Annotated in this window: 57 protein-coding genes and 1 pseudogene; 31 read left to right on the top strand and 27 right to left on the bottom strand. The window is 63.5% G+C overall.

From position 1 onward, the window contains the following. Positions 1-78 precede the first annotated feature (78 nt). Positions 79-936 carry an AfsR/SARP family transcriptional regulator gene (locus tag AC0L3L_RS26750; protein ID WP_473639956.1) on the top strand — a complete coding sequence of 286 codons (858 nt, stop codon included), beginning with the start codon at positions 79-81 and terminating at the stop codon, positions 934-936. Between the two features lie 411 nt (positions 937-1,347). Here the strand turns inward: AC0L3L_RS26750 and AC0L3L_RS26745 are convergent, their stop codons facing one another. Beyond that, positions 1,348-2,244: a LysR family transcriptional regulator gene (locus AC0L3L_RS26745; protein WP_473639955.1), complete on the bottom strand. Its 897-nt coding sequence runs from the start codon at positions 2,242-2,244 to the stop codon at positions 1,348-1,350. 270 nt (positions 2,245-2,514) lie between these two features. Here AC0L3L_RS26745 and AC0L3L_RS26740 point away from each other — a divergent pair, with 270 nt between their 5' ends. The 8 genes from AC0L3L_RS26740 (at position 2,515) to AC0L3L_RS26705 (ending at position 10,332) form a co-directional block, all read left to right on the top strand. Then, positions 2,515-3,249 carry an SDR family NAD(P)-dependent oxidoreductase gene (locus AC0L3L_RS26740; RefSeq protein ID WP_473639953.1) on the top strand — a complete coding sequence of 245 codons (735 nt, stop codon included), beginning with the start codon at positions 2,515-2,517 and terminating at the stop codon, positions 3,247-3,249. Between the two features lie 203 nt (positions 3,250-3,452). Then, a complete protein-coding gene (locus tag AC0L3L_RS26735; RefSeq protein ID WP_473639951.1) occupies positions 3,453-4,052 on the top strand; it encodes an NADPH-dependent F420 reductase in 600 nt (199 codons plus the stop codon). A gap of 385 nt (positions 4,053-4,437) precedes the next feature. Continuing rightward, positions 4,438-5,040, top strand: a complete 603-nt coding sequence (locus tag AC0L3L_RS26730) for a CDP-alcohol phosphatidyltransferase family protein (protein ID WP_123148043.1) — start codon at positions 4,438-4,440, stop codon at positions 5,038-5,040. A gap of 24 nt (positions 5,041-5,064) precedes the next feature. Next, entirely contained in the window at positions 5,065-6,846 is a 1,782-nt protein-coding gene (locus tag AC0L3L_RS26725; RefSeq protein ID WP_473639949.1) for a bifunctional alpha/beta hydrolase/class I SAM-dependent methyltransferase, read from the top strand. A gap of 2 nt (positions 6,847-6,848) precedes the next feature. After that, positions 6,849-8,192 (top strand): phosphatase PAP2/dual specificity phosphatase family protein, encoded by a 1,344-nt coding sequence (locus AC0L3L_RS26720; RefSeq protein WP_473639947.1) that lies wholly within the window; start codon positions 6,849-6,851, stop codon positions 8,190-8,192. After that, on the top strand, positions 8,189-8,617 hold the full coding sequence (locus tag AC0L3L_RS26715) for a hypothetical protein (RefSeq protein WP_473639945.1): 429 nt from the start codon (positions 8,189-8,191) through the stop codon (positions 8,615-8,617). The genes AC0L3L_RS26720 and AC0L3L_RS26715 overlap by 4 nt, the downstream gene beginning before the upstream one ends. An 8-nt stretch (positions 8,618-8,625) precedes the next feature. Then, positions 8,626-9,390, top strand: a complete 765-nt coding sequence (locus tag AC0L3L_RS26710; RefSeq protein ID WP_473488939.1) for a lysophospholipid acyltransferase family protein — start codon at positions 8,626-8,628, stop codon at positions 9,388-9,390. 12 nt (positions 9,391-9,402) lie between these two features. Beyond that, complete coding sequence (locus AC0L3L_RS26705; RefSeq protein ID WP_473640008.1) at positions 9,403-10,332, top strand: phosphatidate cytidylyltransferase; 930 nt, start codon at positions 9,403-9,405, stop codon at positions 10,330-10,332. A 15-nt stretch (positions 10,333-10,347) separates the two neighbouring features. Here AC0L3L_RS26705 and AC0L3L_RS26700 read toward each other — a convergent pair whose 3' ends face one another. After that, on the bottom strand, positions 10,348-12,339 hold the full coding sequence (locus AC0L3L_RS26700; RefSeq protein ID WP_473488941.1) for an AI-2E family transporter: 1,992 nt from the start codon (positions 12,337-12,339) through the stop codon (positions 10,348-10,350). Positions 12,340-12,521: 182 nt separating this feature from the next. Between AC0L3L_RS26700 and AC0L3L_RS26695 the strand changes: the two genes are divergently transcribed. From AC0L3L_RS26695 to AC0L3L_RS26685, 3 genes are all read left to right on the top strand, one after another. Continuing rightward, on the top strand, positions 12,522-12,647 hold the full coding sequence (locus AC0L3L_RS26695) for a hypothetical protein (RefSeq protein ID WP_473639943.1): 126 nt from the start codon (positions 12,522-12,524) through the stop codon (positions 12,645-12,647). 1,103 nt (positions 12,648-13,750) lie between these two features. Then, the gene (locus tag AC0L3L_RS26690) at positions 13,751-14,014 is read left to right on the top strand and encodes a hypothetical protein (RefSeq protein WP_473488943.1); all 264 of its coding nucleotides are present in this window, start codon (positions 13,751-13,753) and stop codon (positions 14,012-14,014) included. Positions 14,015-14,293: 279 nt separating this feature from the next. Continuing rightward, a complete protein-coding gene (locus AC0L3L_RS26685; protein WP_473488944.1) occupies positions 14,294-14,524 on the top strand; it encodes a hypothetical protein in 231 nt (76 codons plus the stop codon). 173 nt (positions 14,525-14,697) lie between these two features. On the opposite strand, the gene AC0L3L_RS26680 is transcribed toward AC0L3L_RS26685, so the two are convergent. Then, positions 14,698-15,051 (bottom strand): cupin domain-containing protein, encoded by a 354-nt coding sequence (locus AC0L3L_RS26680; protein ID WP_258123208.1) that lies wholly within the window; start codon positions 15,049-15,051, stop codon positions 14,698-14,700. 188 nt (positions 15,052-15,239) lie between these two features. On the opposite strand from AC0L3L_RS26680, the gene AC0L3L_RS26675 reads away from it, so the two are divergent. The 3 genes from AC0L3L_RS26675 to AC0L3L_RS26665 all read left to right on the top strand — a co-directional run bounded on the left by AC0L3L_RS26675 (position 15,240) and on the right by AC0L3L_RS26665 (position 18,310). Continuing rightward, entirely contained in the window at positions 15,240-15,461 is a 222-nt protein-coding gene (locus AC0L3L_RS26675) for an alkylphosphonate utilization protein (protein ID WP_473639941.1), read from the top strand. Between the two features lie 217 nt (positions 15,462-15,678). Further along, on the top strand, positions 15,679-16,041 hold the full coding sequence (locus AC0L3L_RS26670; protein WP_473488946.1) for an SPW repeat protein: 363 nt from the start codon (positions 15,679-15,681) through the stop codon (positions 16,039-16,041). Positions 16,042-16,345: 304 nt separating this feature from the next. Beyond that, positions 16,346-18,310 (top strand): acyltransferase family protein, encoded by a 1,965-nt coding sequence (locus AC0L3L_RS26665; protein WP_473639939.1) that lies wholly within the window; start codon positions 16,346-16,348, stop codon positions 18,308-18,310. 37 nt (positions 18,311-18,347) lie between these two features. On the opposite strand, the gene AC0L3L_RS26660 is transcribed toward AC0L3L_RS26665, so the two are convergent. The 5 genes from AC0L3L_RS26660 to msuE are packed head-to-tail and all read right to left on the bottom strand — an operon-like array spanning position 18,348 to position 23,024. Further along, positions 18,348-19,109 (bottom strand): ABC transporter ATP-binding protein, encoded by a 762-nt coding sequence (locus tag AC0L3L_RS26660; RefSeq protein ID WP_473639938.1) that lies wholly within the window; start codon positions 19,107-19,109, stop codon positions 18,348-18,350. A 14-nt stretch (positions 19,110-19,123) separates the two neighbouring features. Next, complete coding sequence (locus AC0L3L_RS26655) at positions 19,124-20,122, bottom strand: ABC transporter substrate-binding protein (RefSeq protein WP_473639936.1); 999 nt, start codon at positions 20,120-20,122, stop codon at positions 19,124-19,126. Positions 20,123-20,178: 56 nt separating this feature from the next. Continuing rightward, positions 20,179-21,027: an ABC transporter permease gene (locus tag AC0L3L_RS26650; RefSeq protein ID WP_473488951.1), complete on the bottom strand. Its 849-nt coding sequence runs from the start codon at positions 21,025-21,027 to the stop codon at positions 20,179-20,181. A gap of 26 nt (positions 21,028-21,053) precedes the next feature. Further along, the gene (locus AC0L3L_RS26645) at positions 21,054-22,418 is read right to left on the bottom strand and encodes an LLM class flavin-dependent oxidoreductase (RefSeq protein ID WP_473639935.1); all 1,365 of its coding nucleotides are present in this window, start codon (positions 22,416-22,418) and stop codon (positions 21,054-21,056) included. 54 nt (positions 22,419-22,472) lie between these two features. Then, positions 22,473-23,024 carry an FMN reductase gene (gene msuE, locus AC0L3L_RS26640; RefSeq protein WP_473527875.1) on the bottom strand — a complete coding sequence of 184 codons (552 nt, stop codon included), beginning with the start codon at positions 23,022-23,024 and terminating at the stop codon, positions 22,473-22,475. A gap of 254 nt (positions 23,025-23,278) precedes the next feature. On the opposite strand from msuE, the gene AC0L3L_RS26635 reads away from it, so the two are divergent. After that, positions 23,279-23,875: a DUF922 domain-containing Zn-dependent protease gene (locus AC0L3L_RS26635; RefSeq protein ID WP_473527876.1), complete on the top strand. Its 597-nt coding sequence runs from the start codon at positions 23,279-23,281 to the stop codon at positions 23,873-23,875. Between the two features lie 206 nt (positions 23,876-24,081). On the opposite strand, the gene epmA is transcribed toward AC0L3L_RS26635, so the two are convergent. Then, positions 24,082-25,125 (bottom strand): EF-P lysine aminoacylase EpmA, encoded by a 1,044-nt coding sequence (gene epmA, locus AC0L3L_RS26630; protein WP_473639933.1) that lies wholly within the window; start codon positions 25,123-25,125, stop codon positions 24,082-24,084. Positions 25,126-25,254: 129 nt separating this feature from the next. Between epmA and efp the strand changes: the two genes are divergently transcribed. Beyond that, entirely contained in the window at positions 25,255-25,821 is a 567-nt protein-coding gene (efp, locus tag AC0L3L_RS26625) for an elongation factor P (protein ID WP_473488956.1), read from the top strand. A gap of 582 nt (positions 25,822-26,403) precedes the next feature. On the opposite strand, the gene AC0L3L_RS26620 is transcribed toward efp, so the two are convergent. The 3 genes from AC0L3L_RS26620 to AC0L3L_RS26610 all read right to left on the bottom strand — a co-directional run bounded on the left by AC0L3L_RS26620 (position 26,404) and on the right by AC0L3L_RS26610 (position 28,271). Further along, on the bottom strand, positions 26,404-26,670 hold the full coding sequence (locus tag AC0L3L_RS26620; RefSeq protein WP_473527878.1) for a DUF2285 domain-containing protein: 267 nt from the start codon (positions 26,668-26,670) through the stop codon (positions 26,404-26,406). A gap of 368 nt (positions 26,671-27,038) precedes the next feature. Then, a complete protein-coding gene (locus tag AC0L3L_RS26615) occupies positions 27,039-27,641 on the bottom strand; it encodes a DUF6456 domain-containing protein (RefSeq protein WP_473639931.1) in 603 nt (200 codons plus the stop codon). 117 nt (positions 27,642-27,758) lie between these two features. Beyond that, a complete protein-coding gene (locus AC0L3L_RS26610) occupies positions 27,759-28,271 on the bottom strand; it encodes a hypothetical protein (RefSeq protein ID WP_473527881.1) in 513 nt (170 codons plus the stop codon). A 441-nt stretch (positions 28,272-28,712) separates the two neighbouring features. On the opposite strand from AC0L3L_RS26610, the gene AC0L3L_RS26605 reads away from it, so the two are divergent. Next, positions 28,713-29,414: an XRE family transcriptional regulator gene (locus AC0L3L_RS26605; protein WP_473640006.1), complete on the top strand. Its 702-nt coding sequence runs from the start codon at positions 28,713-28,715 to the stop codon at positions 29,412-29,414. A gap of 291 nt (positions 29,415-29,705) precedes the next feature. Here the strand turns inward: AC0L3L_RS26605 and AC0L3L_RS26600 are convergent, their stop codons facing one another. Next, a complete protein-coding gene (locus AC0L3L_RS26600) occupies positions 29,706-30,008 on the bottom strand; it encodes a hypothetical protein (RefSeq protein WP_123148021.1) in 303 nt (100 codons plus the stop codon). 210 nt (positions 30,009-30,218) lie between these two features. On the opposite strand from AC0L3L_RS26600, the gene AC0L3L_RS26595 reads away from it, so the two are divergent. From AC0L3L_RS26595 to dinB, 3 genes are all read left to right on the top strand, one after another. Continuing rightward, a complete protein-coding gene (locus AC0L3L_RS26595; RefSeq protein ID WP_473639929.1) occupies positions 30,219-30,587 on the top strand; it encodes a hypothetical protein in 369 nt (122 codons plus the stop codon). Between the two features lie 125 nt (positions 30,588-30,712). Further along, complete coding sequence (locus AC0L3L_RS26590; RefSeq protein WP_473639927.1) at positions 30,713-31,171, top strand: GNAT family N-acetyltransferase; 459 nt, start codon at positions 30,713-30,715, stop codon at positions 31,169-31,171. A gap of 333 nt (positions 31,172-31,504) precedes the next feature. Then, positions 31,505-32,746, top strand: a complete 1,242-nt coding sequence (dinB, locus tag AC0L3L_RS26585) for a DNA polymerase IV (RefSeq protein ID WP_473639925.1) — start codon at positions 31,505-31,507, stop codon at positions 32,744-32,746. A 126-nt stretch (positions 32,747-32,872) separates the two neighbouring features. On the opposite strand, the gene AC0L3L_RS26580 is transcribed toward dinB, so the two are convergent. After that, positions 32,873-33,781: a DUF2182 domain-containing protein gene (locus tag AC0L3L_RS26580; protein ID WP_473639923.1), complete on the bottom strand. Its 909-nt coding sequence runs from the start codon at positions 33,779-33,781 to the stop codon at positions 32,873-32,875. Positions 33,782-33,789: 8 nt separating this feature from the next. Beyond that, positions 33,790-34,422 (bottom strand): DUF1326 domain-containing protein, encoded by a 633-nt coding sequence (locus AC0L3L_RS26575; protein WP_473489790.1) that lies wholly within the window; start codon positions 34,420-34,422, stop codon positions 33,790-33,792. Positions 34,423-34,680: 258 nt separating this feature from the next. Here AC0L3L_RS26575 and AC0L3L_RS26570 point away from each other — a divergent pair, with 258 nt between their 5' ends. Continuing rightward, positions 34,681-35,838: a sulfite oxidase gene (locus AC0L3L_RS26570; protein WP_473639921.1), complete on the top strand. Its 1,158-nt coding sequence runs from the start codon at positions 34,681-34,683 to the stop codon at positions 35,836-35,838. A gap of 194 nt (positions 35,839-36,032) precedes the next feature. On the opposite strand, the gene AC0L3L_RS26565 is transcribed toward AC0L3L_RS26570, so the two are convergent. Together AC0L3L_RS26565 and AC0L3L_RS26560 are read right to left on the bottom strand one after the other, a co-directional pair. Next, positions 36,033-36,158: a hypothetical protein gene (locus AC0L3L_RS26565; protein ID WP_473639920.1), complete on the bottom strand. Its 126-nt coding sequence runs from the start codon at positions 36,156-36,158 to the stop codon at positions 36,033-36,035. Beyond that, the gene (locus AC0L3L_RS26560; protein WP_473639918.1) at positions 36,139-37,146 is read right to left on the bottom strand and encodes a DUF1330 domain-containing protein; all 1,008 of its coding nucleotides are present in this window, start codon (positions 37,144-37,146) and stop codon (positions 36,139-36,141) included. Before AC0L3L_RS26560 ends, AC0L3L_RS26565 begins: the two co-directional genes overlap by 20 nt. A gap of 76 nt (positions 37,147-37,222) precedes the next feature. Here AC0L3L_RS26560 and AC0L3L_RS26555 point away from each other — a divergent pair, with 76 nt between their 5' ends. Further along, positions 37,223-38,320: an AraC family transcriptional regulator gene (locus tag AC0L3L_RS26555; RefSeq protein WP_473489787.1), complete on the top strand. Its 1,098-nt coding sequence runs from the start codon at positions 37,223-37,225 to the stop codon at positions 38,318-38,320. An 87-nt stretch (positions 38,321-38,407) separates the two neighbouring features. On the opposite strand, the gene AC0L3L_RS26550 is transcribed toward AC0L3L_RS26555, so the two are convergent. Further along, positions 38,408-39,298 (bottom strand): sigma-70 family RNA polymerase sigma factor, encoded by an 891-nt coding sequence (locus AC0L3L_RS26550; protein ID WP_473639916.1) that lies wholly within the window; start codon positions 39,296-39,298, stop codon positions 38,408-38,410. 10 nt (positions 39,299-39,308) lie between these two features. Further along, positions 39,309-39,620 (bottom strand): hypothetical protein, encoded by a 312-nt coding sequence (locus AC0L3L_RS26545; RefSeq protein WP_473639915.1) that lies wholly within the window; start codon positions 39,618-39,620, stop codon positions 39,309-39,311. 148 nt (positions 39,621-39,768) lie between these two features. Between AC0L3L_RS26545 and AC0L3L_RS26540 the strand changes: the two genes are divergently transcribed. The 3 genes and pseudogenes from AC0L3L_RS26540 to AC0L3L_RS26530 all read left to right on the top strand — a co-directional run bounded on the left by AC0L3L_RS26540 (position 39,769) and on the right by AC0L3L_RS26530 (position 41,063). Further along, entirely contained in the window at positions 39,769-40,134 is a 366-nt protein-coding gene (locus AC0L3L_RS26540; protein WP_473527888.1) for a VOC family protein, read from the top strand. Positions 40,135-40,398: 264 nt separating this feature from the next. Next, positions 40,399-40,601: pseudogene (locus AC0L3L_RS26535) on the top strand (DNA mismatch repair endonuclease MutL); the annotation flags it as partial. Positions 40,602-40,724: 123 nt separating this feature from the next. Then, positions 40,725-41,063 (top strand): VOC family protein, encoded by a 339-nt coding sequence (locus AC0L3L_RS26530; protein WP_473639913.1) that lies wholly within the window; start codon positions 40,725-40,727, stop codon positions 41,061-41,063. Positions 41,064-41,470: 407 nt separating this feature from the next. On the opposite strand, the gene AC0L3L_RS26525 is transcribed toward AC0L3L_RS26530, so the two are convergent. Next, positions 41,471-41,878, bottom strand: coding sequence for a DoxX family protein (locus AC0L3L_RS26525; RefSeq protein WP_473639911.1), 408 nt, complete (start codon positions 41,876-41,878; stop codon positions 41,471-41,473). A 182-nt stretch (positions 41,879-42,060) separates the two neighbouring features. Next, positions 42,061-44,913 (bottom strand): AMP-binding protein, encoded by a 2,853-nt coding sequence (locus AC0L3L_RS26520; RefSeq protein WP_473639910.1) that lies wholly within the window; start codon positions 44,911-44,913, stop codon positions 42,061-42,063. A 557-nt stretch (positions 44,914-45,470) separates the two neighbouring features. Between AC0L3L_RS26520 and AC0L3L_RS26515 the strand changes: the two genes are divergently transcribed. Then, positions 45,471-46,742, top strand: coding sequence for a flavin-containing monooxygenase (locus AC0L3L_RS26515; protein ID WP_473639908.1), 1,272 nt, complete (start codon positions 45,471-45,473; stop codon positions 46,740-46,742). Positions 46,743-47,282: 540 nt separating this feature from the next. On the opposite strand, the gene bfr is transcribed toward AC0L3L_RS26515, so the two are convergent. After that, positions 47,283-47,768 (bottom strand): bacterioferritin, encoded by a 486-nt coding sequence (bfr, locus tag AC0L3L_RS26510; protein ID WP_473489793.1) that lies wholly within the window; start codon positions 47,766-47,768, stop codon positions 47,283-47,285. Between the two features lie 428 nt (positions 47,769-48,196). Here bfr and AC0L3L_RS26505 point away from each other — a divergent pair, with 428 nt between their 5' ends. Continuing rightward, entirely contained in the window at positions 48,197-48,634 is a 438-nt protein-coding gene (locus tag AC0L3L_RS26505) for a YybH family protein (protein ID WP_473639906.1), read from the top strand. 268 nt (positions 48,635-48,902) lie between these two features. Here AC0L3L_RS26505 and AC0L3L_RS26500 read toward each other — a convergent pair whose 3' ends face one another. The 3 genes from AC0L3L_RS26500 to AC0L3L_RS26490 are packed head-to-tail and all read right to left on the bottom strand — an operon-like array spanning position 48,903 to position 50,965. Continuing rightward, positions 48,903-49,613 carry a HoxN/HupN/NixA family nickel/cobalt transporter gene (locus AC0L3L_RS26500; RefSeq protein ID WP_473489780.1) on the bottom strand — a complete coding sequence of 237 codons (711 nt, stop codon included), beginning with the start codon at positions 49,611-49,613 and terminating at the stop codon, positions 48,903-48,905. Positions 49,614-49,652: 39 nt separating this feature from the next. Further along, positions 49,653-50,705: a cation diffusion facilitator family transporter gene (locus tag AC0L3L_RS26495; RefSeq protein WP_473639905.1), complete on the bottom strand. Its 1,053-nt coding sequence runs from the start codon at positions 50,703-50,705 to the stop codon at positions 49,653-49,655. After that, a complete protein-coding gene (locus AC0L3L_RS26490; protein ID WP_095491135.1) occupies positions 50,702-50,965 on the bottom strand; it encodes a metal-sensing transcriptional repressor in 264 nt (87 codons plus the stop codon). The genes AC0L3L_RS26495 and AC0L3L_RS26490 overlap by 4 nt, the downstream gene beginning before the upstream one ends. A gap of 304 nt (positions 50,966-51,269) precedes the next feature. On the opposite strand from AC0L3L_RS26490, the gene AC0L3L_RS26485 reads away from it, so the two are divergent. Then, complete coding sequence (locus tag AC0L3L_RS26485; RefSeq protein WP_095491134.1) at positions 51,270-51,485, top strand: hypothetical protein; 216 nt, start codon at positions 51,270-51,272, stop codon at positions 51,483-51,485. A gap of 21 nt (positions 51,486-51,506) precedes the next feature. Here the strand turns inward: AC0L3L_RS26485 and AC0L3L_RS26480 are convergent, their stop codons facing one another. Next, positions 51,507-52,133 (bottom strand): NAD(P)H-dependent oxidoreductase, encoded by a 627-nt coding sequence (locus AC0L3L_RS26480; RefSeq protein WP_473639903.1) that lies wholly within the window; start codon positions 52,131-52,133, stop codon positions 51,507-51,509. Between the two features lie 192 nt (positions 52,134-52,325). On the opposite strand from AC0L3L_RS26480, the gene AC0L3L_RS26475 reads away from it, so the two are divergent. After that, the gene (locus tag AC0L3L_RS26475) at positions 52,326-53,000 is read left to right on the top strand and encodes a GntR family transcriptional regulator (RefSeq protein ID WP_473639901.1); all 675 of its coding nucleotides are present in this window, start codon (positions 52,326-52,328) and stop codon (positions 52,998-53,000) included. 92 nt (positions 53,001-53,092) lie between these two features. After that, positions 53,093-53,797 (top strand): pseudouridine synthase, encoded by a 705-nt coding sequence (locus AC0L3L_RS26470; protein WP_473639899.1) that lies wholly within the window; start codon positions 53,093-53,095, stop codon positions 53,795-53,797. A 313-nt stretch (positions 53,798-54,110) separates the two neighbouring features. On the opposite strand, the gene AC0L3L_RS26465 is transcribed toward AC0L3L_RS26470, so the two are convergent. Beyond that, positions 54,111-54,851, bottom strand: a complete 741-nt coding sequence (locus AC0L3L_RS26465; RefSeq protein WP_473639897.1) for a 2OG-Fe(II) oxygenase — start codon at positions 54,849-54,851, stop codon at positions 54,111-54,113. Between the last annotated feature and the right edge of the window lie 255 nt (positions 54,852-55,106).

Raw genomic sequence — 55,106 nt, 5'->3', positions numbered from 1 at the left:
TTTACACAGAGCAGTATCGCGGGTAAAATTGCTTGCAAGCGATCGGCGTCCCAAATGAAGGGCCCACTGAAGATCAAGGTGCTCGGCGAATTGGTGGTCCTGCGGGGCGCCCGGGAGATCGCGCTGCCACCGTCGAAGAAAACGCGCGCCCTGCTCGCCTACCTAGTGGTGGCGAACCGGCGTCAGCGGCGCGATCATTTGTGCCGAATGTTCTGGGAGGTGCCTGACGATCCAAGAGCTTCGCTGAGATGGAGTCTCTCGAAGCTAAGGCACATCATCAACCAAAACGGTGACGAGGGCTGCCTGAAGGCCGATCGAGAGAGCGTGCTTTTCGACACCGCCAAGCTTGATGTCGATTTGCCGCAAGTCGCCCACATGACGGCGGACGAGGTACGCTTTCTCGACACCTCACGCCTGGTAACCCTGGCCGCCATGTTCCGGGGGCAGTTCCTTGAAGATCTGGAACTACCGCGCTGCCCGGTGTTCGAGGCTTGGCGCACATTCCACAGCGACGCACTGGATCGCACCAGATCGATGATCCTGCAGGCGCTTGTCGAGCGGCTGCGCAGCGATCCTGAACGGGCCCTTTCCTACGCCGAAATGCTGCAGTCTCTGGACCCGGCCAACAAGCAGGTTTCATTGGAGATAAGATCCCTCGAGGCTTCGGCTCCCGGCAATGGGCGATCACATCCTCAAGACATGTCCGACGAGCACCGCTTCCTGGTACCCCGAGACCGGACACGCACCCTTCATCGAGGACTCCTCTCGTTTCAACCGCGAACTCGCCCGACTCGTGCGCAGAGCGACGACATCATAGCTGACGATAGCGGACATTTCGCGCCAAGGCTTCTCAATCGGACCAGGCCGTCGTGTCTGCTATTGGCGGCGCATTGCGGACGTAAGGCTCGACGCGGCGAATTTCCGTCCGGGTTTTGAACGCGGCCTGCGTATCAGCACCACGCCTCCCACTCGATTGTTCTGAAGCATCATAACGCATTGATCCATCGAGGAAAATTTTTCCGCTGACGACGAAGAACCGTATCCCGGATCCGTCAGAAATTCTCGCTCTTGAATTCAAAGGAGAATTTCGGCGATCCGCGATTTGCTCGGTTTCAAAGACTATCGATATCGGTTGGTCTATTTTCCTCGGAGTTCTCCGCAAAAGCGGCGTCTCCAGCCTGCCAAAAAGACCGTCAGCGATGGTGAAGTCCGTCGCCGTCAGTAGTGTGGCCCTCCCGCCGGTTGCGATACGGCGCAACATTCGCGGATTGAACGACGCCGCTTCAAGCGATCGCAGCTCGGCTTCCGACCGGATTACGGCAAGCGTCGCCGGCGACCTGCTGCGCATCAGTCGCGCGATACAGACAGCCCCGCGAGAAGCGGAGCGTACGCGGCGAGCCTGCGGGATACGAACTCAGTGAAGAGCCGCACGCGCTTCGTCTTGCGTGTCTCCCCCTGCGTGAGAAGCCAGAGCGTTCCATGCATGTGCAGGTCGGTGCCCGGCACCCTTACCAGTAGGGGGTCGGCATCTCCGACGAAGCACGGCAGTGTCGTCATCCCGAGCCCTTGCCGTACTGCAACGATCTGCGCCTCGCCGTCCGTGGTCCTGAACGGAGCCCCCGTGGTACGAACCTCACCCTCGCGGGCCCAGTCCGGGATGCCATGAAAGCTTATGACGATCCACCGGATGGGATCAGGCGCACCCGCACGCCACGCGGCTAGTCGATCGCGAGACATGTAGACGCCGCTGAACAGCTCCGGTCCCTTCAGGCCGTGAAGATTGAGCGGCAGGGTTTTGCGGTCGTAAACGACGCGGATCGCGACATCGGCCTCTCGGTTGGTCAGATTTGCCAACTCGCCGGACGACAAGATTTCCATCTCGATGTCCGGATGCAGAAGCGCAAACTCAGCGAAGTCGGGCATGAGCAGGTGCGTCGCGAGGGTCGGCGCCAGTGTCACCCGCAAGAGTCCCCGTACGCTCTGATCGCGCCCGAAGATTCGCGTCTCCAGCCGGTTCGACGACGCCTCCATCTGCTCCGCGAACTCGAGGACCTCCTCGCCCGCAGCCGTCAGGCGGTAGCCCGAAGGAAGCTTTTCGAACATCTGCGCCCCCAGGCGTTCCTCGAGCTGAGCGATGCGTCGCAGCACGGTCGAGTGATTCACCCCGAGGCCCTCGGCGGCGGCCCGCACTGAGCCTCCGCGCGCGACGGCAAGAAAGTAGCGAACGTCATCCCAGTCGATCATGGTGCAATCCGGCACCGCGCGGTGCGCGCCTTCCAAAGCCCGCATCTAGCACATCGAACAGCAGTACGGGCGGTTATCCTAGCCTATGTCGACGAACGAGGCCCCATTCCGAACGGCGGACACCGATCGTCGCGGCTGGCGTCAGTCGTCCAGCCGGATCGATTTCGCACCACCGATGTGCGCGCTTCCGCACTCAACAACTGACGCCGGCGGACCCATTTCGAGGTTCTCGGAGGCAGATGCTGTCCCGACACCACGAAAGGAGAAGTCATGGGAAAGCTTGAGGGCAAGGTTGCAGTCATCACGGGTGGATCGAGCGGCATGGCGCTGGCGAGCGCCAAGCGGTTCGTTGAAGAAGGCGCCTACGTTTTCATCACGGGCCGGAGGCAGGAGGCGCTCGACGAGGCCGTCAAGCTGATTGGCCGGGACGTGACCGGCGTGCGCGGCGACGCGGCCAATCTCGACGACCTCGACCGCCTGTTCGATTCAGTCAAGCGGGAAAAGGGCAAGATCGACGTCCTGTATGCGAGCGCTGGCACGGGCGAAGCCGTCCCACTGGGCGAGATTACCGAGCAGCATTTCGATGCGACCTTCGGCCTGAATACGCGCGGCACGCTGTTCACGGTGCAAAAGGCGTTGCCGCTGTTCAACGATGGCGGATCGATCTTCATGACCGGATCAGTTGCTTCGGTGAAAGGTTTTCCTGGTTACAGCGTGTATGCGGCGAGCAAGGCGGCGTTGCACGCATTCGCACGCGGGTGGCTCAACGAGCTGAAGGGCAGGAATATCCGGGTGAACGTGCTGCACCCGGGGCCGATCGCCACACCGATGCAGGACCAAGTTCTCGACGAGGAGGGGAAGCGGATGTTCGAAGCCCTGATCCCGCGGGGAAAGATGGGGCGTCCTGAGGAAATTGCGACGGCCGCGCTGTTTCTTGCTTCAGACGATTCGAGCTTCGTGAATGGGCTGGAGTTGTCCGTCGACGGAGGCTTCTCGGCCATCTGAAATCGCGCCGGATCGCGGCAAGTGGCTTATCGGCGGGAACTAGCATGTCCATGGTGGAACGACTTCCGCGCTGAACGGTCGGCCCGGCCGCGCGGAAGTCGTTCACAACGGGATGTCTACGCAAAGGTCGCCACACAGCAGAACGGATAACCCAGCGCCGTTGAAGGCGGGGAATGAATATCAACACGGATCGGAGAAGCATTATGAGCTACGCAATTGTAGGATTCGGTAAGATAGGCCAGGCCCTCGCCCACGCCTTCGCCCGTAAAAACATCGACGTGACCGTCGCGAGCCGCCGTCCGCCCGAGGCGTTGGCGCCACAGGCTCGGGCGATCGGACCCACGGTCGTCGCCAAGTCTCTGCAGAATGCAGTCGAGGCCGACACGATCATCTTGGCAATCCCGTTCTGGGAACACCGCGAGGTTGCGAAGGCTCTGCCGAGCTGGGAAGGCAAGACAGTCATCGACGCGACGAACGTGTTTCCAGTCCCTGAAGAGCTGGACGGTCTCCCGTCCTCCGCCTTCATCGCGAAGGCGTTCACCGGCGCCAAGCTCGTCAAAGGGTTCAATCACCTGATTGCGGCCACCCTGGCTGCCGATCCGATCGTCGAGGGCGGCCACCGGGTCGTCTTTCTGTCGAGCGACGACGAGGGCGCGACCGCTCCCGTGGCGGCTTTGGCCAAACAACTCGGGTTCGCACCCGTCAAGCTGGGAAAGCTCAACGAGGGTGGCGCGCTGGTGCACGCACGCGGCCGCACTTGGGGCCAGCTGATCTTCCAGGATTTGTTCAAGAAGGAGCAGTAATCGATCTATGACCGTGTGATCGACGCCGAGAACTGGTCGCGCGCGCTAACTTCTTCGAGCAGCGCGCGACCGAATATTTGAAGGCCACAAAGTCGCGAAGGTTGGGGTGGGCCTGACGACGTATGGGCGCCGTTCGAAAAGCGGGGAGACGCCCGACAGAGCGGCAGATCTGCAGGTCGCCTAGAATCTATCGACTGCTATCGATGGCCTAGGATTCGCTCGAGTGTCCTCTGCTATCCGATACTACTCCACGGTACTCCCTTCACTCCCACTAGAATATCGAGCCCGCCGTCAACAGCTTGGTCATGCTCGCCGCCCTTGCGTCTTGCCCGCCAATTGACCATGCTCGCCGACGTTAGTTGCACCGCGGCCGGGGGGTTCGCACATGCCGACGCTCTATGCGCTCAAACCGGCCTTTCAGGCGAAGCTGCGGCCGCTCGCCGACCGGCTGGCCGGGGCCGGCGTCACCGCCAACCAGATCACGCTGCTGGCTGCCGCCCTGTCGGTTGCCACCGGCGTTGTGGTCGCGGCCCTTGCCGGCCATCGCGCGGTCTTCCTGCTGATGCCGGTGGTGCTGTTTGCGCGCATGGCGCTGAACGCCATCGACGGGATGCTTGCGCGAGAACATGGCCAGGCCTCCAAGCTCGGCATGTATCTTAACGAACTCTGCGACGTCGTTTCCGACCTGGCGCTGATCCTGGCCTTTGCCGCTCTCTTCCCTGCCTGGGGCGTCGTCGCCTTTGCCGTCACAGCAGTGCTTGTGGAATTCGCCGGCGTGCTCGGCATCGCGGCGGGCACGGGGCGCAATTATGCCGGGCCGTTCGGCAAGAGCGACCGGGCGCTGGCGCTCGGTATCATCGCCTTTCTCATCGCCTGCGGCCTGTGGGTGGACGCGATCACGCCGTTTGTGTTTCCGGCCTTGGCTACACTCTCGCTGGTGACCGCCATCAACCGGATACGCAGCGGGCTTAACGGGAGCGGTGACTGAAATTCCGGTCGCCAGGGGAACAACATGCTTCATGAACCAACGATTGCCGCTTCCGCAAGTGAGCAGCGGGTGGCGCAGGAGCGCACCTTCCGCACGCATGACGGCACCGAGATCTTCTATCGCTATTGGCCGGCACTAACCGAACACGGCAAAAGCGCGGTCCTGCTGTTCCACCGTGGCCACGAGCATGGCGGCCGCATGGCGCATCTGGTCGATGAACTCGACATGCCCGGCCATGCCTTCTACGCCTGGGACGCGCGCGGCAATGGCCGCTCGGCCGGCGAGCGCGGCTATGCGCCGTCCTTTGCAGCACTTGTGCGCGACATCGATTGTTTCGTGCGCGAGATCGGCAGAGACGGGTTCGGCCAACGCGACATCGCATTGATCGCACAATCCTTCGGCGCCGTGCTCGCCGCCGCCTGGGTGCATGATTATGCGCCCGACATCCGCGCACTGGTGCTGGCCTCGCCGGCCTTCTCGGTCAAGCTCTACGTGCCCTTCGCCAAGCAAGGCATTGCGCTGTGGCAGAAGATCAAGGGCCGCTTCTTCGTCAATTCCTACGTCAAGGCCAAGTTCCTGACGCATGACCCCGAGCGCATCGCCTCCTTCGAGGCCGATCCGCTGATCACGCGGCCGATCGCCTCCAACATCCTCGTCGAGCTCTACGACCACGCCGCGCGTATCGTCGCCGACGCCCGCGCCATCACCGTGCCGACGCAATTGCTGATCTCCGGCAGCGACTGGGTGGTGCGGCATGGACCGCAGCACGAGTTCTTCGTCAATCTCGCCAGCCCGGCCAAGGAGCGGCATGTGCTGCCCGGCTTCTTCCACGACACGCTCGGCGAACGCGACCGCCGCAAGGCACTCGACCTGATCAAGCCGTTCCTCGAAAGACAGTTCGCGACGCCGGAGAAGCCGCTCGACCTGACCACGGCCGACCGCGCCGGCTACACACGCGACGAGGCCGACCGGCTGGCCTCGCCGCTCGCCCCGCTGTCACCGAAAGGCCTGTACTGGGCAATGAGCCGCGCCTCGATCCGCATGGGCGCGTGGCTGTCGTCAGGCATGAAGACGGGGATTGCCACCGGCTTCGATTCCGGCTCGACGCTCGACTATGTCTACGAGAACCAGGCGCGGGGCACCGGTCCGCTCGGCCGCATGATCGACCGCACCTTTCTCGACGCCATTGGCTGGCGCGGCATCCGCCAGCGCAAGCTGCACCTGGAAGAGCTGATCGGCGGCGCCGCTGAGACGCTGAAGACCGCCGGCCGACCGGTCCATATCGTCGATATCGCCGCCGGCCACGGCCGCTACGTGCTCGACGCCGTCGCCAAATGCACTGAGCCGCCGGCCAGCGTGCGGCTGCAGGATTTCTCCGAGCTCAACGTTTCACTCGGCTGCAAGCTGATCGCCGAGCGGCACCTGCCGACCAGCATCTCGTTCCATCAGGCCGACGCCTTCGACGCCCAAATGCTTGCCGGGCTGGAGCCGGCGCCGGACCTCGCCATCGTCTCCGGGCTTTACGAATTGTTTGCCGACAACGCCATGATCGCCCGCTCGCTCGGCGGGCTGGCCAAGGCGATGCAGCCGGGCGGGCTGCTTCTCTACACCAACCAGCCCTGGCATCCGCAGCTCGAAATGATCGCGCGCAGCCTGACCTCGCATCGCGGCGGCCAGGCCTGGGTGATGCGCCGGCGCACCCAAGGCGAGATGGACCAGCTGGTGGCGGCGGCCGGCTTCGAGAAGCTCGACCAGCGCATCGACCAGTGGGGCATCTTCACCGTCTCGGTCGCGCGGCGCGCCTGAGCATGGTCTTGCCTGCCCTTGGCCCTGCCGATGCCCCTGCCCCTTCTGGCTCCGCGCGCGAGCCGTACGCCGGCATCGTGCTGCGGGCGGCGCTGTGGCTGGGGTTTTTGGCACCGTTCTTCTACGCGACCTACGGCTTCGCCAACTGGCTGGCGTCGCAGCGCGACGATGTCGGCAGCATCGTCTTTGCCTGGGAGCGCGGCATCCCGTTCATCGCCTGGACGATCGTGCCCTATTGGTCGATCAACCTGTTCTACGGCCTGTCGCTGCTGCTCAACGATACCAAGCGCGGCGTCGACCGTCTTGCCGGCTGCTATCTCACGGCGCAAATCGTCGCCGTCGCCTGCTTCATCCTGTTCCCGCTGACGGCGACCTTCGTGCGGCCGCAGACATCAGGCCTGCCAGGCTTCATGTTTGCGGTGCTCGGCGGCTTCGACAAGCCGTTCAACCAGGCGCCATCGCTGCACATCGCGCTGCTGATCATCATCTGGGATCATTGGCGCGGTCGGCTCAAAGGCATGGCCACCGTCTGGCATGCCTGGTGTTTGCTGATCGGCGCCTCGGTGCTGACGACGTGGCAGCACCATGTCATCGACATCCCGACCGGCGCTTTGCTCGGCTTCTTCGCCCTGTGGCTGTTTCCGCGCGATGGCGAATTGCCGTTCGCCGGCTTTCAGCTAACCGCCGACGCCAGGGCCAGGCGGCTGGCTCGGTCCTACGCGCTTGGCACAGCCCTTGTGCTGGCCGGCGCCGTTGCCGGCGCCTTCGTCTCGGCGCTGTGGCTGATCCTGCTGTGGCCGGCGCTGGCGCTGGCCATCGTCGCCTTCGCCTATGCCGGGGCCGGCGCCAGAGTGTTCCAGAAGACGGCCGACGGCAGCGTCTCGCTGGCCAGCCGTGTCTTGCTGCTGCCCTACCGGCTTGGCGCCAGGATCAATAGATGGGCATGGACGCGCAAGCTGCCGCCGCATGTCGCCATTGCCGACGGCGTCTTCCTCGGCCGCTTTCCCACCGCCGCCGAGGCCGACGCCTTCGGCACGGTGATCGACCTTGCCGGCGAGCTGGAACGGCCGCGCGGCGTCACCAGCCGCTGGACTGCTATCGCCATGGTCGACCTTTTGCCGCCACCGCCAGAGGCGCAAGCGCAAGCGGTGGCGGCGATCGAGGCGGCCCGCGGCCACGGCACGGTGCTGGTCTGCTGCGCGCTCGGCTTCCAGCGCAGCGCCGGCGTCGTCGCCGAATGGCTGGTTGCCACCGGCCGCTCGCCAACGCCGGCGCAGGCGCACAAGCGGCTCGCGGCATCGGGCCGGCCGGTGCATCTTCGGATCGCGGTGGATGAGCCGGCATGAGTGCCCATCGAGACAAGGCCGAAGCTTTCGCCGCCGGGCTGATGACGCAGGCGGTGTGGCCGCTGCTTTTGGTGCTGGCCGCATTGACGGCCGCGCCGGTCATTGCCGTGGCAGCGGCGCCGCAGGCGACGATGCTGGCGGCGGCGGCCTGGCTGGTCGCGGCAGCGAGCGGCGTGGTCACCCTCGCCCTCTCGGCCCTGCTTACCTTCGACGCACTGCTGTTCTGGCTGATGGCGAGCCACATCAGCGAGGCCGCCGGCGGAGCCTCGGTCGACGACGTGCTGGCGCGCATGCGCGTCAAACCGGCCGCTGCCGGCATCCGCTCGCTCGACCGGCGCATCGCGGGCACGCAGCGCCTGCTGATGAAGCAGCGCATCGCGCTCGGCCTGTTTATGACGGCATCCGCTGTCGCCTTGTCCTTCTGAGCCGGACGATGAGCAAGCTAGGCACAAGGACCTTCACCCTGCTGCAGACCGTGACCTCGGTCGGCCTGTCGGCGCTGGCCTGGGCGGTGACCGGCGTGCGACCGATCTGGAACGGCAGCCAGCCGTCGGACCGGCAGCGCATCTACTTCGCCAATCATGCCAGCCACGGCGACTTCATCCTGCTGTCGGCCTGCCTCAGCGAGAAGCAGCGCGCCCGCACCCATGCCGTCGCTGCCGCCGACTATTGGGGAAAATCGCGGCTGCGCCGGTTCATCGCGCAGGACATGCTGTCCTCCGTGCTGATCCAGCGGCAGTGGACGGAAGAGGCGCAGAATCCGATCTCGATCATGCTGTCGGTGCTCGATGAGGGCCATTCGCTGATCATCTTTCCCGAAGGCACCCGCAATATGACCGACGAGCCGCTGCTGCCGTTCCGCTCCGGCCTCTACAATCTGTCGATGGCGCGGCCCGATGTCGAACTCATCCCGTGCTGGATCGAGAACATGTCGCGGGTGCTGCCCAAGGGCCAGTTCGTGCCGGTGCCGCTGCTTTGCCGCGTGGTCTTCGGCGCGCCGATCGCCATTGCGCCGGATGAGGAACGCCGCGCCTTTCTCGACCGCGCCCGCCAAACGCTGCTTGCGCTGAACCCCCGCCCGCCAACGCATGATGCGGAAAAGTGGAATCCGGTTTTCCGGAAAACATCATGCGACCAAAAGAGCTTAGAGCATCGTGCCGGATCCGATATCCGGCACGATGCTCTGAAGGACGACTAGTTCAACATGCCAATGCACGAAACCCTCATTCTGGTTATCGGCCTCGCTGCGGTGCTGACCACGGCAAGCCTGGTTGCCGGCATCCTGTCGTGGCGCGCGCCGAAGCCGCTGTCTTCGACGCTGGTCAACCTCAACCAGCGCATCAACGCCTGGTGGGTGATGGTGCTGGCGATCACCGTCGCCTTCTTCTTCGGCCGCTCCGGCATGACCATCCTGTTCGCGCTGATCTCGTTTGCCGCCTTGCGCGAATTCGTGACGCTGACGCACAGCCGCCGCAGCGACCATTGGGTGCTGCTCGGCATGTTCGGCATCATCATCCCGTTCCAGTACTGGCTGGTGTGGACCGCCTGGTACGGCCTCTTCACCATCTTCATCCCGGTCTACTGCTTCCTGCTGATGCCGGCGATCACCGCGCTTCACGGCGACACCGAGCGCTTTCTCGAGCGCATCTCGGCGCAGCAATGGGCCGTCATGATCTCGGTCTACTGTGTCAGTCACGTGCCGGCGCTGCTGACGCTCGACGTTCCCGGCTTTGAAGGCCGCAATTTGTTGCTGATCGCTTTCCTGATCATCACCGTGCAAGGCAGCGACGTGCTGCAATACATCTTCGGCAAGCTGTTCGGCAGGTACCTGATCTCGCCGAAGGTTTCGCCGTCGAAGACCTGGGAAGGGCTGGTCGGCGGGCTGGCGACGTCGAGCCTGCTTGGCGCGCTGCTGTCGTTCCTGACGCCGTTTTCGCCGCTCCAGGCGGCGGGCGTCGCCTTTATCGCCTGCCTGATGGGATTCCTCGGCGGGCTGGTCGCCTCCGCCATCAAGCGCGACCAGGGGGTGAAGGACTGGGGCCATCTGATCGAGGGCCATGGCGGCATGATGGACCGCGCCGACAGCCTGGTCTTCGCCGCTCCGGTGTTCTTTCACACGGTGCGTTACTTCTGGACCTGAGAACGAGCTACGGTCTCATTTTGCAGCTGCAAGCGGCGCCTTCTCGGCAGGGCGCGGCCGACGGCGCATGCGGCGCTTGGCAGCAACCTTCAGCGCAACCGGCGGATCGCTCGACAACGCCCCCAGAACGGCTTCGACCATGCCATACGCCACAAAATCGGCATTGATGTCATTGGCCAGTTTGACGGCTGTCTCGCTGGCGTCGCCGTCCTCCGACCAAAACACGATGCCTACCCGCAGCGCCGATTTGGCACGTTTCAGCCGACGAACCAGGAAACGGGCGTGCTTGACGGAGTCGCGGTTAAGGAATCCGACCACGACGGTGTTGACAGCATCGAACTTGAGCCGGCGAATGCTCGCCGGTTCCATGTCGGCAAAGCTCGCCTTCGAGACGGTCGCTCCCTGGACTTCGAGCACCTGCGCCAGCATGGCGGCGGCGGCATCATCAAGTTCGCCGCGGCCGCCGGCACAAAGCACCGACATGTCCGTGCCATCAGGCAGTTCGGTGTCGTCCTCGCTCTCCGCTTGAGCCTGCTTTTCCTCATCCGCTGTGGCAGGCTCGGCCGCAGCCGGGTCATCGTCCTCCTCCGCTTCCTCCCGTGCGCTGTCGTCGAGGTTCGCCACCAGCGTCTGCGCACTGGCCGCCACCTGCCGTCTTTGCTCATCGCCCATGACACCCCGCACGCGATCCTGTTCGCCGAGCAGAAGTGCGGGAATGGCGACCTTGTCATAGAATTCGAACAGATATTTTTCCTCCAGGATCTCCTCGGCGTGATCAGTGGCTTCTTCCGGATCGCCGGCCAACAGCCGCTGGTAAAGCCGAGCATGTAGCTCGAGCACGGGTTCGTTGCCGAATAGGACGTCGAGGAATTCGAACTGCGGCACGTGCCTGCCGAGCACGACGAGACAGACCGTGAGCGGCGTCGACAGAACCAGGCCCAGCGGGCCCCAGAGCCAGGTCCAGAAGATCGCCGCGACAATGATGGCCAATGGTGAGAGCCCGGTGCGCGAGCCGTAGAGCCAAGGTTCGACGACGTTGCCGGTGATCATTTCCATGACCACGAACAGCCCGGCGGTCCACAGCACGAGCGACCAGCCGGGAGCCACGGCAAGCGCCAGGAACAGAGGCAGCAGCGCACCAATGATCGGGCCTATATAGGGAACAAAGCGCAGCGCCAACGCCAGCAATCCCCACAGCAGTGCATTGGGTATGCCGAGAACCCAAAGCCCGAATGCAATCGGCACGGCGTAGACGATGTTCACCACCAATTGCATGAGCAGATATCGGCCGACCCGCTTGCCCGCTTCCTGGAGCGCCTCGGTGGTCCGATGAAGATCGCCGTAGCCGACGAGGCGTATGAAACGATCGCGCAGGTCCTCGCGCTCGAGCAGCATGAATATGACGACGATGATGATCAGGCCGGCCGATGCCAGCGGGCTGATCAGCGGCCGGATCAGGTTCTGGAGAACCTGGAGCGGCCTTTCGCGCGCGATGATCTCGACAGGCACCGGCTCGCGCTCTGGCTCATCTGCGGCGGGCGGTGAGGTTTCCTGCCTGTCGAGTTCCTGGCCAACGCTTTCGATCACCCCGCTCAGCCTGGCGATGATGCCTCCGCCGATGCCGGTTTCCTTCAGGGATCGGACCTTGGTCAGGATATTCGACTGGTAAAGCGGGATGTTCTGCGCCAGTTCGCTGACCTGCGTTGCGACAATGAAGGAGAACAGTGCAAGGACCGTGAATGCGCCCAGCACAGTGGCGATGACGGCCGGAAGACGGGGAATGCCGACTCGCTTGAGTACGGAAACCATGGGTGCAAGCGCAAAGGTAAGCAGCAGAGCGATTGCGATCGGCAGGAAAACCTCGCGCCCGAAATACAGGGCGGCAACCGTAGCCACGACGGTCGCGACGGTCGGCAATGACATGCGCGGGAGGACCCTGGCACCGGAAACAATGCCCACCAGCCCGGACTCCGACGGGTGCATGCCGTTTCGACGATTGGCCGCCACTTGGTGCCTCCACCCTGCCAATCACCATGATCAGGCATATTGAGCCGGCGCGCAACGTCCGCACCTTTGTGCCGGAGCCCGACCGCAGGGAGGTATTCCCTCCTTGTCCGGCCCGCGCGCCGCAAGATCGGAACGGCGGCTCACTGTTGCTGTGGTCAGACTTAGCCGGAATGACGCAGCCAATGACGGTCGAACACGTCGAGAATGGACCGGAATTCGGCCGGCGGGATCTGGTTGGCGCCGCCGTCGCTGTCTCCGGCGAGGAATTGCGCCAGCTGCCGGTCAACCGCCTCCGTGTGCTCGACTGACAGGCCAAGCGATGCAAATCCCTAGCGATCGACCCGTCGGACGGCAGATATCCGCCCCATGTCTCGGGCGCCGGATTGCGCAAGCGGATCATCAGGATCCTGGTCAGGGACGGCTGCGGCTCCGGGCCGATGATGGTGGTGCCGCACAGATAGCCGCCAAGCACGCTTCCCGGCCGCGAGTGCGGAAACAGGCATAGGAAGAAGTGGGCTTCGCCGTTGGTTTCTTTCAGATGCGCATAAAGGCCGCGTTTTGCCGGCGTCATCAGCCCGCCGAGCAGCAGCTGCCCGGTCGGCAATGCCTCGCGATAGGCGGCAGTCAGGCCGTGCGCCCCCGGCCCGGCCTCTATCGACAGGCTGCCCCTGATCAACTGGCCGCGATAGTAGGGCGACAAGGCGCGCGAATAACATGCGTAGGTTCCGGCAACGGCCAATCCAAGGCTTCGCTCCTCATGTCCGGACGCCGTCTCGAAATGCGCACCGGCGCGGCGTTCCAGTTCGGCCCTCTCGATGCCGTGGCGGGCGCAGATCGCCGCCGTAAAGCCTGACAGGTCGCTCTCGGCGATCCAGGCGCCGGGCTGCTCCAGCTTGAGAAGCTTCGACCAGTCGTCGTAGACGCTGAGTTCGCGTGGCTGGGCGCGACCCTGCAGCCATTTGTCGGCACGGCCGAGATCGAACGCCGTCTTCGGGTTGACGCCCCGGAACGCCGCCGCCAAATCCTTGCGGGCGACGGTTCCCAGCAAGGCTGCAGTCAACCGTAACTTCTGCGCGATATGCTGTGCCATCCCCCACCTGCCCCTTTATGCCACCGCAAGGCATAGCATGTGCCAGCAATTGCTCCCACCGCATTCATTGCGGGCTGGACCTCTCCTAAAGTCTATATTCCAGGAAATCCGCAGAATTCCACGCCGCTCCACGCGGCTGCCCTTTTCGCCCCGCCGGGCGGCGCTAAGGTCGCGCAGGGCAAGGGCAAGTTATGAAACTCACGCTATCTAGGGTTGAATACCAAACACCCTTCCTCAGTCATTTGAACGACGGCGAAGCCGAGCTCTCGGCACCGGCACAAACCAGCGTAGATGCCGCCTCAACAAGGAAGGAATAATTCGATGTCCTGGATTGCCTCCCCCAAAATCCCTTTCACCGCGGTTGCGGCTGGATCCGCTGCACTGCTGCTGCTGACCTTCGGGCCGGATGGACCATCGCGTGCCGCTGCCGGCTCGCGCGCGGCAGCGACATATGGCAAGGCGGCTCCTGCGTCGCCGGCCATCGAGCCGACGCGCATCGAAGTCGACGGCAGCGCGCACGTGATACGCTTTTACATCGACGGCAAGCAGGTCGCCCTGCTCGACTCGACCGGCTTCAGGGATTGATCTTCACACCAGCGCTGGCCGCTACGAAGCGGGCGAATAGCTGCTGCCTTCATGCGCGGACGACGGTCACCACGGAGTGACCGTCAAACGCTGCGCGACATGGCGCACCCTGCTGCCTTGATGCGACTGTAAGCCTGACTCGCGCCGGTTCGTTGCAGCCGCGCTTTTCCACAAGCCATATTCCAGGAATTCCGCAGAATTCCACGCCTTTCCGCGCAGCGGCCGTGTTCAGGCCGGCGGCTAGGGCTAACCTTACGTTAACCATTGAGGGACGCCGTCATGAAACTTGCTCTGTCTGCACTTCTCGCCGTGCTCGCCCTTTCGCAAACCGTGGAGGCTAAAACGAAAGTCGTTGCCACCGATGCGAAAGCGGCCACAGCCGAGAAAAGCCGGCCGCAGCTCGACAACAAGTCCACCGGCGGGATCACCGCGTCGCCCGGTGCGATGGCAGCGCCGGCCGACAAGAATGTGTCCAGTCCGTATCCGCCGGCGATCTATTTCGATTTCTAGAGTCTATCCATCCCTAGTGGCGGGGCTCCATCTTTTTATTTCGACCGCACCGCGCTTGCGGTACCCGGGATCGGCGGGCCCGGGGGATCGACAAGCCCGATCGACAGGCCTCGGGATCAACAGACTTGGCGGCGCGCCAGGCGGTGATAGGATTGTTCCGTTCGCCTCCGGCCTCAGCCGACCCTGACGACGAAATGCTTCGTCACCGGCTCGATGATTTTCCACGTTCCCTTGAAATCGGCTTCAACCACGAAGGCGTCGCCGGGGCCGACTTCGACGGGCGCGCCGCCATCGGGCGTGATGACGATGCGCCCAGCGATCATGTGCACGAATTCATAGTCGCTGTAGGTTGCGTGGTAGGTACCGGGGGTGGCCTGCCAGGTTCCCGACATAACCTTGCCGTCCGCTGTGGTGTGCTGGACGGCGGTCTTCATGGTCGGGTTGCCGTCGACCACGACCCAGCCTGCGAGATCGCCCGCCTCGGCGTTTTCGACCGCGCCGAATTTGAGGATGGTCTTCTCTGTCATGGTCGGGCTCCGTTTGGAACTGTGCCGGCATTGGCTGCCGGTCAATAGCCGAAGCACCTGAGATGAGCAACGCGGGTGCCCTGTCCGGTTCACGAGCAAGCGATGGCACGGTTTGCCGCGTGCCATCGCTTGACCTTGCCGCCATCCGCCGGATAGTCGGTTGTCCGGCTCCGATGAAAGACCCCGATATGGCAGACGCGATCATAAGAGACAGCAACGGCACCCAGCTGAACGAGGGCGATTCCGTGACCCTGATCAAGGATTTGAAGGTCAAGGGCACCTCGGAGACGATCAAGCGCGGCACGCTGGTGAAGAATATTCGCCTCACCGGCCATCCCGGCGAGATCGAGTGCAACACCAAGCAGGTGAAGGGCCTGGTGCTGAAGACCCAGTTCCTGAAAAAGGCGTGATCGCGTGGAGTCTTGACCCGTGATCCCTGGCCTTGCGGCCTCCGGAACCGGCGCAGCGCCTCTAAGTTGAGCAGACGGATGACGGCACTGACGGAGCCTGGCTAACCGGCCGGCGGAGCCACTCCTTGAAAGCCGTCGAAAGTGCGATATATCAATGACTAAGCGTGCGTTGCACGCGACGTAGTGCTTTGGTCAAACTTCACCTGTGGAGGTTGTCATGGCAAACGGTCTGATGGAAGGAAAGAAAGCCCAGGACTGGATCAACCTGATCCTTGCGGCATGTCTGTTCATCTCACCCTGGGTCATCGGCTTCGTTGCTGAAACCGCTCCTGCGTGGAACGCCTGGATTGCCGCAGTCGTGCTCGGCGCCCTGGCTCTCGCGGCGCTTTCGGTATTCGCCGAATGGGAAGAGTGGGTGAACCTTGTCGTCGGGCTCTGGCTGGTCGTCTCGCCCTGGCTGCTTGGCTTCGCGGCAAACGTCAACGCGATGGGAACCCATGTGGTCCTCGGCGTGCTGGTGGTTGCGGCATCGGCCTGGGCGGTCTGGGACTCCCGTCATCATCCGCCAGCGCATGCGTGATCGGTGACGACCAAGAGGAGGAGCCCGGCGCGCGAGCGGCGGGCTCTTCCTAAGCCTGAGATCGGTACGCAGGCCCGCTAGCCGGGCCAGTTACATCCTTGTGCTCAAAAACCAACCGCCCGGCGGGTGCAGATGGCAGCGCCGCCGCCGCGCTTCCTGGTATAGACGCCGACGAGCACCCCGCTACACTCAGCGAACTTCCGCTTATGTTGCATTGCGTTAGATTTGTTGCATTGCAATATCAATGCATTGCGTCGAGTCTTCGCAACGGGGCTTTTTCAACGACCTATGTGAGGTTTTCGCCGTGTCAGCATCGTTTCGGCCTGATATCGAAGGGCTGCGTGCGCTGGCGGTGTCGGGCGTCGTCGCGTTTCATTTTGGTCTGTCGGACCTGCCGGGCGGGTTCACCGGCGTCGACATCTTCTTCGTCATCTCCGGCTATCTGATCACCGGCCAGCTGCTGCGGGAAATCGCCGAGGACGGCAGGCTGGACCTGTGGCGGTTCTATGCAAGGCGCGCCCGGCGCCTGCTGCCGGCCTCGCTGTTCGTCATCTTCGCCACGCTGGTCGCGGGCTACTTCATCCTGTCGCCGGACGAACAGTCGCTCTATTCGAAAGGCGCCATGTACGCCTCGGCCTATGCGATCAATTTCTGGCTGATCCGCTGGTCGTTCGACTATTTCGCCCCCGATGCGGCGAACAACCCCTTCATCCACTTCTGGTCGCTCTCGGTCGAGGAGCAGTTCTATCTCGTATGGCCGGGACTGCTTCTGCTGGCGGCATGGCTGCGCCCGGGCAAGCGCACTGCGATCCTGGTGATCGGCCTCACCGGCGTGGTGTCGTTCGCCGTCTGCGCCTGGCTCACCACCGTGTCGCAGCCCTGGGCCTTCTATTTCTCGCCGCTCAGGGCCTGGGAATTCGCCGCCGGCGGGCTGGCGACGATGGCGCCGGCAAAATTCTGGCGAGAGCGCCCGCAACTGGGCGCAGCACTGGCATGGCTTGGCCTGGCGCTGATCGCCGGCGCCTATCTGACCTTCAGCGAGCGGGACACCCCCTTCCCCGGCGTCGCGGCGGTGATGCCGGTGGCCGGCACCGTGCTCCTTTTGCTCAGCGGCTCCGGCAATGTCCAAAGAGGGCCGAGCGCCATGCTGGCGCTGCCGCCTTTGCAATGGGTGGGGAAACTTTCCTATTCGCTCTATCTCTGGCACTGGCCGGTCATCGTCTATGCAACGATGATGGTGCCCGACCTCTCCTGGCCCGGGCGGCTTGCCTGCGCGGCATTGACGCTGGCGCTGTCGATCTTCACCTATCATTTCATCGAAAACCCGATCCGTCGCAACGGCTGGCTGATGGCGAGCGCGGCGCGCGCGCTTATCCCCGCCGCAATGCTGACCGGCGCCGGCGTCATGGCGACCTACGCCAATGCGCGCCTTGCCGTGGACGACCTCGACCCCTCACAACGCATCATTGCCGAAACTGCCGCGCAGCCCTCCACCGCGCGCGCCAAGGTGGGTTGCGTTCTCGACTACGAGACCGTGACGCCGAAGCCCTGCGAGTTCGGCCCCAAGAATGCCGAGCGCTCGATCGCGCTGTTCGGCGATTCGCATGCCGACCACTGGTCGACGCCGCTGATCGAGGCAGCGAAGAAGAACGACTACAAGGTCGTCACCTGGCTCAAAGCCGCCTGCCGGGCCTCGCGGCTGACGGTCTGGAGCTCGAAGCTGAAGCGCGACTACACCGAGTGCGATCAATGGCGCGAGCAATCGATCAAGGAGATCATCGCCCTGCGCCCGAGCCTGGTGGTGATCTCGGAGATCTCGCTGACCAGTTCGCGCAAACTGTCGCCCGACGCGCAGCAATCCGACAGCCTGAATCAGGACTGGCAGGCCGGCCTTCGCGCAACGCTGGAGGCGTTCAGCCAAGCCGGGCTGAAAGTCGCCTTCATCCGCGATGTGCCGTTCAACAGCATGTTTGTCGACACCTGCGTGGCCCGCGCGTTGTGGCGTGGACAGACGCCATCGGTATGTGACGCGCCGCGAACCGACGCCGCCAACGACGCCATGGCCGCGGTGGAGCGCGACATCGTGCGCGCCGTCCCCAACGCGACCTATATCGACATGACCGACCGGTTCTGCGACGCCAAGACCTGCCATGTCTTCATCGACGGCAAGCTGGCCTACCGCGATCGCCACCACATGGCGACGCCCTTTGCGCAAACGCTGGAGCCGCCGGTCGAGCGCGCGCTGTTCTCGACCGGGGCGGCGGAGTAATAAGGGCGGCGCAAAGACGCGCCTTTCACCCGCTGTCTCAGTGCAAGCCAAACTCGCGCAGCAGTTCTTCGCGATAGCGCACGAAGCGGCTTTCGCTGCGATCGCGGGGGCGTGGCAGTTCAACGTCGACCAGCCGTGCTGTGCCGCCTTTCTCCCTGGGCAGGATCAGCACCCTGTCCGCAAGATAGATCGCTTCTTCCAGATCATGGGTGACCATGATCATGGTGACGTTCTCTTCGCTCCAGATGCGCACCAGTTCCTCTTGCATGCCGATTTTGGTCATCGCGTCGAGCGCGCCTAGCGGCTCGTCGAGCAGCAGGATTTCAGGCCGCACGGTCAACGCCCGGGCGATGCCGACGCGCTGCGCCATGCCGCCCGAAAGCTGCCTGGGATAGGCATCGCTGAATTCGGCCAGACCGACGAGCGCGGTATAGATGCGGGCCTTGTCCTCCGCCTCCGCCTTGGGCACGCCCCGCACTTCGAGGCCAAAGGCGACGTTGCCGAGTACCGTCAGCCACGGCAGCAGGCGCGGTTCCTGGAAGATCACCGCGCGCTCGGAGCCGACGCCATGGACCGGCTTGCCGTCGATCGCGACACCGCCACTGTCGGCAGCCTCCAGCCCGGCAAGAATGCGCAGCAGCGTGGTCTTGCCCGATCCGCTGGCGCCGACAATTACGAGGCATTCGCCGGAGCGGATGTCGAGGTTGAGCGCCCTCAGCACGGCAAGCGGGCGCCCGCCAAGGGTGAAGGATTTGGAGAGGTCACGTATCGTGACCTCGCCGCCGCTTGTGGTGGCCATGGCCCGTCTCCCGGTCAGTTGGTTTTCGATTCGCCGCGCCGGTAAAGGATGTCAGCGGCTTTCAGCTTGCCCTTGGGCAGGCGGCCGTCGCGCTCGAGCACGCTGACCCAGAAGTCGATGTCGCGGTCGTCAGCCTTCGCACCTTCACGCAGTCCGAAGCCGGTCCAGTAGCGCGCCAGCTCGCCATTTTCGCCGCGCTTGTCGAGGATGTCCGCGAGCACCTTGCGCGCCTCGTCCGGGTTCTGGCGCGACCAGTCGGCGGCCCGCGCCGACTGGTCGACGAAATTGCGGGCGCCATCCGGATGCGCCGTGATGAAGTCGCGCAGCAGGACGATGAAGCCGCCGGCCAGTTCGCCCAGCACGTCGGTGTCGTTGAACACGCCGCGCACGCCGCCATTGTCGACCAGGGCGCCGGCAAACGTCGCCTGCCAGTAGCCCAGTGCCGCGATATCGACCTGGCGTGACCGCAAGGTCTGTTCAAGCTGCGGCCCGGGCACCACGACGAGGTTGACGGCATCCGGCGGCAGGCCGACGCCGTGCAGCGCCTCGCGCACGGTGTAGTCGAGATGGGCGCCGAGCGTGTTGACCGCAATGGTCTTGCCGGCGATGTCGGCAATCGATTTGATCGGACTGTCTTCCAGCACGTAGAAGACGCTGCGCACTTGGCCGTTGATGCCGTTGCTTGGATAAGCGGCGACGAAGTCGTTGCGGCCGGAGATCGAGTTGATCACCGCAGCGGTCGCGGCCGAGCCGAGATCGACGCTGCCGGAGGCGAGCGCGAACAGCGATTCCGGGCCGCCGCCGGAGTAGCCGACATTCTCCAGCTTGACGCCGAGGTCCTTGAAATAGCCGAGCGCGTCCGCCAGCTCATGCGGCGAGATGCTGCCGCGGCTGGCGAGGTAGCGCAACGTGACCGGCGCGGCTTGCGCAACGGCGAAGCGAGGCAGGCCGGTGGCGATGATGCCGGCGGCAAAGGGAGCGCCCGCAAGCAGGGAACGGCGAGTGATTGGCATAGTCCGGTCTTTCCTGTTGGAGAGGATGGCCTGTTGGAGAGGATGGTGAAGGCTGGTCAGTCGATGGGATTGCTCCAGCGGCAGAGCCGCCGCTGCAGGCTGACCAGCGCCTGGTTGGCGATCAGGCCGAGGCCGGCGAGGATGACGATCGCCGCAAACATCAGCGGGATCTGGAAGTTGTACTGCGCGTTCATCACCTGGAAGCCGATGCCCTTGTTGGCGCCGATCATTTCGGAGGCGATCAGCAGCAAGAGCGCCGTGGTCGCACTCAGCCTTAAGCCCACGAAGATCGACGGGACGGCCCCTGGAAGCACGACACGGCGAAACACGGTGAGCCGCGCGGCGCCATAGACCCGGGCCATCTCAAGCAGTTTCGGATCGACTTGCTTGACGCCGCTGATGGTGTTGAGCAGCAGCGGAAACAGCGTCGCCCAGAAGATGACGAAGACCTTTGATGCCTCCCCCAGCCCGAGCAGCAGGATGAACACCGGATAGAGCGCCAGCGCCGAGGTCTGCCGGAAGACCTGCAGGATCGGATCAAGCGCGGTTTCGACGGCGCGCACCTGGCCCATGAACAGGCCGAGCGGGATGGCAACCGCCACTGCCGCCGCGAAGGCGAGGCCGGCGCGCTGCAGGCTGATGGCGATGTCGCCGAGCAAGGTGCCACCGGCCAGACCGTTCCACAATGCGGTGACGATCGTGTCGATCGGCGGCAATACCGCAGCGTTCACCCATCCCGCGCGGCTCGATACCTGCCAGATCGCGAGGAAGCCGATCAGGATGCCGTAGCGGGACAGGAAGCGGACGACAGTCCGGTTGGCCAGGCGCGGGAAAACGGCGCCAAGGCTGGTTCTGCCGTCATGTGTACCGATCGTGACCCGCTGCTCGATGTGTTGCAAACTCATCGTCCTGCCCTTTGCTTTAAGAGAATCTATTCGGCGGCCAGCACCTTGGAGCGGCCGGCGGTCCAGGGGTTTTCCGGCCGCCTGAGGCCGAGATTCTCGCGCAGCGTCCTGCCTTCGTAGGCGGTGCGGAACAGGCCCCGGCGCTGCAGCTCGGGGATCACCAGGTCGACGAAGTCGTCGAGCGCGCCAGGCAGCCAGGGCGGCAGGATGTTGAATCCGTCGGCGGCGTCGTTGCCGAACCATTCCTCCAGCTGATCGGCGACCTGCACCGCGCTGCCGATGACGGTGTAGTGGGCGCGGGCCGTCGCCACCCACTGGTAGAGCTGGCGGATGGTGAAGTCGTGCTCGTCGGCAATCTGGCGGATCAGTGCCTGGCGGCTCTTCATGCCTTCGGTTTCCTTGCTCGGCGGCAGCGGTCCGTCGAGCGGATACCCGCTGATGTCGAGCGTCTGGCCCGCCAGCCCGTTGAGCAGGGCCACGCCGTCCTCGGGCAGGATCAGGTCGTTCAGCTGCTGGTACTTGGCGCGGGCTTCCTCTTCGGTGCGGCCGACGAAGGGAGCTACGCCCGGCATGATTAGTACCTGTCCGGGATCGCGGCCGACCGCCGTCACGCGCGCCTTGATGTCGCGGTAGAACTCTTGCGCCGAGGCGAGATTCTGATGGGCGGTGAAGATGACCTCAGCCGAATGGGCGGCGAGCCTGCGGCCGTCCTCCGACTGCCCGGCCTGCACCACCACCGGGTGACCCTGCACCGGGCGCGGCACATTGAGCGGACCTTTGACGCTGAAATGCCGGCCCTTGTGGTCGATGTCGTGAAGCTTGTCCTTGTCGTAGAAGCGCCCCGACTTCTTGTCGCGGATGAAGGCATCGTCTTCCCAGCTGTCCCACAGCGCCTTGACCGTCTCGACATGCTCATGCGCCCGGGCATAGCGCTCGGCGTGGGCAGGCTGCGTCTCGCGATTGAAATTGCGCGCGGTATCGTCGCCCGCTGAGGTCACGACATTCCAGCCGGCCCGGCCATTCGACAGCAGGTCGAGCGAGGCGAACTTGCGGGCGAGCGTATAGGGCTCCTCATAGGTGGTGGAGGCGGTGGCGATGAAGCCCAGATGCGTGGTGAGCGGCGCCAATGCGGCGAACAGCGTCACCGGCTCGAACCCGGCGATCTTGGCATTGCCGCCTTCGCGGGCGCCAAGGCCGACGGTCAGGTTGTCGGCGAGGAAATAGGCGTCGAACAGGCCGCGCTCGGCGGTCAGCGCGAGCTGCCTGTGGAACTCGAAATTCGTCGCGCCGTCGGCCGGAGCGTTAGGATGGCGCCAGGCTGCGATGTGCTGTCCGCCACCGGGCAGGAAAGCACCAAGCTTGATCTGCCTGGACTTGCTGGGTCTGGTCATTGCGGGTTCCTTCTGAGCTGTGCGGAAAGGGAATCGAGGGTCACGGGCCGGTGTTCAGGCGGCAAGACCGACGCTGCGTGGCACCACCCGGCATGCTTCGGCGACCGCTTGCCTGGCGCGAGCATGGATGGCTTCGGACACCAGCACGCCGTTGGCGAAGTCCTTGTCGGAGGCGTAGATCGCGGTCGGCAGGGTCAGCGCCTCGAAAAAGCCGAACAGCGGCCGCAGCTGATGTTCGACAACCAGCGAATGACGGTCGCCGCCGCCGGTTGCAGCAAGGATGACCGGCTTTCCCCTCAGGGATGACGGATCGAGCAGGTCGAAGAAATGCTTGAAAAGCCCGGTGTAGCTGCCTTTGAAAGTCGGCGAGCCAATCACCAGGACATCGGCGTCCAGCAATTGCTCGACGATATTTCTGGCCAACGGATCCAGTTCGCCAATACGCCTTGCCTGCGGGAAGGACTGACCGAGATCCTCGATGTCGAAAACGGTCGAGGCTGCACCGGTGCTGCTCGCCACCTCAGCGACGATGTGGCTGATGAACGCCTTGGTCTTCGACGGACGGGTCAGGTTGCCCGACAGCCCCACCACCAGCTTTTTCGACATTTTGGGCTCCTCGCAAAACGGCTTCTGTGCATTAACTCTACTGAGTTTATAGAATTAGATCAGAAAGAAGATTTCAAAACGAACCCGCCAAGCGGATTGAGTTTGCGGCACATCGTCGTCGATTGGTTCTTTCGACGCGAAAATGCGAACGCCGAGTTTGGCAAGGGCGCCTTGACCGCATTCCGGCCACGCGTTGATTATCTCAAGCGCACCAAAGCCATCGGCCCGGGGGGCCATCGGCCCGGGGGATTCGCATGAAAACAGCCGTTCTGACGTATCTGCTGCTGGCCTGTTTGCTGGCTTCGCCGGCGCGGGCGGGATGGAAGCCAGTCGAGAAGGTCGAGACCTACGCCGTTTCAGGGCAGACCGGTCCCCAGCTCCATGCCTCGATGGGCGAGCGCGGGCCGATGATCGGCAAGGGCAAGGTCCGCGCCATGGCCTACACCAATTTCAAGCTGACCTGGGTCAGGGACTATCAGCGACAAGGCAACGCCTGCGTGCTGGTGTCGGCGCGGCCGAAGCTCATCATAACCTACACCTTGCCCAAAACGTCCGGGCCGGTGCCGGCCGCCGTGCAGAAGAGTTGGGACGTTTTCGCCGCTGGCCTCGCGGCCCATGAAAAGGTGCATGGCGACCTAATCATCGACATGGTCCGCAAGATCGAGACGGCGACCATCGGCCTGTCCGTCCCCGACGATCCCGGCTGCAGCAAGATCAGGCCCGAAATGACCAGGCGGCTCGCCGAACTCTCCCAGGCGCAGCGGCAGGCGAGCCGCGATTTCGACCGGGTAGAATTCGCCCCGCGCGGCAATCTGCAGCAGCTCATCGTTAATTTGCTGATGGGGCGGTAGGGGAATCATCGCAAAGCTGGCGGGACAGCGCCCCCCTCTGTCCTGCCGGACATCTCCCCCACTTGGGGGGAGATCGGCCGTCATCTTTGATTTCGCCAATCGCCAACCTCGAAAAAGAGGCGCTGTCGGCGGAACTGCCAATCTCCCCACTTGTGGGGGAGATGTCCGGCAGGACAGAGGGGGCGCCGTAGAGCACAGGCCTCGCCTCACCCCGCCACCGGCGTCCACATCACATCCTCGACCCGCATTGCCCCCGTCGCCAGCATCACCAGCCGGTCGAAGCCGAGTGCGGCGCCGCTCGCCTGCGGCATCATGGCCAGTGCGGCGAGGAAATCCTCGTCGATCGGATAGCGCTCGCCATAGATACGCTCCTTCTCGTCCATCTCGAGGATGAAGCGCCGGCGCTGCTCGGCGGCGTCGGTCAGCTCGCCGAACGCGTTGGCCAGTTCGACGCCGCAGCAATAGAGCTCGAAGCGCTCGGCGACCCGCGGATCATCTGCGCTCGGCCGGGCAAGGGCGGCCTCCGAAATCGGATAGCCGTAAAGGATGGTGGCGCGCCCCTGCCCCAGCGCCGGCTCGATCTTTTCCACCATCACCCGGCTGAACAGATCTGCCCAATTGTCGTCGGGCGCGGTGCGTAAGCCCGCCTTGACCAGAGCCGCATGCAGCGCCTCCCGATCGGTACTGCCGTCGGCGGCCACCGTGGCCAGCAGGTCGATGCCGGCATGGCGCATGAAAGCATCGGCGACGCTCAACCGTTCGGGCTCGGCGAACGGATCGGCCGCGCGGCCGCGAAAGGCGAAACGTTTTGCACCCGCGCGCTCGGCGGCCAGCGCGATAAGCCCGGTGCAGTCCTTCATCAGGCTCTCATAGGTCTCGTTAGCCCGGTACCATTCGAGCATGGTGAAGGACGGATGATGCAACGGGCCGCGCTCGCGGTTGCGATAGACGGCGCTCAGGCTGAAGATGCGCGTCTCGCCGGCGGTGAGCAGCTTCTTGCAGGCGAATTCCGGCGAGGTGTGCAAATAGAGCGGCAGACGCTGTCCGTCCGGCCCGATCGCCTCGGTGGCGAAGGCCGACAGATGCGCCTCGTTGCCGGGCGAGACCTGCAGCGCCGCCGTCTCGACCTCGATGAAATCGCGGCTGGCAAACCAGTCGCGCAGGGCCGCAGTGATGGCATTGCGCAGGATCAGCCGCGGCCGCCTGTCGGCGTGAACATCAGGCGTCCACCAGGGCGAGGCGGCGGTCATGACGACAGGATTTGCATGGAGGACTGGCGATTGCCGCCAAGATGCGCTAGGCCGCACCGAACGGCTCCCGCAGCCGATTTGCGCCGGTCGGCGCTCCCAGGCCAGTCAACGCTCTTAGGAATAAAGCCCGTGAAGGTCATCGCCAGTTCCCTACGCAAAGGCAATGTCGTCGAAAAGGACGGCAAGCTCTATGTGATCCTCTTTGCCGAAAACATCCATCCGGGCAAGGGCACGCCGGTGACCCAGCTCGACATGCGCCGTATCTCCGACGGGGTGAAGGTTTCGGAGCGCTACCGCACCACAGAGCAGGTCGAGCGCGCCTATGTCGAGGAGCGCGAGCACACCTTCCTCTACCGCGACGCAGAAGGCTTCCATTTCATGAACCCGGAAAGCTACGACCAGGTCGCGGTGCCGGAAAGCGTGGTCGGCGAGATGGCGCCCTATCTCAAGGAAGGCATGGCGGTGCAGGTTTCCCAGTACAATGGCATCGCCATCTCGCTGGTGCTGCCGCAGCGCGCCACCTTCGAGGTGGTCGAGACCGAGCCGGTGACCAAGGGCCAGACGGCGTCCTCGTCCTACAAGCCGGCAACACTGTCCAACGGCGTGCGCACGCTGGTGCCGCCGCACATCACCGCCGGCACCCGCGTGGTGGTGATGACGGCCGATGGCGCGTATGTGGAGCGCGCCAAGGATTGAGGCTGGTGGATCGCTTGCGGGCGACAGGCCTCGCGTGCTGGAAGCAGGCTGGGCGCGCGGCGGCTAGTAGCGGGAGCAAATCGCGTACACAGCTGCCAGGTATGTGAATGCAATCGTGACGTAGGAGACCGCGAGTTCGGCCACGATGGAGGTGATTTGAAGCAGCGTCACCGGAAAACCCTTTGTTAACCCTAGCTCGCACATACGCGTTAATCCTGTCTCTTAACAGTCCCCTATAAGTTAAGTATCGGTGAGCGAGGCCCGCCACGGCGCCTGATCGTCGCAGAATGCCAAGGTAGAGGCCCAACCCGCGTTTGCCCCATGCCATGACGCGCCGGGAAGAGTCTGCTTCACTGGACTGTGCAGCGGGTTTACTGGACAGTGCAGCGGGGAATTCAGCCAAGGATGAAACCCGCTATCAGAACCGTAAGGATCATCGACAGCGGAACGGCAAGAAGGCAGCACGCCTCTAACCTGTTGATTTGCCAACGGTTCATCGAGCGCTTCCCAGTTGGTTTCCTATCTAAACGGGCAAACCGGGACGGCAGTTCCACGGAAATGCCCGGCGTCATCCACGCCAGTTCATCGTGCTGATTGGCGCCAACCCTTATTCCCGGTCATCCAGCGGGCACGCGCCAGATGCGTCGCCCAGGCCCGGAATGCCCGTTCCGGCTCCTGGTTCGGATCAATATGCAGAACGCTGCGGGCGACCTCACGCCAATCGGCGCCGTCCGCCGAAGCATCGAGCAGCCGCATGTAAGTCAGCATGCAGTGCTCGTCATACGCGGTCAGCACCGAAGACGTCGGCGCCACGTCTGCGAAATGAGGGTCTAGCGGTGGCTTTGGCATGGCGATCTACCAGCAATGGCGCACCGTAACAGGCCGTCGAGAAGCCCGCGCCCTTCAATTGGAGGACGCTGGCCGATCGAGGCCCGCTGCGCGCCCCGAAAATCAGGATGCGGCTTAGCTACATTCGCTTCTGGGGCTTTAGATGAGCCCATAGCACTGCGGCGGCAAACAAGAGCGCAAAAACAAGCGAGACATTAAAAATCGGATGGGTGCTGGACACAGCCGCCGCTGCCGCAACAATGCCGACGATCGCTAAGATTGCCCCCAAAACAACGCCCATGAAACGCATTGCCAACCCTCACATCTCTTGGTCAGGTAGGCAGCCTCTGATGGCATGACAATTTCATAGCGCCCGCCCCGTTTGCCCTCTACCCCCGCGGCCGCCGCATCAGCATCATCCCGTAATGCACCGCCAACAAATCCAGCCCGATCTTGAGCAGTTTAGAGACCACATCCCGCGGCTCGCCGGTCTGTTCGGCCAGGCTTTTTACCGTTTCGCCGGCGCAGCAGACTTTTTGCACCACGCCCGACACCTCCCAATGCGCAAGCGCCCTGGTGGCGTCGGCATAAGAGCGGCCGGCGGACAGGATGCGGTCGGCAACGCCGCCGCCGATGCGGCCACCGTCGACGCGCTCGGTCAGCGCCATCGGCCTGACGCCGTCCTGCGCCGAGACGCGAAAATCCTCGCGGTAGCGCATACCCGCCTCGCGCTGCTGGCACGACAGCGAGGTGATGCCGGTGAGCGGGTCGACATTGCGCACCCGCACAATGCCGCCGGTCGAGCTGTCATTGGAAACCTCATAGATGCGCTTCGCCTCCAGCGTGCCGGTCGCCAGCCGCTTGCGGCCGAAGGCGTCGTCCTTCAGCGCGAAATCATGGCCGACCTCCTTGCGGATGCGCACCTGCACGGCCTCGCCTTTTGCCAGTTTGGGTGCCTTCGGCGCCTTGACCTTGGCGGTCTTCTTGCTCATGGACAGTCTCCTCGTTTGATTTTCTGCCTTTGCAGAACCTGGGTTCCTCGCCCCCACGCAGTGGGGGAGAGGAACCAGGCCGCCGTGCTTGGCGAGAAGAATCTCGACCGATGCCGCTCACGCTGCATCCGCGAGAGCCGTACGGCGATGGTCGCAGAAGCGTGCCGCGTGATAGGCGCAGTAGCTTTTCAGCGGCCGCGTGCGCAGGCCGCAGCACAGCATGTCCAGTGCCGGCCGGCTGCCCGGCGCGTCGTTTTCGGGATCTTCCTCCAGCGTCAGATCGAGCGGCGCGCGGCAGCGGTTGAACAGGCAGTCGATGAAGCGCATGGCCGCGACATGCGGCGGGCGCCCGACGGCTGCAACGGCGCGCGGTGCCGGCACCTTGAGGGTCTCGGGCCCGTGGATCTCGCGCACGAACTGGCGCTGCGGCAGCCAGACCGGCGGCGCCAGCCTGGCCGGGGTGCGGGCGATGCTTTGCAATTCCGTGTCGGTATAGACGGGCATGATGTTGATCCATTGAAAGGTTGAGTAGATGCCGAAGCTGCGTCCCTCTCCCCGTTCACGGGGAGAGGATGCCGGCAGGCAGGTGAGGGGCAGCGCGACGTCGCCGATTGCCTCTCCCCAAGTCATTGCCGGCACTGCCCGAGCAGCCCAGCGATGGTGCCGCCCCGCCTGCCGGCACAGGGAGAGGGACGCAACTCCGGCGGCCGAGCTTCGCCTCGGCCGCCTCGCTTGTGGCGCCGGAAACCGCCCTGCCCGTGCACCGGTCGAAGACGATGACCGTGCCGTCCTCGGTGCGGATGCACGAAAGGCCGGCATTGCACTTGCGGAAATTCGTGGCCGGAGCCGTACGGGGAACGGCTCCGGCCGTTCCGGTAGCCTGCGATGACGGCAGGGTGACCGGAGCCGAGGCGCTAGCCTCGGGCTTCGTCCCGGCCGGGGAGGAGGGCAGCCGGGACGGATGGGAAAACGGGATGGGGCGACGTGGCTTGTGCATGGCTGCATATAAGCATAACTCAAAAATTTATGCAAGCCATTCTTTCATGGACGAAACCGATTCTTATGTTTCAGATGGCCGCCATGGCGAAAACCTCATTGTCGATCAAGGTCGGGGCGGCGATCCGCAAGGCGCGCAAGCAGCGCGGCCTGGTGATGCGCCACATTGCCGAGCACAACGACACCGACGTCGCCGCCGTCGGCAATTGGGAAACCGGCCGCAACCTGCCAAAAACCGAGAACCTTTTGAAGACCGCCGCCTTCCTGCGCGTCGACCCGGTGGCGCTCGGCAAGGGCGAAGTCGTCTTCCTCGACGACGCCGACAATGTCGCCGACGCCGAGATCGTCACCGACGCCGCCCTGCCCGCCGGCCCGATGGACATCGAGCTTCTGGGTGCAGCGGTCGGCGGCGACGACGGCGACTTCACCTTCAACGGCGAGGTCGCCGGCTATGTCCAGCGTCCGCCCGGCATCGCCCATTTGCGCAAGGTGTTCGCGCTGCATGTGCTCTCCGACTCGATGGTGCCGCGCTACGAGCCCGGCGAGATGCTCTATTGCGGCGGCCGCGACGCCGTGCCCGGCGACCACGTGGTGATCGAGATGTTCCCCGAGGAACACGAGCGCAACGGCAAGGCTTTCATCAAAAAACTGGTCAAGCGCACCGCCGCCGAGCTGGTCGTCGAGCAGTACAATCCGCCGAAGACGCTGACCTTCAACCGCTACGCAATCCAACACGTCTGGCGCGTCATCCCGCTCAAGGAACTGCTGGGGTACTAGGGCGGCGGCGGAGCGCGCTCCCTTCTCCCCCTGTGGGGCAGGGCAATCGCATTTGGATTCTTGCGAAGATGGACCCCCACCCTAACCCTCCCCACAAGGGGGAGGGAACGCTGCCGCGCGCCTTTACTTTCCCCTTGGCGCCGAAAGGCAGGCAATTTGCCGAGGTCAGCGCCAACGGAAGTCTCCCTCCCCCTTGTGGGGAGGGGTTAGGGGTGGGGTACATCGTAGAGCGAATGCCTCGGCTTTCCACCTGCGATAGCCCTGCCCTGCGGGGAGAGGGCGTCTCCGCCATCAAGCCCGCCTGGATCTCTCCAGCGGAATCTCGCGCTCGCCAAGCATTCGCGCTTCGGCGCGGCGCTGCTGCTGCTCGTCGATGAACGCCGCCTGGATCGAGATCGCCGCGCCCGGCAGCCCGTCGGCGCGGCAGGCCGAGCAGCGAAGGCGCCCCGAAAGCGCCGCCAGCGGCGTCTGCGCGGTCACCCCGAAGCGCTTGAGCTCCGCCGGCTTCCACCATCTGTTGCGGCCGCAATCGATACACTCGACCGCGATCGAGACGACCTCGGCGATCGTCGCTTCCTTGCCCGGCAATGCCATCGTCCCTAGCGCCTCAGTTCCTGTTTTGTTCACATCATTAGGGGTTTTTCCCGAAGAGTCGAGTCAGTTCCGCTCACACCATGCAAAAGTTTAACTTGTGTCAATTTTTGAGTTATGCTTATATATCGTATCGACGGATAACGCCGCCGCGGACGATCGGATAGGCGGCAGGACCGGGCATCCGTCGCGGCCGCCAACAAGGAGACGAAGATGGACGCTCTCTCCGCCCAGTTCGCCCGCGATTGCGGCTATACTGGCGACAGCCCGGCCATGCTGGCGTCCTTCGCCGCCATCCGCCACGACGGCATAGGCAAGGGCCGTCTGGGCCATGACCAGCGCAAAGCGATTGTCGACCGGCTGAAGCATGGCGAGGCGCTGTTCCTGGCGGCGATCCGCCCGGCGCAGTCGGCCGGGGAGGCGATCGAGGACGCCGCCCGCTTCATTGCGCTGTTTCGCAACATGCCACGCTGGCGCCAGGAAAGGCGCGGCGCCGATCTCGCCCGCGCCAGGCAGCAGCGGCTCCTGGCGCGCTTCTTTCGCCGCTACGGCCACCGCATCTGGGCACGGCAGGCGGCGTAAGCTGGAGGTCGCCGACGCCATCAGCCGCGAATGCCTGGCGCCGGTCGCCCGCACCGCGACGCACATATCGTGAATGGCCGGACCGCACTTGCCGTCGCCGACACCGCACCGTATGTCTCCCCTCGATGAGCGAGCTCGAGTTCCGTCGCGCACAAGCGCCCGATCTGCCGGCGATTGTCGCACTGCTCGCCGACGATGCGCTTGGCGCCGGCCGGGAAGACCCGTCGACGCCGCTCGCGCCGTCCTATCTCGATGCCTTTCAGGCAATCGATGCCGATCCCAACCAGCTGCTGGCCGTGGCTGTCGAAGCCAGGCAAGTGATCGGAACCCTGCAGCTCAGCTTCATCCCGGGCATTTCGAGGAAAGGCGCCTGGCGCGGCCAGATCGAAGGCGTTCGCGTCGCGCGGCAATGGCGGTCTCGCGGCGTCGGCAAGCAGATGATCGAATGGGCGGTTGAAGAATGCCGTTCGCGCGGCTGCAGCTTCGTCCAGCTCACGACCGACAAGAGCCGACGGGAGGCGCACGCTTTCTACGAGGGCCTCGGTTTCACCGCCAGCCATCTCGGCTACAAGATGGCGCTGTAGCGCGCGATTGGCTGATTGCCGAAGTCGGCGCTGCCCCTCATCCGCCTGCCGGCACCTTCTCCCCGTATAGTGACGGGGCGAAGGGGCTGTCCGCAACCTCGGCACTTTCCTGCAACGTTGGTGATTGGCGAAACCATCGATGAGAGCGTCCTTCTCCCCGTCCCTATACGGGGAGAAGTGCCCGGCAGGGCGATGAGGGGCAGCGCAAACCCGAAGCGATTGCCCTCCGCCTGCCCTCCACGCTCCTTGACAATCCACCCGCAATGTTCTCTTTATGTTCCATACAAACCTCAAGACATGCGGCGTTCGAACCGCCGCGGGCGAACGGGCCGGATGGAAGCCAACATCCTCCACGCGGATCTGGATGCCTTCTATGCCTCGGTCGAACAGTTGCTCGACCCGGCCCTGCGCGGCAAGCCGATCGCCGTCGGCGGCGGCGTCGTGCTGGCCGCGTCCTATGAGGCCAAGGCTTTTGGCGTGCGTGGCGGCATGCCGGGGCGGCGCGCCCGGGAACTCTGCCCCGGGCTGATTTTCGTCGGCGGCCATTTCAAGGATTATCAGTGGCTCGGCGACGCGGCCATCAAAGTGCTTGGCGATTTCACGCCGATGGTCGAGCGGATCTCCATCGACGAGGCCTTCGCCGACGTCGCCGGCTGCACCCATCTGTTCGGTCCGCCGGCCGAGATCGCCACAACCATCCGCCGCCGCGTGCGGGCGGAGCTCGGTCTGCCGATCTCGGTCGGCGTGGCGCGCACCAAGCACCTGGCCAAGATCGCCTCGCAAGTGGCCAAGCCCGACGGGCTGGTGGTCGTCGATCCACGCCACGAGTTGGAGTTCCTGCACGATCTGCCGGTCGAGCTGATGTGGGGCGTCGGCCCGGTCACCAGGGAGCGGCTGGCCGGCATCGGTGTGCGCACCATCGGCGAACTGGCGAAAACGCCTGGCTGGTCGCTGGAGCGCCTGCTCGGGCCGGCGGCGGGCGAAAAACTCAACGCGCTGGCCTGGAACCGCGACCCGCGCAAGCTCGAGACGCAGCGCCGGGCGCGATCGGCCGGCGCACAATCGGCGCTCGGCAGGAAGCCGGCCGAGGCAAAAATCTTCGTGCCGGCGCTGCTGCATCTGGCCGACAGGGTCGCCACCAGGCTGCGGGCGAAATCACGACCCGGCCGCACCGTGACGGTTCGCGTTCGCTTTGCCGATCTGCGCTCGGTGACGCGCTCGATCACGCTCGACCAGCCGATTTCGGCAACCGCGATGCTGGCCGAGATCGCCGAGGCGCTGGTGCGCAAGGTGCTTGCCGATCATCCGCACGAGAAGACCATCTCGCTGCTGGCGATCGCCGTCTCGCATCTGGAAAAGCAACCGGCCCTGCAGCTGGAACTGCCGCTCGGCCTCGACGACGACCGCCGCCGCCCCGGCACCAGGAAGGGCGCGGCGCGCTGGACCGCCGACCGCGCCATCGACAAGATCCGCGACCGCTTCGGCTGGGAGGCGGTCGGCTATGCCTCGGTCGCGCTTGGGCAGTCGCGCTCGGTCCCCGACGCGTTTCGCGAACTGGCCGAAAAGGAATTGTGAGCCGCGATTACTCTTGGTCGCAAATCGCCGGAATGACGTTCTTGGATCCAGTTCGTTGTGCACCGGTTTTTGGCATCAACCGGATAGGGCAGCACCCGCTCGCAAATTTTCTGCGTCTTCTGGTCGTCAGACCAAAAGCGTTGCGCCGCCCCAGGCGATCAGGACGATGCCGGCCGCCCGGCCAACCCGCTGGCCGGCAGGAAACGCCTTTTCTACCAGCACCAGAATGGCGAGCCCGGCAACCCACACCAGGTTCATGATGCCCCCCACGAACAACAACGCCATCAGCATCCAGCAGCATCCGACACAAAACGCCCCGTGCAGTGCGCCCAAACGCAGCGCGCCGAGTGCGTGGGGACGCCAGTGTCGGGCAAGGAACGCCGTCGGTGCCCGGCAATGCGACAGGCAGGCGTTCTTGAGCGGCGAGAGCTGATAGAGGCCCGCGGCGATCAGGACGATGGCTGAAAGCCAGCGGCTTTGTGAGCTCATCAGCGTCGCGGAAGCGAAGGCTTCGCGTTCGAGCAGCCGATGCAACGCGGTCGCCGCAACGGAGAACCCCAGCCAGACCAGGAGGTAGCCTGCCATAAATACGCCGGTGGGCGCGAGCTTGTCCTGGATCTGGCCCTGTGCGAGCGCATGGCGATGCACGCTCGCATAGAGCAGGATGGTCGGCGCCGCGCTCGGCGACATCATGGCGATCATCATGACCCACCACATGGCGATCATCAGCGCCCAGTTCGCGGCCCCCCAGACCCGCGGTTCCGTCGCTGCGGCCATCGCGCTCATGTCCATGCCGGGCATGTCCATGCCAGACATATTCATGCCAGACATATCCATGCCGGGCATATCGGAGGTCACGCCGGCAGTTTGCTGGTGGGGGAACAGCGCGAGCCTCGACATCTCCCACGCATTCATGCCGAGCCCTGCACCGGCGACGATGTAAAGCCAGGCCAGCAGGCACAGCGCCACCACGCCCGCAATCGTGATGACGCGGTCGCGTCTGAGCAGGCGTTCCAGTGGCGACGCGCCGTTCATGCGAGGCGTCAGGCTCGCACCACCCCGTGATTGTTGAGATGCAGCCGCGCGAACTGGCCGTAACTGTCCTTCGTGGTCACCTGAACCGGGCCGCTGGTTGTGCTCGAAGCACTGCCGATCTCGGCGACCGCATATTCGAAGCCGTTCGGCAACACGATCTGCGCGCGCGAGTCCGCACCCGTCACCTTGTTGCGGATCGGTTCGCCGACCGTTTCGATGTAGTCCTTGACGAAGATGCGGCCCCTGCGGCCGTCAATATCGAGGTCGAGATCGATCTTCGTGAACACCGGCTCATTCATTTTTGTCACGGTTGAGGCGTAGACGGCGAACATCGTCGCGAACGGGTCGGTGTCCTGGCCGGTCATGATGCGCAGCAGCGCGTTACGCTGCCGGTCGGTTGCATTCTCGTCGACGAAAGCGATGGCTTCGCCATTGCCTTCGTGGATCGCGCCAGGCCATTTGAAGATCGCGGCGATCCGCAGGCCATCGAGAGCGGTTTCGCCATGATGACCCTCATCGATCTGAATGCCGGCAACGGCATGGCAATGGCCTTTGTCGGGCAACGCATTGAATTGACAGTTGCAGCCATATTCGCAGGTGCAATTGACGAGTTCGCGTCCCTTGATTTCCCAAGACGTCACGCTGTCCTCCCTGATGTCGAAATATTAGACCATCATCATACACCTGGACTCTTCCCTCTCAAAGGCGCACCCTTAAAAATGCGAAACCCAAGCGAGAGTTTCGTCCAATGCTTCACATGCTTGACTTGCGTCGGTGATTGTCTGACCTATCCGGATACTTCCGGCTGGGCAGACCTCATATTGTGTCGCCTATCCGTGATCAGGCTACGGCCTAAGGCACGTTGCAGCCCGTTCCGGATCAACTGGGAGGTAAACAACATGCCTGATTTTCAGCGCAGAGAACTTCTTGTTCAAGGAAGCGCGGCTCTTGCCGCAATTGCTGCTCTCTATACCTCGCGTCGGGCTTACGCTTTTCCAACACGGCCGAGCGAGGAGGTTATTGCGTGGCTGGACCAGCCGACCGAAAATCCCGATCCGGTCGGTATCCAGAAGCAGCTTGTCTGGGAGGATTTGGATAGCTGGATAACTCCAAACCACAAGTTCTTCAGCATCTCGCATTTCAACCGGCCAACGATCGACGAGAAGACATGGTCCATGGAGATCGGAGGCCTGGTCAAGAAGCCCTTGAAATTGACGCTCGCCGACATCAGGGCGCGACCGCGGCAGGAGGTCGTTTTCACAGTGGAATGCTCGGGCAACCACGGTTTTCCCTTTTTTACTGGCGGCATCGGCAATGCCCGCTGGGCTGGGACGCCGCTCGCCCCGATCCTCGAGGAAGCCGGCGTTATGGAGAAGGGCATCGAGGTCGTCTTTTTCGGTACTGACAAGGGCGAGGTCCCGATACGCGACGTCAAGATGCAGCAGAACTTCGCTCGCAGCATGTCGCTCGCCGACGCGATGAATCCCGACAATCTTCTCTGCTATGAAATGAACGGAACGGCCTTGCCGCCGGCCAATGGTTTTCCGCTGCGGCTGATTGCTCCAGGCTGGTACGGCATCGCCAACGTCAAGTGGCTGGAGCGCATCGAGGTTCGCGACACCCGCTTCATGAGCCTTCTGATGGCCCGTGACTATGTCACCATCCGGGAGGAAGAGCACAACGGCGAGACTGTGTGGACCGAGAACTCAGTCGGCCGGGCACGGATAAAGTCCGCGCCTGCGAAGGTCACCCGGAAAGACTCAAACTACCGCATCATTGGGGCAGCTTGGGGGGCACCGATCGACCGGGTCGAAGTGCAAATCGATCAAGCGCCATGGGCATCGGCGACCATTGACCGCAGTGAGGAGGCCGAACACGCCTGGAAGATTTGGTCCCTGGATTGGGCAAATCCCTCTCCCGGCGAACACACGGTGACCTCGCGCGCGGTCAGCACCACGGGACAAGTTCAACCGGCAATGGACGATCCCTTGATTGCCAAGAAACACACATACTGGGAAAGCAATGGCCAGGTGACGCGCCGCGTGCGTGTCGACTAAGAACCACGCGGGAAGGTGAAGCAGGCAGCGCCTGATCGCAGACTGGTTGTCCAAGCAATCTTCAGGTCCGCTTCGGCAGGCAAAATAGACGCGCATCGTAGATGCCCGGAACGACCGCTTCGGGTGGACTGTTGCGATTCGTCTCGTCCATGGGGACATGGGACGGCCGGAATACTGGAAATCGGCCCCCAGCGTCAGTCCTTGGATGCCGTGATGACGAGCGCCGGCATGTCGAAAGCGACGGCGCCGACCGCTGTCACGAAAGGCATGAGTGCCCGCTCGGCCTCCTCCAGAAGCCGCTTAAACTGCTCGTTGTCCAAAAGCCCGCCCAACGTTCCAGATGCAGGCTCTTTCAGTCGAGATCAGCGACTCGATCGAGGCAAAACGGACCGTTCCGCGGTGCCGCTTCACCTCGGCACGCTCTATGCCTGCCTTCGCGCAGAGCGAGAGCAGTAACTCCGCATTGCCGAGAGCAAAGGGCGCGCGGAACGCGTTCGCAACGTCGCTTCCAAACAGCCGTTCAAGCATAGCCGCCACTGCGGCATAGCCTGGCGACTCGTCGAGCGAGTCGCAGACCGCGACGGCGAGCCGGCCGCCGGTCTTAACCACGCGCAGCATTTCCCGCAGTCCGGCTGCTCGATCCTCGAAGAACATCAGGCCGAACTGGCTGACTGCGGCGTCGAAGCTTTCATGCGGGAAAGGAATCTGCTCGGCGCGCCCTTCTCGCCAGTCGATGCGAGTGCTTTTGCGGCGGGCAACGCAAAGCATATCGGGATTGGGGTCAAGCCCGACCACCTTGCCCTCCGCGCGAACGCGGTCGAGGGCCGCGAGCGCCAGCACACCCGTACCGCAGGCGATGTCGATGACGCGGTCGCCCCTCCCTATTCGCGCCTCGGCGGCGACGATGGGCCCCCATTGTCGGAACAGCGCTGGAACGAACAGTGAGTCGTAGATTTCAGCCGGAGTTTTCGATGTCTTACCCCGGTGGGTCTGGACCGCCGCGTCCACAGATCCCGGCGTGGCACCTTCAAGGAACACTGCGTTGGATCGGGCTCCGGCGACGCGAAGCGCCTTCAGCGGCTCGTATTCAGGCGATGAGTACCAGCGCTTGGCATGCTCGGCGTCGGCAAATTCGACGATGACCGGATAGACCGGCTGCCAGTCTCCTTCGACAAGGTCGGATTTCCCGCCCAGCACCAAATAGCGCCCTCCATATTGTTCAACCGTTGCAAAGACCCCTGCCAGATACTGCTCGACTTTGGCTTGGTCGGTGATTTCACGCACGTCGAAGAAGCAATAAGTAGACATGGCCGACCTCCGTTGATCGCATGGACTGCACGGGATGCGCGGTGGATATGCTGTCCGGCGCATAGTAGACTTGGCCATGGGCACGCTCCATGACCCAGCGTCTCAATCGCTTGCCGCAGCGTCCGTTCTTGCGCCATCGCCTGGGCGGCCACCGGAAGAGGCCGTTGCCGATGCCGCACCTTCGGCGGTGCCGGACAAGGATGTGCTTTCAGATGTGCTGCGCGTGATAAAGCTCACCGGCGCGCTTTTCTTCTGGGTCGATGCCTCTTCGCCCTGGAGTGTGGAAGTGCCGCGGGCGGATTCATTTGCCCATCTCATCCTGCCGCGCGCCCAACACGTGATTTCCTACCACATAATCACCCAGGGATCGGGCTCGGTCAGCATCGATGAGGGTTCGCCGATGGAGTTTGCCGAAGGCGATATACTTGTGATCCCGCATGAGGATTCATACGCAATGTGCAGTGCGCCCGGAGTGCGATCAGGTTTGAGCCCGGAAGATTCGCTCGATTTCTTTCGCGCCATGGCGGCTGGACAACTGCCTTTCGTGGTCAACGAAGGTGGCGACGGCCCCCTCCTGACAAGATATGTCTGCGGTTTTCTTGGTTGCGATGCACGGCCGTTCAATCCTCTGCTCGGGGCCCTTCCTCCGCTGATACGCATTCGGCGTGCGGCCGGCGCACCGAGCGATCTGCTCGACCGGCTGATCGAGCTAACGCTGGCAGAGGTGTCCGTTCAACGGCCTGGCGCTGAATGCATCCGCCTGCGCCTCAGCGAACTGATGTTCGTTGAGGTCGTTCGCCGCTATCTTGAGGCACTGCCGCCGGAGCAGACCGGCTGGCTGGCCGGCTTGCGCGACCCCGCCGTAGGCAGGGCTGTTGCGCTCGTCCACGAGCATCCGGCGCGTGGCTGGACAATTGAAGAACTCGCTCGCGAAACCGGCGTCTCGCGGTCAGTCCTTGCGGCCCGCTTCACGCGTCTCGTCGGCTGCCCACCGATGCAATATCTCACGCGATGGCGCGTGCAACTGGCCGCACGACTGCTCACTGATGGGCTGGCCAAAGTCTCGACGGTCGGACGTGATGTCGGCTACGAGTCCGAAGCGGCCTTCAGCCGGAGCTTCAAGAAGCTCGCGGGCGTCTCGCCGGCTGGCTGGCGCGGCGGCCGGCGCGGATAGCCGGGCGGCCGGAGGCCAATTTGAGGAACACAATATGCCCCGACAGACGCCTCCGCGCGCCATCTCCGCACCATTTCCAGCCCTCCCCTACCCCTCCACCGTGCTGATCTCCGCATCGACCAGGCACCAGGGCGCGTAACGGAAGTCGCGGATCTGGACGACCCGCTCGTCCCGCCATTCGACCAGCATGAAGCCGCGGACGGCGCCGTCCGGCTCCTGCGGATTGCGGATCAGGATCGCCGGCCTGCCGTCGACAAGACCCAGCGATAGCGTCCAGTCGCTTATGCGGTCGTAATTGCCGAAATAGGTCGACACTTCGGCCTTGCCGCGCAGGCGGAGGCGGTTGACGAGTTCGAGCTGGATATCCTCGGCGATCAGCGCCCTGACCGCGTCGAAGTCGCGCGCATTGAACAGGTCGACATAGCGGCGCAGCCGCCGCTCGTCATCGGCGTCGAGCCTGGGCGCGGCCACCTGTTCGGGCTCGGCTGCCAATATGCGCAGCTGCGCCCGCCCGCGATGCAGCGCCGCCTTGGTCGCGGCCAGCGTCGCACCGGTCACCTCGCAGGTCTCGTGCAGGGAAAGGCCGAGCACGTCGACCAGGATCACGGCGCCGCGCTGCGCCACCGAAAGCTGCATGAAGCTGCGCAGGCCGGTCGCCGCGGCGAGCCTGCTGTCGGCGCTGCCGGAAGAATCCTCGATCGTGGTCATGTCGGTCTCGGTCATGCGCGACCTTTCCCGATGGCGCCGGCGCAGATGGTCCTGCGCGGCATTGTGGGCGATGCGAAACAGCCATTGCTCGGGCCGCTCGATCGCCAGGCTACCGTCGACCGCCTGCAGCGCCTTCAGCAGCGTCTCCTGCACGATGTCCTCGCCGTCGATCACCGAACCGGCCATGCGGGCGCAGTAGCGGTGCAGTTTGGGACGCAACCCTGAGAGCATCGCCTCCAGCGCCGGCCGGTCGAATTTTTGAGGGATCATGGCGTCCATTCTATCCGGCTTTGCCGTCCTCAAGCACATGGTAGTTGCCGATGAGTCTGGCAGGCGATCGCTTGACCGGGGTAGAGCGTCGCCCCGCATGGTTTTGCGTGAACGCCTCGAAGGCCGCAAGCCCGGTCAGCGCGGATGGTTCATTTCCCTCGCCGACGACGTGGATGAACTCGCCGTCGTCCAGTTCGAGCACGAGATAGCGCACGCTCTGCGGCGCCGTCTCATCCAGCGCCTCGAATACCTTTGCCACCAGCGCGCGATTCTCTTCCAGCGCGGTGTCTTTTACGCTGTAGCGAATGAGTTTGTAGCCCATGGTTCGTCTCCTGATTGGTTGGTCTGAGCAGAAGACGTTTGGCGTTCCCGAAAAGATTCTCACAGGCTATGAATCTTTTCGGCCGCCCGGATCGTCTTCCACCTGTGGACGGCTACGCAGCAGCTATCGAGGAGCAGGAGAGACGACCATGCACATCCAGTTTGCCGAATTGCCAGTATTCGACCAGGACCGCGCCAGGGCGTTTTACACCAGGCATTTCGCCTGCAAGGTCGCGGCCGACGAGAAGATGGGCGATAGCGGCTGGCGCTGGATCGAGCTGACATTTCCCGGCGCTGTCACGAACCTGCATTTCGTGAGGCGCGCCGACGACACGCCAGGCGCGGAGCCGGTGCTGGTGCTGGTCGACGACGATGTCGAGGCCACGATCGCCGCTCTGAAGGCGGGCGGCGTCGAGATCATCACCGAACCGCAGGAGGCGCCCTGGCAGCCAGGCCGCACGGTGGCGGAATTTCGCGACAGCGAGGGCAATCGCATGGTGATCGGCAGCCAATGAGCGGGTGCCGCTGCTGGGCGGGCCTCTGAATTTTGACGCGCCCATTTGAACGGCTGGAGAAGGTGTCATCAGCGCTGGTTGCTGCGACTGTCAACTACCGGGCAGCGAAATAGACTGATGAAAGGGGCAGCTCAGAGTCACGATTGCCCTTGAAGTTTCCCCCGGGGCGAGAGGTTGAATATCGTCGGAAATGCTCTCTGCGCCGGCCGAGTGGTACCCAGTCGCCTCACTTTTCGATAAACGGTGCGGCGGCCAAGGCTCGGCGATCTTGCCGACGAGATCGCCGAGACTGACACACCCAATACGCTGAAGCAGCGTTTCGACAAAATCGCCGCTACCATGGCGTGCCACCGCTCGGTGCGCTCGGCCGGCAGCTTCGGCCGGAAGAAATGAAAGCACTGCTCCGCCAGATGGAAGCAACGCCGGGTTCCGGCACCTGCAATCACGGCCGACCGACCTATATCTAACTAAAGCTTGTCGATATCGAGCGGCTGTGTGGACGGCGGTAGCGCCGAAACGTCGTTTGCAACGGCAATAGCTTGTTCGCATCACTTTCAGGGAGGTAAGGAGCCATGATTTCCGGCGCACACATGATCATCTACAGCACGGATGCCGAGGCAGACCGCGCATTTTTTCGCAATGTTCTGCGTTTTCCAGCAATCGATGCTGGCGAAGGCTGGTTGATCTTCGCATTGCCGCCGGCCGAGATTGCTGTTCACCCGATCGCCGAAAACGACAGCCACGAAGTCTATCTCATGTGCGAAGACATCAATGCCACAATCCAAGAGCTGAAATCGCACGATGTTGAATGCACTTCGGTCACCGATGAAGGCTGGGGCCTGCTCACGCATGTCTCGCTTCCCAGTGGCGGATCGCTTGGCCTCTACCAGCCGAGGCATCCTTTGGCGCACAAAGCCGGGGCTGCTTAAAAGCCGGTTTTCCGTCCGGACGCGCGACCAAGTAAAGACTTGGAGCGGGATGGAGATTCGAAGGCAAATCATCCTGCTCTGCCGGACTTTTTCAACACTATCGGTGGATTGCTGCTGTCGGTCTCGTCTGTTCCAACGAGCAAGAATGCTCCGCGGCAGGAGGTGCAGAAAATCCCTCTCGCCGCCCAGCAACGTCAGGTCGTCGCCGCGTGCGCTCATCCGGGCACGGGGCGTCCGACATGCCCACCAGCACTTCGCAGATGCGCCACATCGCGACGGCGACGTCGTCGCGGCGGGCCAGCCGAAACTTCTTATCATTTCCACCTAGGGCAACAGCATATGCTCTTCGACACCCTTGCAGGACGTGCTCCGCTGGAAGCGGCCCAGGAGGTTCCTCGCGATCCTATTCAGGGCGTCGCGAGGCCGGTTCCGCGACGGGCCGCATCGACGCTCCACCTGCCGCCTCCCGCGAAAAAGAAGTACAGGAAAATAAAGCAGTAGAGGATCGCCGCGTCGCCCTGGTTGACAACCGGAAAGAAGTTTTGCGGCGCGTGCGCCATGAAATAGGCCACCGCCATGTTGCCGGACAGAATGAACGCGACGGGCCGGGTGAAGAGTCCGAGGGCAAGCAGCACGCCTCCGATCACCTCGATCAATCCCTGAATCACAAAAGGCCCCGACAGTTGCATCGGCTCGGGAGCGGGCGGAAAATTGAAGAACTTTTGAGTTCCGTGCTCCAGAAACAGCAGCGCCGACATGATCCTCACGACGCTTAACCACTCCGGAGCCCAGGCCGAAATCTTGTCGAAATTCATCAGTTGGCCTCCATCATGACCCGGTGATTCCGGCCAGCAGGCTGAATTATCAGCGGGTCTGCTCTTCGCAGCGATTTTGCGAAGAGGGTATGATGCACAGCGCGAGGCGTAAACCAATACTCCCAGTTCACAGTCGCGTGACATCCGGTCGTGCTATTGATGGAGTGCCGAGCCGCGGGAGCCTAGACCTTGCCGATTGCGCTCGCTCCGCCGGGCGGTGTCGGCTTTACCAGCTCGCCGAGGTCCGGCTCGCCACAGCGCGCCAAGATCGCTTCGCGTACAGCGTCGCGGAGACGCAATACCGCTGCAAAATCGGTTCCAGACGGCGCAATGGGAGCGCCGATCTCGATTGTGACCGGCGTCCATCGTGGAAACCATTGGTCACCGCGCAGCATGGATCGCGTTCCACGGATAATGCCGGGCAGTACCGGCAGGTTGGCATCAACCGCGATCTTGAAAGCTCCGAGATAGAAGGCGGAGAGACCTGGTCTGCGCGTGAACGTGCCTTCGGGGAAGAACACGAGAATGCGTTCTTGCCGGGCGATCTTGGTCAGGGATTCGGCGTCGGAAAGGCTGCCTGTGACGTCATAGCGCTCGACGAACGGTATGTCCAACTGGCGCAGGAAGGGGCCGGCAAAGACCTGCCCCGCCAGCTCCTTCTTGGCCACGAAAGCTGGTTCTCCCGGCAGAACCGCAGCCAACACCAAGGCGTCCATATAGCTCGAATGGTTAAATGCGAGTATCGCTTTGCGGCGGGGAATGTGCTCGATGCCGCTCGCCGTGATGGTCACGCCGGCAAGGGCGAGCGCGGCACGGGCGATCGTCCTCGCCGCGGCCCAGCGCCAGCCGAGTCGCGGCAGAAGCATCACCGCCAGCCATGCCAAGAAGAAGCTGCAGGCTATGACGATCCACCACCATCCGGCGTAGAGAACGTCGGCGAGAAGCCGGCGCAGTCGCCTCAGTTGCGGGCCCGCTCCCGCAAACGACAGCCGCAAGACTTGCCACCAGAGCGAGCGTTGCGGCGCTCCAATTGTCCCGCTCTCGTAAAGCTCCTTGGCCGTGCTGCGGCGAATCTTCCCGCTGGATGTCTTCGGCACGGCCCGTGGTGGCGCGAGGACCATATCGTCGGGAGGTGTTCCGGCGATATCCGTTGCGACCTCACGAGTGCGCTCCTGCAATTCCTCCCGGGCAGATTCGTCGGTCTCGCGCGTTTCCGCCACGACGACCACACGCTCCGTTCCGGTGGACTCATCGGTCGCGCCGAACACGACGACGCCTCCTTTGCGCACGCCGGGGATGCCCGCGACGGCCTCTTCGATCTCTTGCGGATAGATGTGACGCCCGGCGCGGATGATGATGTCCTTTACCCGGCCGGTAATGTAGACATCACCGCTCGCCACGTATGCCCTGTCTCCGCTGTCGAGCCAGCCATCGCGGAACAGCTCGCGTGTCTTGGCGTCGTTCTCGAAATAGCCGGAGGTCGCCGACGGGCCGCGGAATTCGAGCCGGCCTTCCTGGCGTTCACCAAGCTCGTAGCCGGCGCCATCGACGATGCGGACTTCATGACCTGGCAGAGGATGTCCGCAGGCGACGATTTCAAGCGGCTTCGGATCGTCGGGGCCGGCGGGCATGGCCGCGCCACGGCCGGTCAGCGCAGTACGATCCACGCGATCGATGATCGGCGAGCGGCCCGGCGGGGGAAAGGCCAGCCCCACCGTGTTCTCAGCCAGGCCGTAGACCGGCGCCATGGCTCCCGGCTTGAAGCCATGATGCTCAAATCTTTCAATGAACCGACGCAGCGTCTGAACACTGACCGGCTCCGCCCCGTTTGCGACCATGCGGAGCGAGCTTAGATCAAGTCCTTCGAGATCGGCGTCGTCTGTCTTGTTCAGACAGAACTCAAAGCCGAAGTTCGGGGAAGCGGACAAGGTGGCGCGAAAACGGTGCATGGCCCAGAGCCAGCTCTCCGGGCGCACGAGAAAGCTCAATGGCGACATCGCATAGAGCGGCGCGCCAAAATGAAGGCATCCCAACCAAGCGCCGATCAGACCCATGTCGTGATAGAGCGGCAGCCAGCTGACAAAGACGTCAGCCGAGCTCGCCTCCATCACCGCGCCCATGGCCCGAACATTGGCAAGCAGGTTGGCGTGGCTCAGCACGACGCCTTTCGGATCTCCGGTGCTGCCTGACGTGTATTGTATCAGCGCGGTCGAGTGATCGTCCGTGACCGGCGGCAGCTGTGTGGCAGCGGGTTCGGTGCTGAGACTTGCGACGTTCTCGACGCCGTCCAGGGATTCGACCTGTCCGCGCAGCAGCGCTGCAGGACCCATTCCTTCCGGCATTGTGACGAGTATGCGGGCGCCGGCATTGCTCAAGATGCCGGCCTGGCGACGCAGATGGTCCTCGATCTGCGACAGCCGCATCGGCGGATAGATCGGCACCGGCACGGCTCCGGCGTAGAGAATGCCGAAGAATGCGGAGAAAAAATCGAGACTCGTGGGCAGCATCAAAGCGACACGATCGCCCGGCTCGACATTGCGGCGGATCAATCCGGCCGCGACGGCACGAGCTGATTCCGCCAGTTCTGCGTAGGTCATTGACCCCAGCGCGGTTGTGTCGTCCTGCAGGACCGTCAGGTGGAGGCGATCAGGATGCTGCGCGACGTGCCAGTCGAGGACCTCGACGAGCGTCCGGGCCTCGGTGGCAGCCGGAACGGGAGGAAGGGCAATGGTCGGCTGCACCGTGCGGGCCGAGCCCGGTCGGGCGCCGGCGTGTTCGAGAGCATTGATCAGATCGCCGATTGTGTCCGCCTCGCCAACTATTTGAGTAGGCAGCCGCACCCGGAACGCGCGCTCAATCCGCAGAATCAGCTCCGTCCGACCAAGGCTGTCGATGCCGAGATCCCTTTCGATCCGGCTTGACGGCGAGATGTCGATCGCATTTGCACGTTGCGGCTGAAGCTCGTGCACGAACTCGCGCACAACGGCGATCAGGTCGCCCCCGCGCGATCTCCTGTCATCGGCCGTAGGAACCATCTTCGTGCCCGTCTCCCACGCCAAATGTTAACGCTTCAGGCAATTGGACGTTGACGCGCGTGCTGTCAGAGCAATCGAGCCTCCCCTGCGGTTGGCATTGATGCGGATCAAAGCCGTGGCGGGCGGCAAGGCCATTGTTGCCTTAACTATAGCGTTCTGGCGGCTCAGCAACGGCCTGGACGCGAGCGGCGTTATTGGAAGCCGGCTGCTATATCGGTCGTTTCATCGTATTCCCACCAGCCCCTTGCGAAACTGACGATTGTGGCGCCGCTGGGCGTGACAGCCGGATTCCTGGATGCCGCAGCGCCAAGATCAGCCATTTGCACCGCGCTCGTTCATGACCGGTTTCAGCCGTTGGGCTGACGAACCAGTCACTAGAAAAATTGGCGGTCGATACTGTCGACAGAGGTTTCGGAGGCACTTGCCCTCCGGCGTGGCTTCCGTCCTTTGGAATTCCCGGAACTAGCTCTTTGCAGTATGCTGCCGCATTTGTAGGGTGAGCGTAGTGTCACTCGCCCACGCATGCGATAGGCAGCACAATCTTGGCGGGGGAACGCATGAGGGGGATTGTTGACGCGGTCGTCATAGGCGCGGGCTCGGCCGGGCTTGGCGTCAGCTACTTCCTGCAACAACGCGGCTGCGCGCACCACGTTCTCGAGCGAGGCCGTATCGGAGAGACGTGGCGAACGCAGCGCTGGGACTCCTTCCGGCTGAACTCGACGAATATACGCACCACGCTGCCCGGCGATTCCTACGACGGCCCGGACCCTTGGGGTGCGATAACCCACCATGAATTCGTCGGCTATCTGGAAGGCTATGTTGACCGGCACCGCTTGCCGGTCCGCACTGGAGTGCCGGTTGAGCGGCTGAACCGAGAGGACGGAGCCTACCGAGTCACGACTGATCGCGAGACGTTTCTGGCGCGCACGATCGTGGTTGCAACCGGCAACCAGAGCCGTCAGGTCCGGCCGCCCTGGTCGTCCGACTTGCCGACGGCAGTTCGCCAGGTCGATTCCTCTGCCTATCGCAAGCCGGACGAGTTCGCTGACGGCGCCGTGCTGGTGGTCGGGAGTGGCCAGTCGGGCGGCCAGATAGCCGAGGACTTGGTGCATGCCGGACGTCTTGTGTATCTAGCGACGAGCCGCACTGGCCGCCTGGTACGCCGCTATCGCGGCGGCGACTCGTTCAACTGGCTCACTGTATCCGGCTTTGCCGACGTCCCGCGCCGGGAGCTTATCCTGGAGAACGGCAGGCTGCCGCCGCGTCCGCTGCTCGGGGCAATCCACACGATCAGCCTGCAATCGCTGAGCGCGCAAGGGGTGGTGCTGCTCGGCCGCTTCCGGGGCGTGGAGAACGGCAGCCTCATCTTCGGCGACGAGATCGGCGAGCACATGCGCTTCGCAGACGAGGCCTCGGCGGACGCGAAGCGTGTGATCGACGAGTATATCGAGCGCACCGGCCTCGATGCGCCGCCGGTCGACGATGATCCTGCCGAAACGGTTGCGCCGATTCTGGCTGATCCGCCGATCCGATCGATCGACCTGGCCGCAAGTGGCATCTCCTCGATAATCTGGTGCACCGGCTTCTCGGGCGACTTCTCATGGGTGAAGGTTCCCGGTGCCCTGGATGAGGCTGGCCAACCCATGCACGAGGATGGTGTCGGCACCATTCCCGGGCTCTACTTCGCCGGCCTCGATTTTGCGCTAACGCGGAAATCAGGCACCATACCGGCCGTTGCCGAGGAGGCGCACCATCTGGTGGCGCACATCGACAAAAGACGAGTGGACTCATGGTCGAGAACGCCTGGAGTGGATCGCGAGGTCATGTAATGACTTCCATCGCCACCTCTGGAGCACCGATCACGATGGTGACGGTTGCTCGTTTGTCTAGCGTCGCTAGCCGCCAGCGCTGGAACTTCCCTTCGGCTGCCGGAAGCGGACAAAGCTGCGATTGACGGGCGTAAAAGTTGCGGCGCTCGTTGACGAGGAGCGCTCACCCGGCCATCGGTTTTGAGTCGACCTGGCGTGCGTTTTGGCCCTGGTCGGCGGGGGGCTGGGGCATCGATCCGGCTCAGAATGTGATCGGAGATGCCGCGCGCGATCTCCCGCTGAGCAGGTGCAGCTGGGGAGTGGGCATCTGAATTTTGACGCGCCCGTTTGAACGGCTGCGCGGCAAGTCCTGATGGCCGCTATCGGGCCATTCATGATCCATAATCGAACGTGGCAAGTGCTTTGCCGCAGGATACCGGCGAACGGCACAGAGCTTAGAGGCGTCACGTCGAGTCTTTGGTGCCGTTCACCTGATGTGCGCCATGGCTGCGGAACCTCAAACCTGTCGCGCAGTATTTCCGCCGCGTGGCTTTCCCAATACTACTCTGCCTCATCCCCGGAAGCGGCATTGAGGAGGCCGTATCTCTCATCGCCGATCGAGGCGAGCAGATCGAGCTGGGTCTCGAGAAAGTTGATGTGGCCCTCCTCGTCTTTGAGCAGATCCTCGAACAGGTGCATGGTCACGTAGTCGCCCAGTTCCTGGCAGATCTCGCGTGACTTCTTGTAAGAGGTGCGCGCGTCGTATTCGCCGGCAAGGTCCGATTCCAGCACTTCCCTCACATTCTGCCCGATGCGAAGCGGCGCCACCGCCTGCAGGTTCGGGTGCCCTTCGAGGAAGATGGTCCGTTCGATAATCCGGTCCGCATGGTGCATTTCCTCGATAGATTCCTCGCGCTCCTTCTTCGCCAATTTGAAATAGCCCCAGTCCTCCAACAGGCGATAATGCAGCCAAAATTGATTGACGGCACCGAGTTCCAGAAACAGCGCTTCGTTAAGACGTTCAATGATCCTATCTTCGCCTTTCATGGGTTCTGCTCCCGTTTTGGGCGCGCGCCCCGCACGCATCATGTGGAACGATGCGCCCTTGTTCGCCTCCGGGCGCAGGATAGCACGCGGCGACCTAACCGTCATTTCGGGGGGGGGCCGGAGGTTGCAAAGAGCGTATGAGATCCTTCCCGCCGCCCTGCGTTCTTGGTGAGCAGTTGCTAATCTGCCACGGTCGGGCGCTTGGAAGCTTGACGCACAATTTGAACGGCTGGAACGGGGCGGGGGAGCGGCCATTACCGAGCCGTCTCAACACGCTGTCGCGAAAACTTGTCTCGCGCCGTGCTATACTGACCACGCCAACCTGCACTGCGCAGCAGTTAGGGAAATGCCTCACCGCTGCGCACACAGAATGTTGACCTGCGGGAGTCGCCAGTCCGGATCAGAAATAAAACGACAGGGAGGATGACATGTCCCTCGACGCCAATGACTTCGATCAAGCAGTTGAAAAATACCACCTGGCTCTGGATGAGTTCATGAAAGGGAACCCCGCGCCTGCGAAGGAGCTCTTTTCCCAACGAGACGATGTAACACTGGGAAATCCCTTTGGCCCTTTCGCGCATGGATGGAAGCAGGTCGTTGAGACGATGGAGCAAGCGGCATCGAACTACAGGGACGGCGACGCTACCGGCTTCGAGAACGTAGCGAAGTGTGTGACGTCTGAACTGGCATACCTCATCGAAGTAGAGCGGCTCAGGTCCAAGGTTGGCGGTCGGATCGATGTCACCCCTTTGGCGTTACGCGTGACGAGCGTCTTTCGCCCAGAAGATGGTCTCTGGAAGATTGTGCATCGTCATGCTGATCCGATAACGACGGCTCAGTTGGCCGATTCGGTACTCCGCCGATAGACGTGGTTGCGGTTTGGACCCTTCGGTCACCGATGCCGGGTCGAAGAGCGCAGAGTGAAGCGGCCAGCGCGCCTGTTGCGACAATCCTCCGCCGGAGCGGCTGCGCGCCTGACATGGTGTCGCGGCGACGTGACATGATCCAGAATAAAGTTTCACTAAACAAGCAGATAGAGCCATGTCTTGATTCTATCTGGCAGGATGGCATCTCGGCATCGCCGGCCCGGCGCATGCCGATCGGTGTGCAACTCGATCTCGCCCTTGAGCATGCTCAGGAAGCGAACATGATCTGCCAGACGGCAACGGCCGCAAGCGCTAGCCCGGCAACGCCTTCGATGGTTCGGGAAATGGTTTCGAGTGGCTTGCCGGCGAAGAAATCCACCAGACGTTCCCGAAACAGGATCGACAACACCGCGACGCAGGACAGCGTCAGCGCCACGCCGACCATCATGGTGATTGCGAAGAGCAAGCCGGCGCCGGGAACGCCTCTGGACATCGCGAAGGTCATCACGAAAAGCGTCAGCGGGCACGGGATCAGACCTGCCATGGCGCCGACCGCCTCGCCCTCATGCTTGTGGTGACGGCCGTGACTCAAAGCGCGCCACAGCATCCACACGCCAATAAGGCCGAGCAGCCCGCGACTGATATCCTCCAGAAGCGGAGCGCGGCCGACGCTGCCCAAAGCGATGGAGACCAGCGGCAGCGAGAGAACCGCAATCAGAACGGCAATCGTCACATGGGTGAAGGACAGCGTAATCGATACGAAAAGGCCGCGCGGAACCTTGGCATCCGAACCCGCAAGATATGTCGCTAGCACAGCTTTGCTGTGGCCGGGCGTCAGCGCATGCGCAGCGCCGAAGACGATGCCCACCGGCAGGAAGCCCATGAACGCCAGCCAGTCGCCTCCCACTGAGAGCAGTTTGATCTGCTCGCCGGCCGCCAGATAGATCGTTCGTTGGAACTCGACAAGAATTTGGAACATCAGCTGAGGCTAACAGAAACGAGCCGCTCCGAGCGACCGTTAGTGGCTGTCGTGTTCGCCGTGAGCATCTTCATGGGAATGATCCGCATCCGCGCTCGCCAATCTTATATTGGCCGCCGCAAGCGCCGGCATGTGCTCGAACAGATCGTGCTCCAGCGCTGCCGTAATCTTCTTCGCTTCGCAGACCGGCAGGCTTTCTCCTACGGCGATGGCAATGTCGGCGTGCAGCCTGTGACCGATCCACCGCGCCTTGGCCTCGACAATGCGCGCTGCCGGCACATGCGCGGCCGCATGGTGGATTTCGCCGATGACATCAGGCTCCACGCCGTCGAGCATGCGGGTCAGCACCGAGCGGGCCGACTGCCAGACGATGCCGAAGATGGCAAGAGTGATGAGGAGGCCGACGATCGGGTCGGCCAGCGCAAAACCGAGCCAGACGCCGAGCGCCCCGATGACCACGGCAAGGCTGGTCAGGCCGTCGGTGCGGGCGTGATAGCCGTCGGCAATCAGTGCGGCGCTGTTGATTTCGCGGCCGACGCGGATGCGGAACACCGCGACGGCCTCATTGCCGAGAAAGCCGACAAGGCCCGCCGCCGCCAGCCAACCAAGATGCGTCACCACGCGTGGATTGATCAAGCGGTCGATGGCCTGGTAGCCGGCGACGATGGCGCTGAACAGGATGATCCCAACGATGATGATCCCGGCCAGGTCCTCGACCCGGCCAAGGCCGTAGGTGAAGGTCGGCGACGGCTTGCGCCGGGCCAGCATGAAGGCGATCCACAGCGGAATGGCGGTGGTGGCGTCACCGATGTTGTGGATCGTGTCGGCCAGCAGCGCCACGCTGCCCGACAGCGCGACCACGACCATCTGCAGTGCCGCGGTAATTGCCAGGATGACGAACGACCATTTGATCGCCCAGATGCCTCGGTCGGTCGTCGCAATGGTCGCATCGATGACCCCGTGGGTGTGACCGTGCGACCCGCTCGCATGATCGTGATGGCCATGACCATGCGCGGCGTGATCGCGCGACCCGAACCCGAACCAGTCGAGAATGTGCGCGCCGAGACGGCTCACAGGTATTTGACGGCTCACAGGTATTTCGCCAGTTGCTTGAGTTCCGCCAGCGAGTTGCCGCCGGCTTCCGCGGTGTCCGTCAGGCAATGCTCGATATGATCGTGGATCAGTTCGCGTTTTGCGCTGCTGATGGCGCTCTCCACGGCATGGAGTTGCTGCGCCAGATCAACGCAAGGACGATGCGCCTCGAACATCGACAGCACCGCCGCGAGGTGGCCTTGCGCGCGCTTCAGACGCTTCACGATAGCAGGATGCGAACGATGGATGCTTACGGACATGCTTCTTTTGTATCCTCCCCCCGGGGATACAGTCAATCTTTTCGACTTACTTTACTTTGCCGCTGAGTGTCCCACAGTCCGAAGAAAACCCTCGGCGCGCCCAGCGACCTGCCACCCTCCTACGGATAGCTTTGCCGGCCGCCGGTTGCGCCGTATTATTTCGTGACCGTGTCGCGCGGGAACCTTCCCTCGCACCACGCGTTCGGGGCGCTGTATTCGTCATGCCTCATATTTAGGCAAACGTAGGTGACGGGCGAATACCGGCGGGGAGGCAAATGCATGGGTTGGGGAGGAGCATATTGTGATGTCGAACCGCGAAATTGAAACGTCCCACACATTGGGGCTGCGCGTCGCTAATCTCAAGGCCAGGATGAGAAGCGCCCGTATTACCGAACACGAAATTAAAACCTTTCAGAAGGTCGCCGCCGTCATGGGAGGAGGTGAAGGCTCCCTACGGCTCGATGCCGACGACCTGATTGCGGCGTCTTTCGTTGTCGAGGACGAGCCCAGGACAAACTGACGATCGTGGCGCCCCCGGCGATCAGCCAGGCACCACGTCGGAGGCCAGGAAAGCGGCGCGTCCGAGGCTGGCGACCGCTTTCCTGACACGCTGCAAATGCGCCTCGCGCTCCACCGCTGAGACAGTGTCCATCCGGTAGAGCGCCAGGAATTTTGTCGAGCACAGCGGATGGCAAACGGAGCGGAAGCCGCGCAGCAGGGTGCGCCGGCCGGGCTGGCCCATGATCCACGACATCAGCGGCGTCGCGCCGCATGTGGTCATCACCAGCACCCGGCGTATGTGCCGCAATTTGGGGCGTGCGCCGCGCTGCGCCGTCGGCATCTCGAAGGCGAAGCCCGGCACCAGCACCCGCTCCAACCAGCCCTTGAGCATGGCCGGTAGGCCATACCACCAGGTCGGGTAGATGAAGATGACGGCCTCCGCCCAAAGCAGTTCCTGCGCCCGGTCACACACCGGCGCGAGGTTCGCCGCCTTGTCGTGATAGCCGAGCCATTCGTCGGCGCGCATGATCGGGTCGAAACCGGTCGCGTAGAGGTCGAGGAGATGAACCTCATGGCCGCGTTCGGCAAGCGTCTCCAGCACCGTGTCGCGCACAGCCCCGTTGAAGCTGTCGGTGCAGGGATGGCAATAGACGACAAGGACTTTCATGTTGGGCTCAAACCGGCTGGCTTTTGCATCATCGCCGGCTTGAAACGCGCATGCAATGGCCTGCGGGACATCGTCAGCACCGTAATCGAGGCGCTCTGCATCGCTTCTCGCTTCTGGATACTCGTATACGAGGATACAGATATCCACACGGGCGGCTTTCTGTTAGCAAGGCTCACCTGACGGGAGAATCGATTGCGCGGACTTGGCGAAGGCTTGATGCAGAAGCCGCTGACGGTGGCGGAGCAAGTGGCGAATGTGCTGCGCGAATCGATTGCCGAGGGCAGCTTGGCGGCCGGCACGCCGCTGCGTCAGGACGACCTGGCCGAGCGGTTCGGCTTCAGCCGCATGCCGGTCCGCGACGCGCTTCGCCAGCTCGAGGCCGAAGGCATCGTGTCGATCCATCCGACCAAGGGCGCGCATGTCGCCAGGATGGACGCTGCCGAGATCAGGGAGATCTTTGCGGTCCGCGCATTGCTCGAAGGCGAAGCGCTGCGGCTCTCGATCCCTAACCTCGGCAAAGAAAAACTAGACGAGGCCGGCTATGTGCTCAACCAGATCGATGCCGAGCCGAATGTCGGCCGCTGGGGAACGCTGAACCGTGCCTTTCATCTGGCCCTTTACAGCGCCTGCGGCAACACAAGGCTGCTCGGCCTGATCGAAGCCCACCACAATGCGGCCGACCGCTACGTTCGCGTTCTCCTGTCCAACCTCGACTATCGCAGCCGCTCGCAGTCGGAGCACCTCGACCTGTTGACGACCTGCCGCCACCGTGACGCCGAGGCAGCCGTCCGCGTCCTGAAAAGGCACCTCAGCGAAGGCATGGAAACGCTCGCCAGGGCTGGAGATGGGCTAGCGGGAAAGTCCTGACCTTGCCGGAGCGCTCTCGCAAAACCATAGCGCCACGACCGAATACCGGCCGGCAACGCCCCTCGCCTAGCGCCGGAGCCAATCCGCCAGGAGTGAGCCTTTGCCGTGCGCTGTCGAAACTCGGCCTGTGCTCGCGCAAGCAGGCAGAGATTCTGGTCGCCGAAGGGCGCGTCCGTGTCGCCGGCAAGGTTGTGCGCAACGGCTCGCTGCGCGTCGATCCCGGCCGCGACCGCATCGAGGTCGACGGCAGCCGCGTTGTCGCCGAGCGCAAGGTCTATCTGATGATCAACAAGCCGCGCGGCCTGGTCACCACCCGCGACGACCCGCAGGACCGCGGCACCGTCTATGACTGCCTGGCAGAACTCGACCTGCCCTTCGTGTCGCCGGTCGGCCGCCTCGACAAGGCCAGCGAAGGCCTGCTTTTGATGACCAACGACACGCGCTTCGCCCAGCGCCTGCTCGACCCCGCCTCGCACGTCGCCAAGGTCTATCACGTGCAGATCGGCACCCTGCCCGACGCAGCCGTGCTGGCCAAGTTGCGGGCCGGTGCGACGGTCGACGGCGAAGATTTGACGGCGCGGTCGATTGAAATCCTGCGCAGCGGCACCAGCACCGCCTGGCTGGAAATCACGCTCGACGAGGGCCGCAACCGCCACATTCGCCGGCTGCTCGGGGCGCATGAGGTGGACGTGCTTCGCCTGGTGCGGGTGGCGATCGGTCCGTTGCAGCTCGGCGAGCTCGCCAAGGGCAAGGCACGCCACCTCACCGCCGACGAGTTGGCGCTGCTTCAGGCCTGAGCGAAGGTGCCGAAGCGACCCGGCAAAGCGGAACGGCAGGCCAATCGCTTCAGCTTTGCGCTGCCCCTCACCTGCCTGCCGGCATCCTCTCCCCGTATAATGACGGGGAGAGGGGCGCTCTCATCTATGGTTTCGCCAATCACCAGCGTTGCAGAAAGGGTGCCGAGTTTGCGGCCAGCCCCTTCTCCCCGTCACTATACGGGGAGAAGTGCCCGGCAGGGCGATGAGGGGCGGCGCCGACTCCGACAACTGACCCCTTAGCACGAAGCTGTCCCGTCGCCTCGACGTAGCCTTTCGAAGTCTATGACATTCTTTACTTCGCGTCGTGGAAGATAATGCCCACGGTGTGGCGCAGGCCGGAGCGAAGCCGGCTGACGCCGTGCCTGAGATTGACGCGGTAGCTGCCTTTGCTGCCCTGGACCGGACGATTGTGAACCGCGAAGGCGACGGCGTCGCCCTGGCGCAGCGGCACCACCTCGGCGCGGATCTGCATGCGCGGACGCTGTTCGGTCAGCACGAACTCGCCGCCGGTGAAGTCCTCGCCGGGTTCGGACAGTAGAATCGCCACCTGCAGCGGGAAGGCAAGATCGCCGTAGAGATCCTGATGCAGGCAGTTGAAGTCGCCGGGACCATATTGCAGCAGGAGCGGCGTCGGCCGCGTCTGGCCCTGCTCGTGGCATTGCTTAAGGAACGCGGCGTGTTCGTCCGGGTAGCGCTGGGCGACGCCCATGCGCTCGTTCCAGTCGTTGGCGACCGCGGCCAGGCGCGGATAGAGCGCGGTGCGCAAGCCGCCGATCAGTTCGGGCAAGGGATAGCGGAAATAGCGATACTCGCCCTTGCCGAAGCCGTGCCGCGCCATGTGGACGTGGCTGCGGAAATGGCTTTCGTCGGGATAGAGCCTGGCGATCTCCCGGCATTCTTCCGGCGTCAGCAGCTTTTCCATCACGGCGCAGCCATAGCCGCTCATCCCCTCGGCCAATGCCTGCCAATCATATCCGGCGACCCGCGCTTCCGCCGATCGGACCGCTGCTTCTGGAACCGTGTGTATGGTCATGGCTCTGCCTCCAATGGCTTCTTCTGCCATCAGAGATGGGTGAAACAGCGCGTGCAAACCACCCGTTTCCTGCCAATGGGTTACGCACAGCGTTCCAGCTTGGGTTCCTCGCCCCCACGAGAGTGGGGGAGAGAAGCTATGGGGCGGCGGCGAGGGTTGTGGCACCATCGTTGCTGTAAACTCAACGAATGGAGCGCCCCGATGCACCAGAATGATCTGAGCAAGTCCCTCGTCGCCTTCGATCAGGATAGCACA

This window comes from Mesorhizobium sp. WSM4849, assembly GCF_055811385.1.
This window is presented reverse-complemented; position numbering and strand designations above follow the sequence as displayed.

Coding starts and splice junctions, on each gene's coding strand:
- AC0L3L_RS26615 (WP_473639931.1), bottom strand. CDS start 27,641: ATGAGCAAGAAGACCGCCAAGGTCAAGGCGCCGAAGGCACCCAAACTG.
- AC0L3L_RS26680 (WP_258123208.1), bottom strand. CDS start 15,051: ATGACAGAGAAGACCATCCTCAAATTCGGCGCGGTCGAAAACGCCGAG.
- AC0L3L_RS26485 (WP_095491134.1), top strand. CDS start 51,270: ATGTCGAACCGCGAAATTGAAACGTCCCACACATTGGGGCTGCGCGTC.
- AC0L3L_RS26480 (WP_473639903.1), bottom strand. CDS start 52,133: ATGAAAGTCCTTGTCGTCTATTGCCATCCCTGCACCGACAGCTTCAAC.
- AC0L3L_RS26715 (WP_473639945.1), top strand. CDS start 8,189: ATGAGTGCCCATCGAGACAAGGCCGAAGCTTTCGCCGCCGGGCTGATG.
- AC0L3L_RS26580 (WP_473639923.1), bottom strand. CDS start 33,781: ATGAACGGCGCGTCGCCACTGGAACGCCTGCTCAGACGCGACCGCGTC.
- AC0L3L_RS26660 (WP_473639938.1), bottom strand. CDS start 19,109: ATGGCCACCACAAGCGGCGGCGAGGTCACGATACGTGACCTCTCCAAA.
- AC0L3L_RS26525 (WP_473639911.1), bottom strand. CDS start 41,878: ATGAATTTCGACAAGATTTCGGCCTGGGCTCCGGAGTGGTTAAGCGTC.
- AC0L3L_RS26500 (WP_473489780.1), bottom strand. CDS start 49,613: ATGTTCCAAATTCTTGTCGAGTTCCAACGAACGATCTATCTGGCGGCC.
- AC0L3L_RS26505 (WP_473639906.1), top strand. CDS start 48,197: ATGTCCCTCGACGCCAATGACTTCGATCAAGCAGTTGAAAAATACCAC.
- msuE (WP_473527875.1), bottom strand. CDS start 23,024: ATGTCGAAAAAGCTGGTGGTGGGGCTGTCGGGCAACCTGACCCGTCCG.
- AC0L3L_RS26530 (WP_473639913.1), top strand. CDS start 40,725: ATGATCATCTACAGCACGGATGCCGAGGCAGACCGCGCATTTTTTCGC.
- AC0L3L_RS26605 (WP_473640006.1), top strand. CDS start 28,713: ATGGCCGCCATGGCGAAAACCTCATTGTCGATCAAGGTCGGGGCGGCG.
- AC0L3L_RS26655 (WP_473639936.1), bottom strand. CDS start 20,122: ATGCCAATCACTCGCCGTTCCCTGCTTGCGGGCGCTCCCTTTGCCGCC.
- AC0L3L_RS26740 (WP_473639953.1), top strand. CDS start 2,515: ATGGGAAAGCTTGAGGGCAAGGTTGCAGTCATCACGGGTGGATCGAGC.
- AC0L3L_RS26705 (WP_473640008.1), top strand. CDS start 9,403: ATGCACGAAACCCTCATTCTGGTTATCGGCCTCGCTGCGGTGCTGACC.
- AC0L3L_RS26465 (WP_473639897.1), bottom strand. CDS start 54,851: ATGACCATACACACGGTTCCAGAAGCAGCGGTCCGATCGGCGGAAGCG.
- AC0L3L_RS26735 (WP_473639951.1), top strand. CDS start 3,453: ATGAGCTACGCAATTGTAGGATTCGGTAAGATAGGCCAGGCCCTCGCC.
- AC0L3L_RS26650 (WP_473488951.1), bottom strand. CDS start 21,027: ATGAGTTTGCAACACATCGAGCAGCGGGTCACGATCGGTACACATGAC.
- AC0L3L_RS26670 (WP_473488946.1), top strand. CDS start 15,679: ATGGCAAACGGTCTGATGGAAGGAAAGAAAGCCCAGGACTGGATCAAC.
- AC0L3L_RS26610 (WP_473527881.1), bottom strand. CDS start 28,271: ATGACTTGGGGAGAGGCAATCGGCGACGTCGCGCTGCCCCTCACCTGC.
- AC0L3L_RS26545 (WP_473639915.1), bottom strand. CDS start 39,620: ATGGGCTACAAACTCATTCGCTACAGCGTAAAAGACACCGCGCTGGAA.
- AC0L3L_RS26710 (WP_473488939.1), top strand. CDS start 8,626: ATGAGCAAGCTAGGCACAAGGACCTTCACCCTGCTGCAGACCGTGACC.
- AC0L3L_RS26690 (WP_473488943.1), top strand. CDS start 13,751: ATGTCCTGGATTGCCTCCCCCAAAATCCCTTTCACCGCGGTTGCGGCT.
- AC0L3L_RS26595 (WP_473639929.1), top strand. CDS start 30,219: ATGGACGCTCTCTCCGCCCAGTTCGCCCGCGATTGCGGCTATACTGGC.
- epmA (WP_473639933.1), bottom strand. CDS start 25,125: ATGACCGCCGCCTCGCCCTGGTGGACGCCTGATGTTCACGCCGACAGG.
- AC0L3L_RS26515 (WP_473639908.1), top strand. CDS start 45,471: ATGAGGGGGATTGTTGACGCGGTCGTCATAGGCGCGGGCTCGGCCGGG.
- AC0L3L_RS26685 (WP_473488944.1), top strand. CDS start 14,294: ATGAAACTTGCTCTGTCTGCACTTCTCGCCGTGCTCGCCCTTTCGCAA.
- AC0L3L_RS26695 (WP_473639943.1), top strand. CDS start 12,522: ATGACGGTCGAACACGTCGAGAATGGACCGGAATTCGGCCGGCGGGAT.
- AC0L3L_RS26720 (WP_473639947.1), top strand. CDS start 6,849: ATGGTCTTGCCTGCCCTTGGCCCTGCCGATGCCCCTGCCCCTTCTGGC.
- AC0L3L_RS26675 (WP_473639941.1), top strand. CDS start 15,240: ATGGCAGACGCGATCATAAGAGACAGCAACGGCACCCAGCTGAACGAG.
- AC0L3L_RS26550 (WP_473639916.1), bottom strand. CDS start 39,298: ATGATCCCTCAAAAATTCGACCGGCCGGCGCTGGAGGCGATGCTCTCA.
- AC0L3L_RS26725 (WP_473639949.1), top strand. CDS start 5,065: ATGCTTCATGAACCAACGATTGCCGCTTCCGCAAGTGAGCAGCGGGTG.
- AC0L3L_RS26730 (WP_123148043.1), top strand. CDS start 4,438: ATGCCGACGCTCTATGCGCTCAAACCGGCCTTTCAGGCGAAGCTGCGG.
- AC0L3L_RS26745 (WP_473639955.1), bottom strand. CDS start 2,244: ATGATCGACTGGGATGACGTTCGCTACTTTCTTGCCGTCGCGCGCGGA.
- AC0L3L_RS26555 (WP_473489787.1), top strand. CDS start 37,223: ATGGGCACGCTCCATGACCCAGCGTCTCAATCGCTTGCCGCAGCGTCC.
- bfr (WP_473489793.1), bottom strand. CDS start 47,768: ATGAAAGGCGAAGATAGGATCATTGAACGTCTTAACGAAGCGCTGTTT.
- AC0L3L_RS26590 (WP_473639927.1), top strand. CDS start 30,713: ATGAGCGAGCTCGAGTTCCGTCGCGCACAAGCGCCCGATCTGCCGGCG.
- AC0L3L_RS26490 (WP_095491135.1), bottom strand. CDS start 50,965: ATGTCCGTAAGCATCCATCGTTCGCATCCTGCTATCGTGAAGCGTCTG.
- AC0L3L_RS26600 (WP_123148021.1), bottom strand. CDS start 30,008: ATGGCATTGCCGGGCAAGGAAGCGACGATCGCCGAGGTCGTCTCGATC.
- AC0L3L_RS26540 (WP_473527888.1), top strand. CDS start 39,769: ATGCACATCCAGTTTGCCGAATTGCCAGTATTCGACCAGGACCGCGCC.
- AC0L3L_RS26645 (WP_473639935.1), bottom strand. CDS start 22,418: ATGACCAGACCCAGCAAGTCCAGGCAGATCAAGCTTGGTGCTTTCCTG.
- AC0L3L_RS26560 (WP_473639918.1), bottom strand. CDS start 37,146: ATGTCTACTTATTGCTTCTTCGACGTGCGTGAAATCACCGACCAAGCC.
- dinB (WP_473639925.1), top strand. CDS start 31,505: ATGGAAGCCAACATCCTCCACGCGGATCTGGATGCCTTCTATGCCTCG.
- AC0L3L_RS26635 (WP_473527876.1), top strand. CDS start 23,279: ATGAAAACAGCCGTTCTGACGTATCTGCTGCTGGCCTGTTTGCTGGCT.
- AC0L3L_RS26620 (WP_473527878.1), bottom strand. CDS start 26,670: ATGCCAAAGCCACCGCTAGACCCTCATTTCGCAGACGTGGCGCCGACG.
- AC0L3L_RS26570 (WP_473639921.1), top strand. CDS start 34,681: ATGCCTGATTTTCAGCGCAGAGAACTTCTTGTTCAAGGAAGCGCGGCT.
- AC0L3L_RS26520 (WP_473639910.1), bottom strand. CDS start 44,913: ATGGTTCCTACGGCCGATGACAGGAGATCGCGCGGGGGCGACCTGATC.